The organism is Paenibacillus kyungheensis, from assembly GCF_028606985.1.
GTDB lineage: Bacteria > Bacillota > Bacilli > Paenibacillales > Paenibacillaceae > Saccharibacillus > Saccharibacillus kyungheensis.
Window position 1 is genome coordinate 1 of record NZ_CP117416.1, and the last position, 57,671, is coordinate 57,671.

Annotated in this window: 48 protein-coding genes, 3 rRNA genes and 1 riboswitch (1 of these 52 running past the window's edge); of the genes, 48 read left to right on the forward strand and 3 right to left on the reverse strand. The window is 40.9% G+C overall.

Going from position 1 to position 57,671, the window contains the following annotated elements:
• Positions 1-87 precede the first annotated feature (87 nt).
• The 10 genes from yaaA (at position 88) to PQ456_RS00050 (ending at position 14,895) form a co-directional block, all read left to right on the forward strand.
• The gene (gene yaaA, locus PQ456_RS00005; protein ID WP_204825738.1) at positions 88-306 is read left to right on the forward strand and encodes a S4 domain-containing protein YaaA; all 219 of its coding nucleotides are present in this window, start codon (positions 88-90) and stop codon (positions 304-306) included.
• A 17-nt stretch (positions 307-323) separates the two neighbouring features.
• Positions 324-1,436 (forward strand): DNA replication/repair protein RecF, encoded by a 1,113-nt coding sequence (recF, locus tag PQ456_RS00010; RefSeq protein WP_273614301.1) that lies wholly within the window; start codon positions 324-326, stop codon positions 1,434-1,436.
• A 15-nt stretch (positions 1,437-1,451) separates the two neighbouring features.
• Positions 1,452-1,703: an extracellular matrix regulator RemB gene (remB, locus tag PQ456_RS00015; RefSeq protein WP_069326373.1), complete on the forward strand. Its 252-nt coding sequence runs from the start codon at positions 1,452-1,454 to the stop codon at positions 1,701-1,703.
• A gap of 51 nt (positions 1,704-1,754) precedes the next feature.
• Positions 1,755-3,674 carry a DNA topoisomerase (ATP-hydrolyzing) subunit B gene (gene gyrB, locus PQ456_RS00020; RefSeq protein ID WP_273614302.1) on the forward strand — a complete coding sequence of 640 codons (1,920 nt, stop codon included), beginning with the start codon at positions 1,755-1,757 and terminating at the stop codon, positions 3,672-3,674.
• A gap of 314 nt (positions 3,675-3,988) precedes the next feature.
• Entirely contained in the window at positions 3,989-6,538 is a 2,550-nt protein-coding gene (gyrA, locus tag PQ456_RS00025) for a DNA gyrase subunit A (RefSeq protein ID WP_273614303.1), read from the forward strand.
• A gap of 251 nt (positions 6,539-6,789) precedes the next feature.
• A complete protein-coding gene (locus tag PQ456_RS00030) occupies positions 6,790-7,896 on the forward strand; it encodes an HD-GYP domain-containing protein (protein ID WP_273614304.1) in 1,107 nt (368 codons plus the stop codon).
• A 499-nt stretch (positions 7,897-8,395) separates the two neighbouring features.
• A 16S ribosomal RNA gene (locus tag PQ456_RS00035) occupies positions 8,396-9,948 on the forward strand.
• A gap of 280 nt (positions 9,949-10,228) precedes the next feature.
• A 23S ribosomal RNA gene (locus PQ456_RS00040) occupies positions 10,229-13,151 on the forward strand.
• A 62-nt stretch (positions 13,152-13,213) separates the two neighbouring features.
• Positions 13,214-13,330: ribosomal RNA gene (rrf, locus tag PQ456_RS00045) — 5S ribosomal RNA — on the forward strand.
• The 16S, 23S and 5S rRNA genes sit together here, the layout of an rRNA operon.
• A 1,136-nt stretch (positions 13,331-14,466) precedes the next feature.
• On the forward strand, positions 14,467-14,895 hold the full coding sequence (locus PQ456_RS00050) for a hypothetical protein (protein ID WP_273614305.1): 429 nt from the start codon (positions 14,467-14,469) through the stop codon (positions 14,893-14,895).
• Positions 14,896-15,412: 517 nt separating this feature from the next.
• On the opposite strand, the gene PQ456_RS00055 is transcribed toward PQ456_RS00050, so the two are convergent.
• On the reverse strand, positions 15,413-15,937 hold the full coding sequence (locus tag PQ456_RS00055) for a hypothetical protein (protein WP_273614306.1): 525 nt from the start codon (positions 15,935-15,937) through the stop codon (positions 15,413-15,415).
• Positions 15,938-16,200: 263 nt separating this feature from the next.
• Between PQ456_RS00055 and PQ456_RS00060 the strand changes: the two genes are divergently transcribed.
• The 9 genes from PQ456_RS00060 (at position 16,201) to rsmI (ending at position 23,905) form a co-directional block, all read left to right on the forward strand.
• Entirely contained in the window at positions 16,201-17,787 is a 1,587-nt protein-coding gene (locus tag PQ456_RS00060) for an aminotransferase class I/II-fold pyridoxal phosphate-dependent enzyme (protein WP_273614307.1), read from the forward strand.
• A 40-nt stretch (positions 17,788-17,827) separates the two neighbouring features.
• Positions 17,828-18,481, forward strand: a complete 654-nt coding sequence (gene tmk, locus PQ456_RS00065) for a dTMP kinase (protein ID WP_273614308.1) — start codon at positions 17,828-17,830, stop codon at positions 18,479-18,481.
• A gap of 139 nt (positions 18,482-18,620) precedes the next feature.
• Positions 18,621-18,950, forward strand: coding sequence for a cyclic-di-AMP receptor (locus PQ456_RS00070; RefSeq protein ID WP_069326055.1), 330 nt, complete (start codon positions 18,621-18,623; stop codon positions 18,948-18,950).
• Positions 18,951-19,296: 346 nt separating this feature from the next.
• Complete coding sequence (locus tag PQ456_RS00075; protein WP_273614309.1) at positions 19,297-19,740, forward strand: YaaR family protein; 444 nt, start codon at positions 19,297-19,299, stop codon at positions 19,738-19,740.
• Positions 19,741-19,788: 48 nt separating this feature from the next.
• Positions 19,789-20,763 (forward strand): DNA polymerase III subunit delta', encoded by a 975-nt coding sequence (gene holB, locus PQ456_RS00080; RefSeq protein ID WP_273614310.1) that lies wholly within the window; start codon positions 19,789-19,791, stop codon positions 20,761-20,763.
• 171 nt (positions 20,764-20,934) lie between these two features.
• Positions 20,935-21,735 carry a PSP1 domain-containing protein gene (locus PQ456_RS00085; protein WP_069326058.1) on the forward strand — a complete coding sequence of 267 codons (801 nt, stop codon included), beginning with the start codon at positions 20,935-20,937 and terminating at the stop codon, positions 21,733-21,735.
• A 31-nt stretch (positions 21,736-21,766) separates the two neighbouring features.
• A complete protein-coding gene (gene yabA / locus PQ456_RS00090; RefSeq protein WP_204827289.1) occupies positions 21,767-22,138 on the forward strand; it encodes a DNA replication initiation control protein YabA in 372 nt (123 codons plus the stop codon).
• 106 nt (positions 22,139-22,244) lie between these two features.
• Positions 22,245-22,997 carry a tRNA1(Val) (adenine(37)-N6)-methyltransferase gene (locus tag PQ456_RS00095; RefSeq protein ID WP_273614311.1) on the forward strand — a complete coding sequence of 251 codons (753 nt, stop codon included), beginning with the start codon at positions 22,245-22,247 and terminating at the stop codon, positions 22,995-22,997.
• Entirely contained in the window at positions 22,994-23,905 is a 912-nt protein-coding gene (rsmI, locus tag PQ456_RS00100; RefSeq protein WP_273614312.1) for a 16S rRNA (cytidine(1402)-2'-O)-methyltransferase, read from the forward strand. Before PQ456_RS00095 ends, rsmI begins: the two co-directional genes overlap by 4 nt.
• Positions 23,906-24,231: 326 nt before the next feature.
• On the opposite strand, the gene PQ456_RS00105 is transcribed toward rsmI, so the two are convergent.
• A complete protein-coding gene (locus PQ456_RS00105) occupies positions 24,232-24,486 on the reverse strand; it encodes an AbrB/MazE/SpoVT family DNA-binding domain-containing protein (RefSeq protein ID WP_017815545.1) in 255 nt (84 codons plus the stop codon).
• Between the two features lie 332 nt (positions 24,487-24,818).
• Here PQ456_RS00105 and PQ456_RS00110 point away from each other — a divergent pair, with 332 nt between their 5' ends.
• The 11 genes from PQ456_RS00110 to PQ456_RS00160 all read left to right on the forward strand — a co-directional run bounded on the left by PQ456_RS00110 (position 24,819) and on the right by PQ456_RS00160 (position 36,112).
• The gene (locus PQ456_RS00110) at positions 24,819-26,141 is read left to right on the forward strand and encodes an HD domain-containing protein (protein WP_273614313.1); all 1,323 of its coding nucleotides are present in this window, start codon (positions 24,819-24,821) and stop codon (positions 26,139-26,141) included.
• Between the two features lie 47 nt (positions 26,142-26,188).
• Complete coding sequence (locus tag PQ456_RS00115) at positions 26,189-26,956, forward strand: TatD family hydrolase (protein WP_273614314.1); 768 nt, start codon at positions 26,189-26,191, stop codon at positions 26,954-26,956.
• 195 nt (positions 26,957-27,151) lie between these two features.
• Positions 27,152-27,375: riboswitch (cyclic di-AMP (ydaO/yuaA leader) on the forward strand.
• Positions 27,376-27,698: 323 nt separating this feature from the next.
• A complete protein-coding gene (locus PQ456_RS00120; protein WP_373462010.1) occupies positions 27,699-28,817 on the forward strand; it encodes a resuscitation-promoting factor in 1,119 nt (372 codons plus the stop codon).
• Positions 28,818-29,014: 197 nt separating this feature from the next.
• On the forward strand, positions 29,015-29,563 hold the full coding sequence (gene rnmV, locus PQ456_RS00125; RefSeq protein ID WP_273614315.1) for a ribonuclease M5: 549 nt from the start codon (positions 29,015-29,017) through the stop codon (positions 29,561-29,563).
• A gap of 1 nt (position 29,564) precedes the next feature.
• On the forward strand, positions 29,565-30,449 hold the full coding sequence (rsmA, locus tag PQ456_RS00130; RefSeq protein ID WP_204827295.1) for a 16S rRNA (adenine(1518)-N(6)/adenine(1519)-N(6))-dimethyltransferase RsmA: 885 nt from the start codon (positions 29,565-29,567) through the stop codon (positions 30,447-30,449).
• A gap of 106 nt (positions 30,450-30,555) precedes the next feature.
• Entirely contained in the window at positions 30,556-30,831 is a 276-nt protein-coding gene (veg, locus tag PQ456_RS00135; RefSeq protein ID WP_069326066.1) for a biofilm formation stimulator Veg, read from the forward strand.
• Positions 30,832-31,051: 220 nt separating this feature from the next.
• Positions 31,052-31,906 (forward strand): 4-(cytidine 5'-diphospho)-2-C-methyl-D-erythritol kinase, encoded by an 855-nt coding sequence (gene ispE, locus PQ456_RS00140; RefSeq protein WP_273614316.1) that lies wholly within the window; start codon positions 31,052-31,054, stop codon positions 31,904-31,906.
• A gap of 170 nt (positions 31,907-32,076) precedes the next feature.
• Entirely contained in the window at positions 32,077-32,913 is an 837-nt protein-coding gene (gene purR, locus PQ456_RS00145; RefSeq protein WP_204827297.1) for a pur operon repressor, read from the forward strand.
• A 195-nt stretch (positions 32,914-33,108) separates the two neighbouring features.
• Complete coding sequence (spoVG, locus tag PQ456_RS00150) at positions 33,109-33,396, forward strand: septation regulator SpoVG (protein ID WP_204827298.1); 288 nt, start codon at positions 33,109-33,111, stop codon at positions 33,394-33,396.
• A 177-nt stretch (positions 33,397-33,573) separates the two neighbouring features.
• Positions 33,574-34,959: a bifunctional UDP-N-acetylglucosamine diphosphorylase/glucosamine-1-phosphate N-acetyltransferase GlmU gene (glmU, locus tag PQ456_RS00155; protein WP_273616207.1), complete on the forward strand. Its 1,386-nt coding sequence runs from the start codon at positions 33,574-33,576 to the stop codon at positions 34,957-34,959.
• A 199-nt stretch (positions 34,960-35,158) separates the two neighbouring features.
• Entirely contained in the window at positions 35,159-36,112 is a 954-nt protein-coding gene (locus tag PQ456_RS00160; protein WP_069326070.1) for a ribose-phosphate diphosphokinase, read from the forward strand.
• 64 nt (positions 36,113-36,176) lie between these two features.
• Here PQ456_RS00160 and PQ456_RS00165 read toward each other — a convergent pair whose 3' ends face one another.
• Positions 36,177-36,377: a hypothetical protein gene (locus tag PQ456_RS00165; RefSeq protein WP_069326071.1), complete on the reverse strand. Its 201-nt coding sequence runs from the start codon at positions 36,375-36,377 to the stop codon at positions 36,177-36,179.
• A gap of 181 nt (positions 36,378-36,558) precedes the next feature.
• On the opposite strand from PQ456_RS00165, the gene pth reads away from it, so the two are divergent.
• From pth to hslO, 18 genes are all read left to right on the forward strand, one after another.
• Positions 36,559-37,119, forward strand: coding sequence for an aminoacyl-tRNA hydrolase (gene pth / locus PQ456_RS00170; RefSeq protein WP_273614317.1), 561 nt, complete (start codon positions 36,559-36,561; stop codon positions 37,117-37,119).
• Positions 37,120-37,304: 185 nt separating this feature from the next.
• Positions 37,305-40,829 carry a transcription-repair coupling factor gene (gene mfd / locus PQ456_RS00175; protein ID WP_273614318.1) on the forward strand — a complete coding sequence of 1,175 codons (3,525 nt, stop codon included), beginning with the start codon at positions 37,305-37,307 and terminating at the stop codon, positions 40,827-40,829.
• Entirely contained in the window at positions 40,816-41,940 is a 1,125-nt protein-coding gene (locus PQ456_RS00180) for a peptidylprolyl isomerase (protein WP_273614319.1), read from the forward strand. Before mfd ends, PQ456_RS00180 begins: the two co-directional genes overlap by 14 nt.
• Before the next feature lie 139 nt (positions 41,941-42,079).
• On the forward strand, positions 42,080-43,714 hold the full coding sequence (locus PQ456_RS00185; protein WP_273614320.1) for a putative polysaccharide biosynthesis protein: 1,635 nt from the start codon (positions 42,080-42,082) through the stop codon (positions 43,712-43,714).
• A 39-nt stretch (positions 43,715-43,753) separates the two neighbouring features.
• Positions 43,754-45,241: a bifunctional methyltransferase/pyrophosphohydrolase YabN gene (gene yabN / locus PQ456_RS00190; RefSeq protein ID WP_273614321.1), complete on the forward strand. Its 1,488-nt coding sequence runs from the start codon at positions 43,754-43,756 to the stop codon at positions 45,239-45,241.
• 254 nt (positions 45,242-45,495) lie between these two features.
• The gene (locus PQ456_RS00195) at positions 45,496-45,768 is read left to right on the forward strand and encodes an HU family DNA-binding protein (RefSeq protein WP_273614322.1); all 273 of its coding nucleotides are present in this window, start codon (positions 45,496-45,498) and stop codon (positions 45,766-45,768) included.
• Entirely contained in the window at positions 45,768-46,052 is a 285-nt protein-coding gene (locus PQ456_RS00200; RefSeq protein WP_273614323.1) for an RNA-binding S4 domain-containing protein, read from the forward strand. Before PQ456_RS00195 ends, PQ456_RS00200 begins: the two co-directional genes overlap by 1 nt.
• 199 nt (positions 46,053-46,251) lie before the next feature.
• The gene (locus tag PQ456_RS00205) at positions 46,252-46,611 is read left to right on the forward strand and encodes an FtsB family cell division protein (RefSeq protein ID WP_273614324.1); all 360 of its coding nucleotides are present in this window, start codon (positions 46,252-46,254) and stop codon (positions 46,609-46,611) included.
• A 138-nt stretch (positions 46,612-46,749) separates the two neighbouring features.
• On the forward strand, positions 46,750-47,277 hold the full coding sequence (locus PQ456_RS00210; protein ID WP_204827308.1) for a S1 domain-containing RNA-binding protein: 528 nt from the start codon (positions 46,750-46,752) through the stop codon (positions 47,275-47,277).
• 121 nt (positions 47,278-47,398) lie between these two features.
• Entirely contained in the window at positions 47,399-48,349 is a 951-nt protein-coding gene (locus PQ456_RS00215; protein WP_273614325.1) for a protein kinase domain-containing protein, read from the forward strand.
• A 29-nt stretch (positions 48,350-48,378) separates the two neighbouring features.
• Positions 48,379-49,821 (forward strand): tRNA lysidine(34) synthetase TilS, encoded by a 1,443-nt coding sequence (gene tilS, locus PQ456_RS00220; RefSeq protein WP_273614326.1) that lies wholly within the window; start codon positions 48,379-48,381, stop codon positions 49,819-49,821.
• A gap of 48 nt (positions 49,822-49,869) precedes the next feature.
• On the forward strand, positions 49,870-50,409 hold the full coding sequence (hpt, locus tag PQ456_RS00225; RefSeq protein WP_273614327.1) for a hypoxanthine phosphoribosyltransferase: 540 nt from the start codon (positions 49,870-49,872) through the stop codon (positions 50,407-50,409).
• 143 nt (positions 50,410-50,552) lie between these two features.
• Positions 50,553-52,607: an ATP-dependent zinc metalloprotease FtsH gene (gene ftsH, locus PQ456_RS00230; protein ID WP_273614328.1), complete on the forward strand. Its 2,055-nt coding sequence runs from the start codon at positions 50,553-50,555 to the stop codon at positions 52,605-52,607.
• A gap of 282 nt (positions 52,608-52,889) precedes the next feature.
• Positions 52,890-53,834: a quinolinate synthase NadA gene (gene nadA / locus PQ456_RS00235; protein ID WP_273614329.1), complete on the forward strand. Its 945-nt coding sequence runs from the start codon at positions 52,890-52,892 to the stop codon at positions 53,832-53,834.
• A 20-nt stretch (positions 53,835-53,854) separates the two neighbouring features.
• Entirely contained in the window at positions 53,855-55,498 is a 1,644-nt protein-coding gene (gene nadB, locus PQ456_RS00240) for an L-aspartate oxidase (protein ID WP_273614330.1), read from the forward strand.
• Positions 55,488-56,354 (forward strand): carboxylating nicotinate-nucleotide diphosphorylase, encoded by an 867-nt coding sequence (nadC, locus tag PQ456_RS00245; RefSeq protein ID WP_273614331.1) that lies wholly within the window; start codon positions 55,488-55,490, stop codon positions 56,352-56,354. Before nadB ends, nadC begins: the two co-directional genes overlap by 11 nt.
• A 6-nt stretch (positions 56,355-56,360) precedes the next feature.
• Positions 56,361-57,173 (forward strand): type III pantothenate kinase, encoded by an 813-nt coding sequence (locus PQ456_RS00250; RefSeq protein ID WP_273614332.1) that lies wholly within the window; start codon positions 56,361-56,363, stop codon positions 57,171-57,173.
• A gap of 59 nt (positions 57,174-57,232) precedes the next feature.
• On the forward strand, positions 57,233-57,671 hold the start of the coding sequence (gene hslO, locus PQ456_RS00255) for an Hsp33 family molecular chaperone HslO (RefSeq protein WP_273614333.1). The gene runs 458 nt beyond the window's last position; 439 of the gene's 897 nt are visible here — the first part of the coding sequence; its start codon is at positions 57,233-57,235; the stop codon falls past the right edge of the window.

Here is a 57,671-nt window from a genome sequence, read left to right on the forward strand (position 1 = left end):
TGTTACCAATCATGAGAACCGTTGATAAATACCTGGCTATTCATATCCATCACCTATTTTGCTCTACGAAAGGACGATACTTTTCTCATGGAACATATCACAATATCCACAGAATATATTAAGCTTGATCAATTTTTAAAATTAGCAGGTTGTATATCCACAGGCGGTAGTGCCAAAGCTCTTTTGCAAGAACAAATGGTACAGGTAAACGGAGAATTAGAAGAACGTCGCGGACGCAAATTGTACCCTGGGGATGAAGTCCAGGTGCAGGGAGAGGGCTCATACAAAGTACAAAGTGAACAATAATCTGGAGGACCTCATCCATGTTTATTAACGAAGTCAGTCTGCAAAACTATCGCAATTATGATCATCTCCACCTGGATTCCTTCGCTGCTGTCAATTTGTTTATCGGGCAAAATGCTCAAGGTAAAACAAATTTGATCGAAGCTCTTTTCGTTTTGGCACTTTCCAAATCTCATCGAACCAATAAAGATAAAGAACTGATTGCTTTTCATGCCGAACAAGCTCGAATTACGTGTGAAGCTGAAAAAAAATACGGTAAAGTCAAATTAGAGTTAAACTTTACGAACAAAGGCAAACGTGCTAAAATCAACGGTCTGGAACAACGTAAATTAAGTGAATTTGTAGGAACGATCAATGCGGTGATGTTTGCACCAGAAGATTTAGAAATTGTTAAAGGATCTCCTGGAGTACGTCGCCGTTTTTTAGATATGGAGATTGGTCAAGTTCAACCAAGCTATCTTTTCCATTTGCAGCAATACCAGAAAATTTTAATCCAGCGTAACAATTATTTAAAACAAGCATGGAGCGCAGGGTCTAAAGATTCTACAATGCTCGATATTTGGAATGAGCAGTTAGTCGAACATGGCGTCAAAATTATCAAAAAACGAAAACAGTTTATCCACAAGCTTCAAGGCTGGGCAGAAACTATCCACATGGGGATAACTGGCGGCAAAGAGAATTTGATTCTTTCGTATGTCCCTTCGTTTGGCACTGCGGATGAGGAAGATGAAGCTGTCTTATTTGAGCAATTTATGGTAAAATTATCACAAGTGAAAGAACAGGAATATCGTCGTGGAGCAACACTTGCAGGTCCACATCGTGATGATCTAACTTTTCATATCAATGGCAATGAAGCAGCTGTTTTTGGTTCTCAGGGACAACAGCGTACAACCGCCCTGTCATTGAAATTAGCAGAGATCGAATTGATACGTGAAGAAATTGGAGAATACCCTATTCTTTTGCTAGACGATGTTTTATCTGAACTGGATCCTTATCGTCAGACACAACTGATCGAAACCTTTCAAGGTAAAGTACAGACATTTATTACAGCAACCGGAATCGAAAGTTTAAATACAGAGCGTCTTAAAGAAGCTCAGATTTTCCATGTCCATCAAGGACACGTTGAGAAGTAGGGAGGACTACAGACTATGTATATTCACTTGGGCGGCGAGAAGATTATCCGTTCCTCGGAGCTTGTCGCGATTTTTGATATATCGATCGAAAAGTCTTCCAAAATTTCTAAGCAATTTGTAAATAATGCTCTTGAAAATAAAAAAGTAGAATCGATTGGTGAAGAAGAACCCAAGTCGATCGTAGTCACGAAAAACAAAGTGTACTACTCTCCTATTTCTTCCTCGACGCTCAAAAAACGAGCAAATAGTTTTTTTGTTAATGCATGAACGCAGTTGTAGATATAGCTGCCTGAAATTATAGAAGTAGGTGAAAATCGCATGTCTATGAATCAACCGGCTTATGATGCGAGCCAGATACAGGTACTTGAAGGACTAGAAGCGGTTCGCAAGCGTCCGGGTATGTACATTGGATCCACAAGCTCTAAGGGTCTTCATCACTTGGTTTGGGAAGTCGTAGATAACAGTATCGATGAAGCACTTGCAGGTCATTGTGATCACATTGAAGTGACTATTCATGAGAACAATAGTGTAACTGTTGTCGATAATGGACGTGGGATTCCTGTAGGGATTGAAGCCAAAACGCAACGTTCTGCACTAGAAGTTGTTATGACTGTTCTTCATGCCGGTGGTAAATTCGGTGGTGGAGGATACAAAGTATCAGGCGGTCTGCATGGTGTAGGTATCTCTGTTGTTAACGCACTTTCTGAACATGTTAAAGTCGTTGTCAAAACGGAAGGTCAAATTCATCAACAAGAGTATATGCGCGGAGCTCCTCAGTACGATATCAAAGTGATCGGACAAATGGGAGAAGATGAAGATACAGGAACAACGGTTACCTTTAAGCCTGACTCTGAAATCTTTACAGAAACAACAATATTCGATTACGACACATTGCTTGGTAGAATTCGTGAATTAGCTTTCCTGAACAAAGGAATAGCAATGACGATTACAGATGAACGCACAGGTGTAACCAACACCTTTAAATACGAAGGCGGTATTATCGAATATGTTCAGTATTTGAACAAAAATCGTGAAGTACTGAATGAACAACCGATCTATGTTGAAGGTTCACGCGATATGATTCAAGTTGAAGTGGCTTTGCAATATAACGAGAGCTACGCTGAGAATATTTATTCTTTTGCTAATAACATTAATACGCATGAAGGTGGTACACACGAATCTGGATTTAAAAGTGCCCTAACACGTATTATTAATGATTATGCTCGTCGTAACGGATTGCTCAAAGACAACAACGGTAATCTAACTGGTGAAGATGTTCGTGAAGGATTAACAGCGATCATTTCTGTTAAAATTCCTGAACCTCAATTCGAAGGACAGACCAAAACAAAATTGGGAAACAGTGAAGTTCGTGGGATTGTAGAATCTTTATTCTCAGAGAAACTACAAGAGTTTATGAACGAAAATCCTGCTGTTGCTCGTCGTGTACTTGAAAAGTCTTTACAAGCGTCTAGAGCACGTGAAGCTGCTCGTAAAGCGCGTGAGTTAACTCGCCGTAAAAGTGTGCTAGAAGTGAGTGCATTGCCAGGTAAACTAGCAGATTGCTCTTCCAAAGATGCTTCGATCAGCGAATTGTACATTGTCGAAGGTGACTCTGCTGGTGGATCAGCGAAGCAAGGACGTGATCGTCACTTCCAAGCGATTTTGCCTTTACGTGGTAAAATTCTAAACGTTGAAAAAGCACGTTTGGATCGTATTCTAGGTAATGCTGAGATTAGAGCAATCATTACTGCTTTAGGTACAGGTATCGGTGAAGAATTTGATCTTTCCAAAGCACGCTATCACAAAGTAATCATTATGACTGATGCTGATGTCGATGGTGCTCATATTCGTACACTGTTACTGACTTTCTTTTACCGCTATATGCGTCAACTACTGGAAGCAGGCTTTATTTATATCGCACAACCGCCTTTATTTAAAGTAGAACGCAATAAAACAGCAGTCTACGCTAACTCTGAAAAAGAGCGCGATGCGATTATTGCTGGCTTTGGCGAAAATGCTAAATTCAATGTTCAACGTTACAAAGGTTTGGGTGAGATGAATGCAACTCAACTTTGGGAAACAACGATGGATCCTGAAAGTCGTATCATGTTACAAGTAAGTATTCCTGATGCGATTTTAGCAGATACTATTTTTGATACATTGATGGGTGATAACGTAGAACCGCGTCGTGACTTTATTCAAGAACACGCTAAATACGTAACCAACCTTGATGTATAATCCTTACTATTTATCGATTTAAAGATATAAATATGCAGTAGATAAAGAGCATCTTGTTATATACAGATGCTCTTTTATTTTTGTAGTCACTATATTTACAAAAGCTTTGAAAATCATGATGAAATACAGGACATTATCCAATAAAAATGGTATAATAAAGTGATGTAGTCGTAAGCATAGCTAGAGCGGACAACACAGTACAGAGTAGAAACTTTTAACCATATTCTGGCGACAAGAAACTTATTTTATACATTGTATAAGCAAGCATTTGTGCAAGCAAAACGAAGGCTGCAATAAGGGAGGTTAAGCTTAACATGGCGGAAGAAAAGATTTCGCAAATTAAAGATCGGGACATTGGTGTAGAAATGCGTGATTCCTTTATGGATTATGCAATGAGCATCATTGTAAGCCGGGCTTTGCCTGATGTACGTGACGGTTTGAAACCTGTGCATCGGCGTATATTATTTGCCATGTCAGAGCTTGGTATGGCTCCAGATAAACCGTATAAGAAATCAGCAAGAATCGTTGGTGAAGTTATTGGTAAGTATCACCCTCATGGTGATTCTGCGGTATACGAAACGATGGTACGGATGGCGCAAGATTTCTCTATGCGTTATATGTTAGTGGATGGTCATGGTAACTTTGGATCGATCGATGGCGATATGGCAGCAGCTATGCGTTACACAGAAGCTCGTTTGTCTAAAATTGCTATGGAAATGTTACGTGATATCAACAAAGAAACAATCGATTTTGCACCTAACTATGATGGTGAAGAAAAAGAGCCTATCGTTTTACCAGCTCGCTATCCTAACTTATTAGTAAATGGTGTGTCCGGTATCGCTGTAGGTATGGCTACCAATATTCCTCCGCATAATTTAGGCGAAGTTATAGATGGTGTACAAGCGATGATCCAGAATCCAGAGATTACTTCTATGGAACTGATGGATTATATTCAAGGGCCTGATTTTCCAACCTCTGGTTATATTTTAGGACGCTCTGGTATTCGTCAAGCGTACCAAACAGGTCGTGGATCGGTAACGATGCGTGCCAAAGCAACAATCGAGGAAAATAACAACAAAGCACGTATCGTGGTAAATGAATTACCTTATCAAGTCAACAAAGCTCGTTTAGTAGAGAAAATTGCTGAACTGGTACGTGAGAAAAGAATCGAAGGCATTACTGATCTACGTGATGAATCTGACCGTAACGGTATGCGTGTCGTTATTGAACTACGTCGTGATGTGAATCCAAGCGTAGTACTAAATAATTTGTACAAACACACAGCGATGCAATCTACATTTGGTGTGAATATGCTAGCTATCGTTAACAATGAACCTAAATTGCTAACTTTACGTGAAGTACTACATCACTATATTCAACATCAGATCGAAGTTATTCGTCGCCGTACACAATATGATCTCAAAAAAGCAGAAGCGCGCGCTCATATTTTAGATGGTTTGCGTGTAGCTTTAGATAATCTAGATGAAGTTATCCGTATGATTCGTGCTTCCAATACAAGCGATGTTGCTCGTGAAAGTCTAATTGAGCGTTTTTCTCTTAGTCTAGAGCAGGCACAAGCGATTATGGATATGCGTTTACAACGTTTAACAGGACTAGAACGTGAGAAAATCGAGAACGAATACAATGAATTGTTAGTCAAAATTGCTGAATACCGCGAAATTTTGGCAAATGAAGATTTGGTTCTTGAAATTATCAGTACAGAGCTTAATGAAATCAAAGAACGTTTTGGTGATGAGCGCCGTACAGAAATCACAGTAGGCGAAGAAAGTATTCTGGATGAAGATTTGATACCGAAAGAAGAAGTTATTGTTACAGTAACGCATACCGGTTATATCAAACGCTCACCAGTTACAACATTCCGTAGCCAAAAACGTGGTGGACGCGGTGTTATTGGGATGGATATGAAAGATACTGACTTTGTGCAGCATCTATTTGTAACCAACTCTCATAACCATCTGCTATTCTTTACAGACAAAGGTAAAGTATACCGCATCAAAGCCTATGAGATTCCTGAATTGGGACGTACAGCGCGTGGAACACCGGTCATCAACCTTATTCAGATTGAACAAGGCGAATCGGTTAACGCAGTCATTTCTGTAGAACAATTTGAAGGAGATCAACATCTATTCTTTGCAACTAAGCAAGGGGTCGTGAAAAAAACACGTCTGGATGATTACACCAATATCCGTAAAGGCGGTTTGATCGCAATCAATATGCGTGAAGATGATGAGCTGATTGAAGTCAAATTAACAGATGGCAAACAAGAGATTATCATGGGTACTTCTTATGGTATGTCTATTCGCTTCTCTGAAGGCAACGTTCGCCCTATGGGACGTAGTGCGACAGGGGTAAAAGGTATTACCCTCGATGAAGGCGATGCTGTCATTGGTATGGATATCGTCGATGATGATCAGAAAGTATTGATCGTTACATCGAAAGGTTACGGTAAACGTACACCAGGTTCTGACTACCGTATTCAGACACGCGGTGGTAAAGGAATCAAAACGATGAATGTAACCGATAAAAATGGTAAGTTAGCAGGTCTGAAAGTAGTTAAAGACGAAGAAGACCTAATGATTATCACAACAAGCGGAACATTGATTCGGATGGATATTGAAGGAATCTCTACGATGGGACGTAATACGCAGGGTGTCAAACTGATTCATATTCGTGATGAAGATTCTGTAGCTACGATCTGTCGTACAGACAAAAACGAAGAAGACGAGTCACCAGATGATGAAGTATTTGCTGAAGATGCAATAGGTAGTACAGAAGAGCAAGATACTGTGCAGCCAGACACTGAGCAAGAAATCGCTATCGATGATACAGAAGAAGCAGAATAATCTGTTTTAAATATGGCGAAATAAAAAGAGAACTTTCTGAAAAAGAAAGTTCTCTTTTTTTATATCTATCCACTAAAAAATAGTTAAGAAGTTTACTAAATTAGATTGAAGAAATGACAAATACCGCATATAATAAGTCTAAGTAATCAAGTCTTTAGTCCCTATTTTATACATAAATTTTTAGAACTAGCGAATAATGAAAAATGCGATCTAAAGGTTTTTAGTATCTTAAATAGAGTGAGGTTAATCCAATGCCAGCGATATTAATTGATGATGTAACACCAGGCGTACGAATTACGCACGATGTATTCACAACTCAAGGCAATTTGCTTTTTCCTAAAGGCAAAACAGTCATGCCCAAAGATATAGAAATTTTGCGTGCTTTCTTAATAGAAGAAATTAATAATGGTAAAACACCAAAAGAAGAAATGAAGGCTTCTCCTGCTGAATCCAATACCACCAATGAAATAGGAGCAAAAGTCAAAGCATTACAAAAAGTGTTATCGTTTGAGAAAGACTATGAAAAGATGATTACTTTGCTTAAAAATGCTTTTCGGAATATGACAGCAACAGAAATCCCTGTTTTAGAATTACGCGGGCAGCTAGAAAAGCTGTTACAGTATACAAGAGAATATAATGTATTAACGTTTTATCCAAAAGGCATGAACAAGCAAGATTACTGGTACCATAATGCAGTGCTGACCAGTCTTACTTCTTATAAAATTTCCAAATGGTTAGGGCTTCCTGCTAATGAAGGAATGCAAGTCGCTTTTGCAGGGCTTTTCCATGATATCGGTAATGCCAAAATTGATTTGGATATTTTACAAAAGCCTTCCAAACTAACATCATCAGAAGTGGAAGAAATACGTAGACACACGATGTACGGCTACGAACTCCTCAAAAATGTTAAAGGCATTAGCGAAGGGGTACGTTTAGCAGCACTACAACATCATGAGAAAGTAGATGGATCAGGGTATCCACTTCGTCTACAGGCTGATCAGATTCATATCTATGCCAAAATTGTGGGAGTCGCCGATATATTTCATGCAATGACTCTTTCCAAAACGTACAGTCAGGCACAATCGCCCTATCTGGTATTGGAACAGATCGATACTGAAGCATTTGGCAAATTAGATCCCAAAATCGTAACCACCTTTATTAGCAAAGTAACCCAGTTTCATAATGGCACAATGGTTCGCTTAAGTAACGGTCTAATAGGAGAGATCATTTTCTCTGATCGTTCACACCCTACTCGTCCGCTTGTTTCTGTAGATGGTAACATCTACAACTTAATAGAACATCGTCAGCTATTTATCCAGGAGATTATTAAAAGAAAAGAAACACTACAAAAAAATTAAAGAACATCTATACTATATACAATAGATAAAAGATATCTTATTAATAGAAGATACATTAAAATAGAGGGTAGTTCATTTGCTGTAATTCAGAAAGCAAACGAACTACCCTTTGTCTATTTCAATAAAGATAACAAACATCATCAAATAACAAGCCAAAAGCCAGTAAATACAAGCTTATAAAGCATATTATTAAATTCTTAAAAAAAGTGTTGACTACACAATACGATACATGATATATTATAAAAGTTGTCACGAACGAACGACAACACAAGCAACACATCATACGAAAACAACTTGAAAAAACACTTCAAAAAAAGTGCTTGCCAAGTGGTTGAAAACATGATATGATATAAAAGTTGTCACCGAGAAACACTGACAACGAAAAACGAAATGTTTGATCTTTGAAAACTGAACAACGAGTGAGTAAACAAAGGTCTTAGCCGACCTTTAAAATAGAGAACTTCGGTTCTCGCCAGTTTCAATTGAGCAAGTCAAACACTTTATGGAGAGTTTGATCCTGGCTCAGGACGAACGCTGGCGGCGTGCCTAATACATGCAAGTCGAGCGGAGTTGATGAGAAGCTTGCTTCTCTGATACTTAGCGGCGGACGGGTGAGTAACACGTAGGCAACCTGCCCTCAAGCTTGGGACAACTACCGGAAACGGTAGCTAATACCGAATACATGATTTGTTCGCCTGAACGAATTTGGAAAGACGGAGCAATCTGTCACTTGAGGATGGGCCTGCGGCGCATTAGCTAGTTGGTGAGGTAACGGCTCACCAAGGCGACGATGCGTAGCCGACCTGAGAGGGTGATCGGCCACACTGGGACTGAGACACGGCCCAGACTCCTACGGGAGGCAGCAGTAGGGAATCTTCCGCAATGGACGCAAGTCTGACGGAGCAACGCCGCGTGAGTGATGAAGGTTTTCGGATCGTAAAGCTCTGTTGCCAGGGAAGAACGTCTGAGTGAGTAACTGCACTCAGAGTGACGGTACCTGAGAAGAAAGCCCCGGCTAACTACGTGCCAGCAGCCGCGGTAATACGTAGGGGGCAAGCGTTGTCCGGAATTATTGGGCGTAAAGCGCGCGCAGGCGGCTTTTTAAGTCCGGTGTCACAGCCCAAGGCTCAACCTTGGGTCGCACTGGAAACTGGAGAGCTTGAGTACAGAAGAGGAAAGTGGAATTCCACGTGTAGCGGTGAAATGCGTAGAGATGTGGAGGAACACCAGTGGCGAAGGCGACTTTCTGGGCTGTAACTGACGCTGAGGCGCGAAAGCGTGGGGAGCAAACAGGATTAGATACCCTGGTAGTCCACGCCGTAAACGATGAATGCTAGGTGTTAGGGGTTTCGATACCCTTGGTGCCGAAGTTAACACATTAAGCATTCCGCCTGGGGAGTACGGTCGCAAGACTGAAACTCAAAGGAATTGACGGGGACCCGCACAAGCAGTGGAGTATGTGGTTTAATTCGAAGCAACGCGAAGAACCTTACCAAGTCTTGACATCCCTTTGACCGGACTAGAGATAGTCCTTTCCTTCGGGACAAAGGAGACAGGTGGTGCATGGTTGTCGTCAGCTCGTGTCGTGAGATGTTGGGTTAAGTCCCGCAACGAGCGCAACCCTTATGCTTAGTTGCCAGCACATTATGGTGGGCACTCTAAGCAGACTGCCGGTGACAAACCGGAGGAAGGTGGGGATGACGTCAAATCATCATGCCCCTTATGACTTGGGCTACACACGTACTACAATGGCCGGTACAACGGGAAGCAATATCGCAAGATGGAGCCAATCCTTAAAAGCCGGTCTCAGTTCGGATTGCAGGCTGCAACTCGCCTGCATGAAGTCGGAATTGCTAGTAATCGCGGATCAGCATGCCGCGGTGAATACGTTCCCGGGTCTTGTACACACCGCCCGTCACACCACGAGAGTTTGCAACACCCGAAGTCGGTGGGGTAACCGCAAGGAGCCAGCCGCCGAAGGTGGGGTAGATGATTGGGGTGAAGTCGTAACAAGGTAGCCGTATCGGAAGGTGCGGCTGGATCACCTCCTTTCTATGGAGAATCGTTTCCTGCAACGGAAACATTCGAACGTCTTTCTTTCGGGAAAGACAAACGCAGAACACTCCGGTGGATCTGTGGTCATTCATTGAATGACACCACTCACTCGTTGTTCAGTTTTGAAAGAGTAAACCTCTTTCAAACTGTTGATCCTTGAAAACTGGATACCGAAAACGAAACATCGCGTTTTAGAATGTTTCTTCTCTACAGACTGTGCAAACAGTGGTAGGCGAGAAATTGAAATACACCGTTTCTATTGATTTAGAAACACTTAGGTTAAGCTACTAAGAGCACACGGTGGATGCCTAGGCGCTAGGAGCCGATGAAGGACGTGGCGAACAACGATAAAGCCTCGGGGAGCTGTAAGCAAGCTGTGATCCGGGGATGTCCGAATGGGGAAACCTAACTGGATTCATCTCCAGTTACTCACACCTGAATACATAGGGTGTGCAGAGGCAGACGAGGGGAACTGAAACATCTAAGTACCCTCAGGAACAGAAAACAAGAGTGATTCCGTCAGTAGCGGCGAGCGAACGCGGAACAGCCCAAACCAATGAGCTTGCTTGTTGGGGTTGTGGGACGTCTCTTTGGAGTTACAAAGGAAGATGGTAGGCGAAGAGGTCTGGAAAGGCCCGCAAGACAAGGTGAAAGCCCTGTAGCTAAAATCATCTTCTCTCCGAGACGGATCCCGAGTAGTGCGGGGCACGTGAAACCCCGTATGAATCTGCCAGGACCATCTGGTAAGGCTAAATACTCCCTAGCGACCGATAGTGAAGCAGTACCGTGAGGGAAAGGTGAAAAGGACCCCGGAAGGGGAGTGAAATAGAACCTGAAACCGTGTGCTTACAAAAAGTCAGAGCCCTATTACTGGGTGATGGCGTGCCTTTTGTAGAATGAACCGGCGAGTTACGTTCCCGTGCAAGGTTAAGGTGAAAAGCCGGAGCCGCAGCGAAAGCGAGTCTGAATAGGGCGACTGAGTACGTGGACGTAGACCCGAAACCAGGTGATCTACCCCTGTCCAGGGTGAAGGTACGGTAACACGTACTGGAGGCCCGAACCCACGCACGTTGAAAAGTGCGGGGATGAGGTGGGGGTAGCGGAGAAATTCCAATCGAACCTGGAGATAGCTGGTTCTCCCCGAAATAGCTTTAGGGCTAGCCTCGGAAGTTGAGTCGTGGAGGTAGAGCACTGATTGGATGCGGGGCCCGCAAGGGTTACCAAGTTCAGTCAAACTCCGAATGCCACAGACTTTATTCCGGGAGTCAGACAGTGAGTGCTAAGATCCATTGTCGAAAGGGAAACAGCCCAGACCATCAGCTAAGGTCCCCAAGTGTGTGTTAAGTGGGAAAGGATGTGAAGTTGCACAGACAACCAGGATGTTGGCTTAGAAGCAGCCACCATTGAAAGAGTGCGTAATAGCTCACTGGTCGAGTGACTTTGCGCCGAAAATGTAACGGGGCTAAACACACCACCGAAGCTATGGCTTGATACTTTGTATCAGGGGTAGGGGAGCGTTGAATGAAGATTGAAGGTGTACCGCAAGGAGCGCTGGACCTCATTCAAGTGAGAATGCCGGTATGAGTAACGAAAAGATCAGTGAGAATCTGATCCGCCGAAAACCCAAGGATTCCTGAGGAAGGCTCGTCCTCTCAGGGTAAGTCGGGACCTAAGGCGAGGCCGAAAGGCGTAGTCGACGGACAACAGGTTGAAATTCCTGTACCACCGAAAGCCGTTATGAGCAATGGGATGACGCAGGAGGATAGTGACGCGGACTGATGGATGTCCGTTCAAGCAGTGAGGCTGGTATGTAGGCAAATCCGCATACCGCAAGGCCAGGCTGTGATGAGGAGCGAAAATTGGAGTAGCGAAGGTCATGATTTCACACTGCCAAGAAAAGTCTCTAGCCAGGAAGCAGGTGCCCGTACCGTAAACCGACACAGGTGGGTGAGAAGAGAATTCTAAGGCGCGCGGAAGAACTCTCGTTAAGGAACTCGGCAAAATGACCCCGTAACTTCGGGAGAAGGGGTGCCCCGGTAGTGTGAATAGCACGAGGGGGCCGCAGTGAAAAGGCCCAAGCGACTGTTTAGCAAAAACACAGGTCTGTGCGAAGCCGCAAGGCGAAGTATACGGGCTGACGCCTGCCCGGTGCTGGAAGGTTAAGGGGAGTGGTTAGCGCAAGCGAAGCTATGAACCGAAGCCCCAGTAAACGGCGGCCGTAACTATAACGGTCCTAAGGTAGCGAAATTCCTTGTCAGGTAAATTCTGACCCGCACGAATGGCGTAACGATTTGGGCGCTGTCTCAACGAGAGATCCGGTGAAATTTTAATACCTGTGAAGATGCAGGTTACCCGCGACAAGACGGAAAGACCCCATGGAGCTTTACTGCAACTTGATATTGAACTGGGGTGCGATTTGTACAGGATAGGTGGGAGCCGTAGACATCGGAGCGCAAGCTTCGGTTGAGGCGCCGTTGGGATACCACCCTGATCGCATTTGAGTTCTAACCTCGTACCGTGATCCGGTACAGGGACCGTGTCAGGTGGGCAGTTTGACTGGGGCGGTCGCCTCCTAAAGTGTAACGGAGGCGCCCTAAGGTTCCCTCAGAATGGTTGGAAATCATTCGAAGAGTGTAAAGGCATAAGGGAGCTTGACTGCGAGACAGACACGTCGAGCAGGGACGAAAGTCGGGCTTAGTGATCCGGTGGTACCGCATGGAAGGGCCATCGCTCAACGGATAAAAGCTACCCTGGGGATAACAGGCTTATCTCCCCCAAGAGTCCACATCGACGGGGAGGTTTGGCACCTCGATGTCGGCTCATCGCATCCTGGGGCTGAAGTAGGTCCCAAGGGTTGGGCTGTTCGCCCATTAAAGCGGTACGCGAGCTGGGTTCAGAACGTCGTGAGACAGTTCGGTCCCTATCTGTCGTGGGCGTAGGAAATTTGAGAGGAGCTGTCCTTAGTACGAGAGGACCGGGATGGACGCACCGCTGGTGTACCAGTTGTTCCGCCAGGAGCATCGCTGGGTAGCTACGTGCGGAAGGGATAAGCGCTGAAAGCATCTAAGCGTGAAGCCCCCCTCAAGATGAGATTTCCCAGTATGTAAGACCCCTTGTAGACGACGAGGTCAATAGGTTGGGGGTGGAAGTGCCGCAAGGCATGGAGCTGACCAATACTAATCGGTCGAGGGCTTATCCAATAAGCTAACACGCGATGTTTTCGTTTTCGGATTCAGTTTTCAGGGAGCAACACACCTGCCCGTTTGGTAATGATGGCGGAGGGGTTCCACACGTACCCATCCCGAACACGACCGTTAAGCCCTCCAGCGCCGATGGTACTTGGACCGCAGGGTCCTGGGAGAGTAGGACGTTGCCAAGCAACGCGCAAAACCGAAAAGAGTGATTCCTGATTGAAGGAGTCGCTCTTTTTTTGTGTATAAAAGGATGGAAACCATGGTGTGGGAACAAGTCTGGTGAATGGATGGAGGGAAAGGTGTAGGTATAGATGGTTTACTGCTGTTGATGTAGGCGAGGAATATGCAAAGTCTGGTGGCTGGATCGCCTGGTCTGATGAGTTTGTCTACCCTTTTTGGAGTCGTGTTCGAGTAGTCTATCCCTTTGTCCCTCTAAAGAAACGTTTCCCATTACTCATTCTCACTTTCCTTCATTTCTATGTACTGTGGTGTTCTTTTCTCTCTACTGATACGGCTCTGCCTAAATGCTGTCCTTCTCTTCCCCTACTGCCGTTTGTGATCTCCTGATAGTACATATACATAGATTGTAAAGTGCTCTGGTCTTTTGCTTTAGGTTTTTGGAGTATCTTTTATTAGGTATCTTTTGCCCTGCATTTTCTCATACTTTTTACTTTTATTCGCTTTCTGTTGTTGGAGAAGGATACATAGAGTTTTGATACATATTTTTTGTACAATATTTGAAACGGTTGATTGGTATCGCTATATAAGTATGCACTAAGAAGCTTTTAGTTTAATTAAATCGATCAATAGCAATTAGTTGGAGTTAAGATGTTAGAACACAGTAATTAATAGTAATAAATAATTATAAAAGGCTATGATATAGCTTCATAATAGCTTTAAATAAGCTTCAATAATGCTTCAATAGAGTGTTACATATCTTAAACTAGCCCTGATTGTAGGCTTAAGAAACATGTTTAGATACATCTTTCGCTCAAATATTTACTCAATAATAGAGAGAATATATAAGATTTTGTATCTTCATTTCGTTGAAGTGTAACTGTTTTGTTACAGAAGTTGTTGAAACAACAGTTATAATAGAGACAAGTAATAGATAGGTCTAAGGTCATGATAGCGAAAAAAAGTTATTTTGATATATTATTTAAAAATGTCTAAAAAATAATTAAGGCGTAATTGCGTACTGCATAAAGATGTATAATGTATAATTATACATCTTGCCAATGAAGATATTCATTAATGTCTAATGGAGTAAAAAATAACTTCAATAATACTGGATGATTGTTTTAGTTAGGGGGACGATGTGATGTGGGGGAAAAGCAAACATCGAATATGGAATGTATTATGGGTAGGCGTTTTTTTAGGGATATTAGCAGGTTGTTCTCAATCTAATATTTCTTGGACTCATTATCAAGGTGCTTTTGTAGAGTCTAGCTTTCCTATTCCAGAAGAAGTGAAAGAGATGGATACCATTATTAATAATAGTAAAATGAATTATGTACGTTATGAGTTACCAGGTATCGAATCTTCTACTTTACCAGAAGCATATATGCAAGAAATTAAAAACTGGGGCTGGAAGCAACAACAGGAAAGTATAGGTGAAAGTAATACCAATTTTGTATTTATTCAAGGGGATCGCACGTTACAATTGGTATTGCAGAAAAATTACTTAACTGTCATTGTACCTGATAAAAGTTCAAGAGCACCTATTGCTGAAGCTACTATTAACCCGTAATATGGCGAAATGAATAGAGTGAGTATGCTTTATCTAAGCTATAAAATACAAATAAAAAAGTAACATCAAAAAAACGGTATCTCTTTGTTAAAAGATACCGTTTTTTGATGTTTATTCTGTGTAATTGTTATTGATCTTTAAGCATTGTTACTGACCTTTAAGCTATGAATGCTGGGAATAGTGTGAGTAACTGGAGATGAATCCAGTTAGGTTTCCCCATATAGATAGCAGACAGCTTAGTTGTTAAAAAGAGAGCAATGCTTACTAATTACTATAATGGTGGGTAGCTAATGACTATAATGCTAACTACTATAATAGAGAATAGTTTGATTTTATTATTCATGCACTATCGCTACAGCAATCGAATCTTAATACTGTATTAGCTTATTGAATATTTGGCTGGAACATTTTACTTATAGCTTTAACTAATATAATTGTTGAGAACTGTTGAGCACTATTGAGTATTGTTTTGAGCATGACTACGTACTATAAATAAAGAATGAGTATAGTGCTGAAGCTATTGAATATAATAAGATACTTCTTCTTTTGTCAACTTAATAATGCCATCTTTACGTTTACGGAATAAACGAAGTAAGATAATCAAACGAGGTAAGCAGAACCAAATATGCCACATGACTAAAGAGATTGAGAAGTCGAGTGGAAGCCACATACACAAAATAGCGGCAAAGCAAAATCCGATCCACGTTGTATGTAATAACACTCTGCGGAATGTAGAATAGCCCATAAATTGATCTGGTAAATAACCGATCCATGGAAATTGGATTTGAAATTTCCAACGTTTACGTAAGTGATTAACAGTCATGATCAATACAGAGCGAGAAATCACATATTGAATCCATAACACTAAAGGAAAAGAAAGTAGCCAAAATCCAATACTAGACCATGAGAAGTAATAAAGCTCAATCATTAACGTGACAATAGGTACTAATAAATAAATCCAGTTCCACATTCTAGTGACTGGCCATTTTTTAATAAGTTGGTATTGATAAAATGTTGCATTTTGTTGAGCTTCTGTTACCATTCAATGCGCCCCTCCTTTTAGTGATGATTTGCTACTAAGATTACAATATAGAAATGTTTATTTTTGATAGCATTAGTAATAAGCGTTATTTATTGAAGTGACTGGTTGTTATCATTATATCGGTCAAATATGTACCTTTTGAAATACACGAGCTTAAATTATAAGTCTTTTTGTAGATCGAAGCGAAGTTGAGACGATATCTGTTATTTTGATTATAATAAGAATAGGGAACAATACACAATAAATATTATAGGAATGACAATATGAACAATAAATGGATACCTTCTACAACGAAACAATGCAAAGCTCCTCTATACGATGCTTTATCTCGTTATGCTTCTTCTACTCAGAAAAGCTTCCATGTGCCAGGGCACAAAAATGGGATGATCTATACTGATGTACTCAAGCAAATGACCGGGGCAGATTTGTTCCATTCTGTATTGCAATGGGATGTTACTGAAATTAGTGGTACAGATGACCTTCATCATCCTGAAGGAGTTATTCAAGAAGCCCAACAGTTAGCAGCACAATGTTTTGGAGCTGAAGAAAGTCATTTTCTTATAGGTGGAAGTACAGTTGGTAACTTAGCTCTTATTTTAACAGTATGTAGTCATCCTGGTGATATCATTATTGTACAGCGTAATGTCCATAAGTCTGTTCTGAACGGATTGATGATGGCAGGAGCGAAAGCAGTCTTTTTAACGCCAGAGATAGATCAAACAAGTGGTTTGGCTGTAATTCCTAGTATTGAAAATATAGAAGCAGCTCTTACACAATATCCTACTGCTAGAGCTGTTTTTCTTTCGTCTCCTAATTATTACGGCATGGGGAAAGACTTGAGTGATATTGCTACTACTTGTCATCGGTATGAGATACCACTGTTGGTAGATGAAGCGCATGGAGCACATTATGGTCATCATCAGCGTTTTCCTATTAGTGCACTCAATGCCGGTGCAGATGGTGTGGTGCAATCCACTCACAAAATGTTATCGTCGATGACGATGAGTGCTATGTTACATGTACAGGGTGATTTGCTTACTCGTTCTTTATTAAAGCAGCGTTTAACTATGATTCAGAGTTCAAGCCCTTCGTATCCGTTAATGGCTTCTTTAGACCTGAGTCGTTATATATTAGATTGTTATGGAGAACAAGTCTTTGCTACAGGGTTACAAGCTAGAGATACTTTTATTGATGAATTAGCGCATCATCAAAGATTTGGTTATTTATCGTGCTCCGAGGAATATTATACACAAGATCCTTTTAAAGTGGTGATCTACGATCGGGACGGTTATTTATCTGGCGAAGTCTTGCAAGAACGGTTAGAGTATTATGGATGTGTGCCTGAGATGAGTGATGATCGATATGTTGTATTGGTATTTAGTATGGGTTCGACATTAGACGATAGTTATTGTCTGTTAGAAGCTCTGGCAAAGATTGCTCAAGAACCCCTGCAATCTATTGTGATAGGTGATACAAATGATATAGATCAAGATACTATTTCTACCCTATTAGAGCTTACAGACTGTTCTGAGGTCACAAATGATAATGATGCAGAGCAGAGAGAACAGAAAGTGTATCTAGATCCCAATTTATCGACTATATCTGAGCCTATCTTATTTACAATGACACCGATTGATGAAGACAAGATAGAAGTTATTGCTCTAGAACAAGCAGAAGGACGAATATGTGCAGAAATGGTGATTCCTTACCCACCAGGCATTCCGATTTTGTATGCAGGAGAAACGATCCATCCATCTGTGTATGCTAGACTATTAACGTTACGAACACATGGTCATAAAATACAAGGCACTGCTGATGCTACATTAAATACATTGCGTGTCTATCAATAGAGGTCTACCGCGAAGTAGTCTACAGAAAGCAGGAATAAGAATGAAGTCAAAAGGTTTATTTATTGTGTTAGAAGGTATGGATGGTAGTGGTAAAACAAGTCAGCTTGAACATATTAAACATTACTTGAACGAACAAGGGATAGATTTTTTATCAACTCGTGAACCGGGAGGAATCTCTGTTTCTGAACAGATTCGTGAAGTGATTTTGAATGTAGATAATGATATGAGTGGTCTAACCGAGTGTCTGCTATACGCTAGTGCTAGAAGAGAACATTTAATTCAGAAAGTGATTCCTGCCTTAAATGATGGACGAATCGTTATCTGTGATCGGTATGTAATGTCTTCTTTGGCTTATCAAGGATATGGACGTGAACTGGGTAAAGCTGTACTGGATATTAATCAATTGGCTATTGATGTAGATGGTCAGCAGTACTGGGCGGATATGAATATCTATATCGATGTGAAGCCAGAAGTAGGATTAGAGCGGATTATGTCCAAATCAGGTGAACGTGAAGTCAACCGGCTTGATCTGGAGACGCTGGAATTTCATCATCGGGTACATAAAGGATATATGGAACTGTCCGAGCAACATGCAGAGCAGTTTGTAATGATCAATGGTGAACAGGATGAGCACAGTGTTTTTGGCGATATTAAGCAGGTATTGGATCAGTTGATTCAAGCTTACCGTGTATAACAATAAGGAATATGCTTCTGATTTGGGGCAGTCGGTTACAATATGAATAAAGAGTAAATAGAGGTATTATCCGTATAGATGTCGAATAAACTAAACAGGGCTAGGTGCCTTACAGATCTGTAAAAGGAGGGCTATTATAATGAAACTGATTATTGCGATCGTGCAAGATAAAGATAGTAACCGTCTATCAGGCGAATTGGTAAAAGCTAATTTTCGGGCTACCAAACTAGCGAGTACGGGTGGATTTCTACGTGCTGGAAATACAACATTTATGATTGGTGTTGATGATAGTCAGATCGAAGCTGTTATGGAAGTCATTCGTAATAGTTGTAAAATTCGTGAGCAACTGGTTACACCGGTAACTCCGATGAGCGGTACAACCGATTCGTATCTTCCATTGCCAGTAGAAGTACAGGTGGGTGGCGCTACTGTATTCGTTATGCCTGTTGAACGCTTTGAGCATTTCTAAAAAAGTTTTTGATTTTATTTCAAAAAATACGCAAAAATCGTTATATCTTCAAACATAATAGAATAATAAAGAGTATAATTAAGAAATAAACAGAGGATCGGTTACGTTATTGAGAACCGGTCCGTCTTTATTATCTGCTACAAATCGGTTATCGTTCGACAAGCTAATACGTAAAAATTGAAGTTTTTTCATTTTACTATTCGCAAATCGTAACATTTGAACGATACTAATTAATAACGACTCTGTTTAGCAACTGCTAATTGATATATACAAAACCAAGCATGTATAAAGGAAGTCTGGACTTTACAGCTAGAAGTCTAATGCCAGCAAAGAAAGGAAGAGAATAATGAAAATCAACCCCGGTTATCCTCCATTAAAAAGTAATCCTATCGTATCGGATACTCCTAATAAAGTTGTACAACAACGGAACTTTTCAGATGTTCTTCATAATCATGGTGCTCAAGCAACACATGATGATATCCAACGTCAATTTAAAGAAATTCAAATGCAGGGTGACCGGCTTGCGAAATCAATGACACTACGCGAACTCAAATCGTATCAAATGTTAGTAAAACGCTTTTTGGAAGATACGGTTCGTCGCGGTGTTAAAGTGAAAGAAACACAAAGCTTTGATCGTCGGGGTCGGGGCAAAAAGTATAAATTGTTAGATGAAGTCGATTCCATGTTGCTAAGTATGGCTGAAGAATTGCTTCAAAGTGAAGAAGGAAGAATAGAATTATTGCAGCGGATGGGCGAAATTCGCGGTATGCTGATTAATTTTCTATATTAAGAAAGTAAAATAGATGTGTTGAAGTGTGTGGTTCAGTAAGGAGGCACCATGTCTTTTCAAGAAATTATCGGGCAAGATATTGCCAAGCAGATGTTACAGAACGGTCTGCGTAGTCAAAAGATTTCTCATGCGTATTTGTTTAGCGGCCCAGCAGGTAGCGGACAAATGAAAATGGCTAACAGCTTTGCTCAAGCTTTGGTATGTATTCATAAAGGTGATGAAGCCTGTGGAGAATGTATACAATGTCGTAAAATGAAAAATGGAAATCATCCTGATTTTCATGTGATCGAGCCGGATGGCGCTTCGATTAAAATTGAGCAAATCCGCGATATTCAGCGGATTTTTTCGTATCGTTCAGAATCGGGAAACCGTAAAATATATATTATTAAAGATGCAGATAAAATGACGATACAAGCGTCTAATAGTCTGTTAAAATTTTTAGAAGAACCACCAGCACCAGCGGTGGCTATCCTTTTAACAGAAAATGCACAGTCAGTACTACCTACGATTCGTTCTCGTACACAACCTATAGTATTTACGCCACCTGATCCTCAGAAAATGGCTCAAATCTTAGGAGATGAAGGATTTCCAATGCCTTTAGTACGATGTGTTGTTCATATTGCGTCTGATCTAGATGAATGCCGAGAATTGCTAGCAGAGAATTGGTTTGCAGAAATCAGAAACGTAATGTTACAATTAGGGAAGGAATCCGCAGGTAGAGGGAGTATGAGCCTTATTACTGCTCAGCAAAAGCTGTTTAAAGGCGGACTTGGAGATCATATTGAGCCTGTATTTGATCTTTTCCACTTATGGTTTAAGGATATGATTCATATCCAGATTGGAAGGCACGAGAGTATCGTTTTTATAGATCAGTTAGAGTCTCTCTCCAAAGTGGCTACCACTCGTGATATGCAGCATTGGATATCTTGTATGTCGCTTGCTGCAGAGTGTAAGAAAATGCTTCGTTCTCATGTGAATCCACAGTTATGCATGGAGCAATTTCTTATAGGCGTTAGCGGTTGAAGGAGCTTCATCACAGACCGGACGGTGTATAACATCATGCGGAGCGCACAAGCTTAACAACGCACACTTTTTGAATACGTCATGTCAGGTGAACACAAGAAGTAATTCTTCAGATCGGAATTTTTGCCGTAGAGTTGAAAAACGGTATTGGCAAATGAGGGGGCTTATCTTTTGTATAGTGTAGTAGGAGTCCGCTTTAAAAAAGCGGGTAAAATATATTATTTCGATCCGTTAGACTTTCCAGTCGAAAGTGAACAACACGTTATTGTAGAAACTGCACGTGGGATTGAATATGGTAAAGTAGTGATTGGCAAAAAAGAGGTAAATGAGTCGGATGTCGTTCTTCCTTTGAAAAAAGTGATTCGGATTGCAGAAGATCATGATGCTCAAGTGGTAGAAGAAAATCGGATCGCAGCTAAAAATGCTTTTACGACCTGTTTAAACAAAATCAGAGAGCATGAGCTGAAAATGAAACTTGTCGATGTAGAATTTACATTTGATCGCAATAAAATCATTTTCTATTTTACAGCAGAAGGGCGAGTCGATTTTCGAGAACTGGTTAAAGATTTAGCAAGCATTTTCCGTACACGTATCGAATTACGTCAAATCGGTGTGCGTGATGAAGCTAAAATGCTAGGCGGTATAGGCCCTTGTGGACGTATTCTATGCTGTTCTTCCTGGTTAGGCGATTTTGAGCCAGTATCAATCAAAATGGCTAAAGATCAAAGCTTGTCCTTGAATCCGACCAAGATTTCTGGATTGTGTGGACGTCTAATGTGTTGTCTTAAATTCGAGCATGATAATTATGAGAGCGTGAAGGAAGAACTTCCGGCTATCGGTAAATTTGTCGTCACTTCGCTAGGCGATGGTAAAGTGGTCGGTATCAATGCCGGTTCGCGTACTGTACATGTTCAGATCTTTGATATCAGTAAAGTCAAAGAACTGCCATTGGATGACGTGGTCGTGAAGTAAACCCGATCAAGGCTGCTTTTGAGGTGGGAACTTGGAGAAGAAAAATCTTTTTACACACATTCACGAATTGGAAACAAAGATGGATCATATGCATGGCGATATGGGTAAAATGAAGCAAGCTGTGAAAGAGCTGTTAGAAGAAAATCAACGTCTAAGTACTGAAAATGAACAATTGCGTCGTGTTCTGAAAAAAGAAGTTCCTGTTATCGAACCTAAATCGGTAGGAACGTACTCTTCTAAATTGTATTCAGACTTACCTGATCTAGAAGTAGTTGGAGAAGGTTATGATAATCTGGCACGTATTTATCACGAAGGCTTCCATATCTGTAATGTGTATTATGGACATTTGCGTACAGAAGGCGATTGCTTGTTCTGCCTTTCTTTTTTGAATAAATCTGAATAGTATCATTATCCAAACCGCGGACAGCAACATGCCGCGGTTTTTATATAGTATCGATGTAAAAGCGCAGGATCATTTCTAAAGAAAGCAAGATCAGAAAGGAAATACCATGAACGAACAACCACTTCTGGCAGATGAGCGTATTGATGATCTGCTCACGTATAATCTTAAAATTATTCAAAGTCGAGAAGTATTTAGCTTTTCGATGGATGCGGTATTGTTAGCACGATTTGCAAGTATTCCTAAGCGTGGTAAAGTGATTGATCTATGTACAGGCAATGGAGTCATTCCTATTTTGTTGTCGACACGTACCCATGCTAGTATTGAAGGGGTAGAAATACAAGAACGCCTGGCAGATATGGCAATGCGTAGTGTGACGATGAATGGCTTAGAAGAACAAGTCAAAATTCGAGTACAAGATCTTAAAGATATGCCACTTGTCGGTGAACGAGAAGCGTATGATGCGGTAACAGTAAATCCTCCTTATGCGCCTGTAACAGGAAGTGATATGAAATTAAATATTCATCATGCTATGGCAAGACATGAGATTGGATGTACGCTGGAAGATGTGATTCGTACGTCTGCCAAACTGCTTCGTAACGGTGGTAAACTGTCGATGGTTCACCGTCCTCATCGCTTAGCAGATATTATTATTTTGATGCGACAATATGGAGTAGAGCCAAAACGTATTCGATTTGTACATCCTCGTCAACATATGGAAGCCAATATGGTATTGATTGAAGGATTACGTGGAGGAAAGCCTGAAATGCGTATGTTACCGCCACTTATCGTATATGATGAACAGGAGCAATATACTACAGATCTCAAAGCAGTCTATTACGGATTAAAGGAGTCACTATGAGCATACAGATTCAAAAAAGCTTTGCCAAAGGGGAGTCTGCTGTTCTGCACGAAGGAGCAGGGACGTTATATCTTGTTGCTACCCCGATTGGTAACTTGGAAGATATGACTTATCGCGCTGTACGTACACTGCAAGAATGCGATATCGTTGCTGCTGAAGATACAAGGCAGACACGTAAATTATTGACTCATTTTGATATTACACCAGGCAAATTACTTAGTTATCATGAGCACAATAAAAAAGCGAGCGGCCCTGAATTAATCCGCCTTATTATAGAAGGAAGTAGTCTTGCACTTGTAAGCGATGCAGGATTGCCTGCTATTTCGGATCCCGGGCAAGAATTGGTGAAGCTGGCATTAGAACAGCAAATTGCGGTTGTGCCTATTCCTGGGGCAAATGCGGCTTTATCTGCTTTGATTGCTTCTGGATTATCGACAGATCGGTTTACATTTGTAGGATTTTTGCCAAGAGACAGCAAAGGTCAAGAAGAAGTACTAGGTAGTGTTAAGCATGGAGCAGGTACATTACTATTATATGAATCTCCGCATCGCATTATCAAAACATTACTGGCGATTGCACATCATCTCGGAAATCGTAATATCGTATTAGCACGTGAGCTAACGAAGCGTCATGAAGAGTGGACACGAGGCAGTGTTGAAGAAGCACTAGAGTGGTTAGAAACTCATCCACCTATCGGCGAATATTGCGTTGTTATTGAAGGGCAATCGTTAACTGAAGCCAAAGCAGAAGCAAGTGAATGGTGGCAGCAGATGAGTATCGAAGAACATGTGATGCACTACGAAAATAAAGAAAACATTTCACGTAAAGATGCTATGAAAAAAACAGCGAAAGACCGCGAAATCTCTAAACGTGATGTGTATCAAGTTCTTTTAGATGAACAAGAATAAACCGTCTAAAAATGCTTTCTTAATAACTGATTTTAGAGTCTATATTTATAATAGAAGAAACTCGTTATATCTATTATTTTTTCACAAAAATGAATATTCAAACAGGTAACATAATGTAGGAATCTTAAATTGTTTAAGATTCCTTTTTGATGTGTAAATTGGAAGTACTATGCAAAAGGAAGTATAATAAACGCCAAGCCTTTTTTTGAAAACCAAAAGAAAGCAAAAAAATACCTTTACCCAGACAAAATGCTGAGTAAAGGCCCAAGGAGATATTAAAAAGGTTAGAATTAATAAGTTGATAATTCTAGTATAACCTATTTTATTTATTTTGTCACAGGGACAGGAATTTCGGAAATACATTCATTACAAACGATTTTTCCTTTAAAATAAGTTACATTTTCAGCATTACCACAGAAAATACAAGCAGGCTCGTATTTTTTAAGCATGATGCGTTCGCCATCAACGTAGATTTCCAAAGCGTCTTTTTCTCCGATACCTAGTGTACGGCGAAGTTCGATAGGAATTACTACGCGGCCCAATTCGTCTACTTTTCTTACAATACCAGTTGATTTCATCATTACTGATCAATCCTCTCAAATTTAAATATATTAGTTGTTATTGGTTTGTTTGATGTGCTATCATTCGACAAATTTCTATGTTTTATGATATTCATAATACCAACGTTTCCCAAATCAGTCAACCTATAAATTGAGAAAAATAGAGTTTTTTTCTGTTTTTTTTGAAAAAATATTTTTATATAGCGGTATTATAAGGTATTATGGGCTTAAAATTATTTTGTCGATTTGGAAATTCGTAACTTGTATATACCGACATCATTCGACATTATCATCGAAGAATTTATTTTTAATTTTAAATAGTTGTGTTTTAGAGATAGAAGGAGGAGTTTGTTTTGAAGCCTGTACAACCTTTAGGAGAAGAAAAAGTATTTAAAGATCCTGTACATAATTATATCCACGTGCAAGATCGTTTAATCTGGACATTGATTAATACACCTGAATTTCAAAGATTACGTCGTATCAGACAATTGGGAACTTCTTATTTAACTTTTCATGGAGCAGAGCATAGTCGATTTTCTCATTCATTAGGTGTGTATGAAATTACACGTCGTATTATTTCTCAATTTGAACGTGGTGGTTATGAAGATTGGCCGCGAGAAGAAAGTCTAGTAGCTTTGTGTGCAGCTTTATTGCATGATCTGGGTCATGGACCTTTTTCACATTCTATAGAAGAAGCATTTGATATGGATCATGAAGAATGGACCTGTCGTATTCTGCTTGGCGATACAGAAGTAAACCGTGTATTGGAAGAAGCAGAAACAGGTCTGGCTGAACGAGTCGCTTCTGTTATTCGCAAAGATTATGAAAAACCGATTGTTGTCAATTTGGTGTCTAGTCCGCTGGATGCTGATCGTATGGACTATTTGTTACGTGATGCTTATTTTACAGGCGTGAATTATGGAACGATTGATGTGGATCGTATTTTGCGGATGCTTCGTCCTCATAATGGTAGAGTAGTGGTTAAAGAATCTGGGATGCATGCGATTGAAGATTATTTGATGGCACGTTATCAAATGTACTGGCAAGTGTACTTTCATCCTGTAACTCGAAGTTCGGATATTGTTTTGCGACAGATTTTCCGCCGGGCTAAAGAATTGTTCGATCAAGGATTTGCATTTAAATTTTTACCGTACCCGTTACCTGCTTTATTTGAAGGAAATATTCAAGTACATGATTATTTATTGCTAGATGAAGCATTAGTACAGACAGCTTTTATGCAGTGGACACGAGAAGATGATGAAATTCTTGCAGATGTGTGTCATCGCTTTATGCAACGTAGACTGTATAAATATGTAGAGACCGATTTAATTGATTTGGAAACGATCGATAGTATTCGAAATGAATTTGCTAGAGTGGGATTGCATCCTCAATATGATCTGGAAATCGATTTTCCAACTGATCTTCCTTATGATGTATTTCGTCCGGGCGATCCTAAAAAGGAAAAACAAATTCTACTATTAGATCGTCAAAATCGTATTCAAGAAATTTCAGAAGTATCGGATATTGTACGTTCAATCAGCGGTATTCATCGTGGTCGATATCATCTCTACTATCCGCAGGATAAATTGGAAAAAGTCATTCATCAGTTATCAGAAGAAGTAGCAGCAATATTTGAAAATAAAATCAATCCACCTCAAATGGAATTTGAAATCTAAAATAAAAGAAAAAAGTGTGTAAAACAGAGAAGGAGCGAGAAAAATATATGTTATTTGATACACATACTCACTTGGATTCGATTGAATTTGCCGATGATCGTAAAGAAGTCATTGAACGTGCTTATGCACAGGGTGTAACACGTATGATCAATGTTGGCTTCAACCGCGAAACGATTCCAACCACAATGGAATTGGTAGAAAGTTACGAATTTATATATGCAGCGATAGGTTGGCATCCTGTAGATGCGATTCATATGCAACCTGGTGATCTCGAATGGATCGAATCGTTATGCAAACATGAGAAAGTAGTTGCTATCGGTGAGATTGGTCTTGATTATCACTGGGATACTTCTCCAAAAGAAGTGCAACACAAAGTATTACGTGAACAAATTGGTCTGGCACGCTCCATTCATATGCCGATTGTGATTCATAATCGTGATGCACACGAAGATATTGTAAAGATTTTACGTGAAGAAAATGCACATGAAGTCGGAGGAGTGATGCACTCTTTTTCAGGTAGCTGGGAAACAGCCAAAATGTGTCTTGATATGGGCTTCCATTTATCGTTTGGAGGACCGATTACATTCAAAAATGCGAAGCAACCTAAAGAGGTGTTACAAAAGGTTCCGATGGACCGTCTTTTACTTGAAACAGATTCCCCATTTTTGACACCACATCCTTATCGTGGAAAACGAAATGAGTCCGGTTATGTGACACTTGTAGCAGAAGCGGCAGCAGCGCTAAAAGGGGTATCACTGGAAGAAATTAGTACAATTACAACTAAAAATGCACTGGAACGATTTGGCATTCGATGAAAAACAGAGTAAATCACGCAAAAAACATCGTTAAACGGATATATGAATAAATTATCATCAAAAAATCGAAGAATATGACAACTTTTTAACCATTTATTCAGAAAAACGTGCTTGCTCGTCGCTTTACATGAGGGTTGGGTTCGGGATATTATTTCATCAGTGATTTAATCTTGCTGTTATCACGCAAGATTCCATGATTCGGTCTCGCTGAGTTTCCTGCATAGGAAAACGGGGGAACCAACATATGTCTTCAAGCCATTATTATCAGAATACCGAAGTCATTATGTATGATTCCTTTTACAGGGTCTATGGGGTGAATTGGAGGTACTCGCGCCATGAGCGGAGGAGCCTTCAAAGGGCAAGCAATACAATGTGTCCGAATCCGACAGCTAACCCCGTAAGCGATGCAGAGGCAACCTCGTATTTTCTAACGTTTTCCGAACTGTATTCAAATACGTCGGAAGCCAAGGAAAAGTTGCTCTTGCTCTTTTCCAGAGGCTTCTTTTGTTTTGGGCAAAAGGAAAAGGTATAGAGATACGATATTTGAAGCTTGATCTTTCAGATATTAGGTATGTCCCTTAGACTGACCATGGCGCAGGCATTTTTGAACATCACGAAAGATTATCACACAGATTCGATAATCTTATGCTTACGATCAGCCTGTGAAAATTCTGTTATATAGTCGCGTCATATACAATTACGTCACAGCTAGACGGCGAGACTATGAAGGAGGACGGAAGAAGTGGCAATTGCTCCTTTCGAAAAAACCCATGGTTCGCGCTCATCCAGCATGTCTTATGCGCTGAGTTGGAAGCAACAAAATCTACGCTATGTATTGTGGGCTGCATTATTGGTTATCGCTCTTGCAGCGATGCTATTGTCCCTACTTTATAATCAAGCGGGTAAAAATATTTCTGTTGTCATTGACGGCAAAGCACAAACCGTGGAAACACGTAAATTGATGCTTTCTCAACTGCTTGATGAAAATCAAATTAAAGTGGCACCACAAGATAAAGTGTCAATGCCGATGAATGGCGCACTTCAAGATGGCGATAAAGTTTACATTAACCATGCGGTTGCAGTAAACATTACGGCAGATGGTGGTACGAAGAAAATCTATACCACCTCTAAGACAGTTGGTAACACATTGGAGCAAGCTGGATTAACATTGTCAGGTCAAGATCAACTTACACCAGCAATGGAATCTTCAGTTCATGACAATATGGATATCAAGATTGTTCGCACCAAATCGTTTGTAGCGAAAAAAGTTGTAAAGATTCCTTATCAAACTGTTAAAAAAACCGATGCTTCTATGGTTGAAGGTAAAACAAAGTTAGTACAAAGTGGTCAAACAGGTAAAGTGGTTCAATACATCGAGAAAGTATACGAAGATGGAGAATTCGTCTCTAAACGTATGGTTGATAAAAAAACAACCGCAAAAGTGCAAGATAAGATTGTAGCAATAGGTACCAAAAAAGAAGAGCCTAAGCTTCTTGCAGCTGCATCATCTAGTGGAGGTTCCAGTAATAGTACTTCCAAAGCAGGTGTAGATTTTTCTTATGCGAAAGTACTGAACAATGTATCTCTTACTGCTTATTCGTCTCAAGAACCTGGTCTAGGTACAGTGACTGCTTCTGGAGCACGTGTAACAGAAGGTCGTACGATTGCAGTCGATACGAGTGTCATTCCTATGGGATGGTGGGTATACATTGAAGGCATTGGCTTCCGCCGTGCTGAAGATACCGGTAGTGCTATTAACGGTAATAAAATCGACGTATATATAGACAGCTTGAGCCAAGCGAGAGCATTTGGACGTAAATCCGGTTACACTGTATATGTAATTGGTCCGGTTAAACCCTAGTCAGGGTGTTGATTGGGATAACGCCATTGCTTAAGCCCAGTCATCTGTTATATGATATAAATAATATTAACCATGAGCGTGAATAAGGAAAACAAAAAGAAGAGGAATATTCCTCTTCTTTTTGTTCTGTTAAGATCAATTTATAGTGAATAGATAGAGGTCATTATTTACAGAGTGAAGGGAAGCGTACAATCAACGTGATTAAAGAAGTGATTGTGGTGGAAGGTAGAGACGATACAGTAGCGATTAAACGAGCTGTAGACGCGGATACGATCGAAACTGGTGGTTCAGCGATTGGAGCTCATGTTATTCGTCGGGTGAAGTTAGCTCAAGAACGCCGCGGTGTGATCATATTAACAGATCCTGATTTTGCTGGTGAACGGATACGTAAGATCGTCGCGCAGAAAGTACCTGGTTGTAAACATGCTTTTATTCCTGAAAGCGAAGCTACGCTCAAAGGTGATATCGGTGTTGAGAATGCTTCGCCTGAAGCGATTCGTGAAGCACTTGCACGTGTACATTCTGAAATGCCAGAAGCAGAGATTTTGATCGATTGGGAAGACTTGATTATGACAGGACTGGTAATGCAGCCAGATGCAGCAGAGCGAAGAATGAAAATGGGCAACTTGTTAGGGATAGGGTATGGCAACGGAAAACAGTTCCATAAGCGTTTGCGCATTTTTGGAATAAGCCGTGAAGAATTTGCAGCAGCACTTTCACAAATGGAAGCGGAGGAAGAACAATAATATGGATGAACGACTAGATATAGCGACACCCAAACGCACCAAAGAAATTATAAATAAGTATGGATTTTCATTTAAAAAAAGTCTCGGTCAGAACTTTTTGATCGATTCGAATATTTTGAACAAAATTGTAGAAGCTGCCGAGTTAACACCTGAAAATGGAGCTTTAGAGATTGGACCGGGGATAGGCGCATTGACCGAACGATTAGCCCAAGAAGCGGGTGCAGTAACAGCGGTTGAGATTGACCGTCGCTTAATTCCAATTTTGAAAGAAGTGCTAGAACCTTATCCACATGCTAAAGTACGTCATGATGATGTGCTTAAAGTCGACTTACATCAATTGTTTCGTGAAGATTTTAGTGAAGTTGAAAAAGTAAGTGTAGTTGCTAACTTACCGTACTATGTCACGACACCGATTGTTATGAAGCTGTTGGAAGAACGCCTTCCTTTGGATAATATTGTAGTGATGATCCAAAAAGAAGTCGCTCAGCGCATGGCAGCTCCTCCTGGAGGCAAAGACTACGGAAGTCTGAGTATTGCTGTGCAATATTATTGCGTGCCTGAATTGATCTGTATTGTGCCTAAAACAGTATTTATCCCACAGCCTAATGTAGAATCTGCTGTGATTCGCTTAAAACTGCGTGATCGTCCGGCAGTAGAAGTCGAAGATGAAGCTTACTTTTTTGAATTGATGCAATCTTGTTTTGTACAACGTCGTAAAACGATTGCCAATAACTTGCGCAGTCGCTACTTTGAAGGTGGAGATCGTACGCAATTAGAGCAGCTTTTGGCAGAAGCAGGAATTGAACCTTCTAGACGCGGAGAAACACTTAGTTTGCAAGAATATGCGACTTTGAGCAGTGTATTTTTGAAAGCAGGTATCCGCTAAAAAAATTCGTTGACAAGATAAATTTAATACTGCTATAATTTAATGTTCATTTGACAAACCATCTTTTCTTTGATATAATGAGGAGGGAAAGAGGTGGTTGTAGTCAATGGCTAACAATGCGCTTTTGGAAATCAAACGTAGTCTTGATGCTCATGTAGGGCACAAAATTACGTTACGTGCTAATGGTGGTCGTAAGAAGACCATCGAACGAACCGGAGTTTTGGAAGAGACCTACCCTTCTGTTTTTATTGTCAAGCTCGCTGAAGAGCATCAGACATTTGAACGTGTGTCTTACAGCTATGCCGATATATTAACAGATTCTGTGGAAGTCACCGTCTGTGATGACGATTGTCAGACACGAATCGAATATGTTGGGAATTGAATAACTGTTTTATCATAAGACAGTCTTTATCTCCTTTCGGGGTAGAGACTGTTTTGTTTTGTGACTACATTTTATAGATATGAACGGAACCCGATACCCATATTAATAGACTTTATACTTCATTTTTTTTATAATATGGATTATTCGCAATGATAAGCACAGGAACCCGTACGCAGCGTATCAAATCGTTCGGATGGAATGTTGAGGGTGGAGGAACAGCATGAAGATATATGAAAAAGCACCAGCGAAGATTAACCTGATGCTGGATGTGTTACATAAACGACCGGATGGTTATCATGAGGTCGAGATGATTATGACGATGGTCGATTTAGCAGATCGGCTGACACTCACTGAATTGTCTCGAGATACGATCCAAATTTCCAGTCAAGCCGGATATATTCCTTTGGATGAGAAAAATCTTGCTTTTCAAGCTGCTCAAAAAATCAAAGCAAAATATAATATCAAACAGGGCGTACATATTCATATCGATAAGCAGATTCCAGTTGCTGCAGGTCTAGCTGGAGGTAGTAGTGATGCTGCCGCAGCGCTTAGAGGATTGAATCGTCTCTGGAACCTCCAGATTCCTCACGACGACATGATGGAGCTAGGTGCTTCTATCGGTTCTGATGTGCCATTCTGTATTACAGGCGGTACAGCGTTAGCAACAGGACGTGGAGAGCTTTTAACCCCACTTACCAGTCCACCGGATTGCTGGGTCGTTCTCGCGAAGCCACCGATCAATGTATCGACTGCTGATGTATACGGACGTTTCCGCGCTGATAAAGTAGCCAAACACCCTTCTGCTATCGAAATGCAGAAAGCGTTAGAAAATAAATCATTTGATGAAATCTGTGATCAGCTTGGCAATGTGCTTGAAGATGTGACACTGACTCATTATCCGCAAGTACAGCAGTTGAAGCAGGCGATGATCCAGCTTGGAGCTGATGGCGTATTAATGTCAGGCAGCGGCCCTACGGTATTTGGATTGATTTCAAAAGAATCTAAAGTAGCTCGTGTCTACAACGGGTTAAGAGGATTTTGTAAAGAAGTATATGCTGTACGAATACTAACTTAACTGATTTCAAATCGCAGTCTTTTTTACTCGATATGGTGCTCGATGATAAGCCATAAGAGAAAAAGATTGCGATTTTCTTTTACAAACACGTACAAAAATGTTATATTCACTTTAATTATTCGGGTTTAGGGTATAAAATGTCAATATTTTGTAGATAGCGAGGCGTTACGGTGAAAAAATTAAAGAGAAGCGCGCGGTTAGTGGAATTAACTCAATATTTAACTTCACGACCACATACGCTAATTCCATTAACCACTTTCGCTGATCGATACGGAGCGGCCAAATCATCGATTAGTGAGGATCTGACCATTATCAAAGAAGTTTTTGAAGAAGATGGCACAGGAGAGTTGTTGACACTTGCAGGAGCAGCAGGTGGAGTGAAGTATATTCCGAAGCTTGCCAAAGAAAAAGCATTTTCTTTTATGGAAGAATTATGCGGTCAATTGGGACAACCTGATCGTCTGCTTCCAGGTAACTATATTTATATGTCTGATTTGCTAGGGCAGCCTGCTATTTTGAATGAAGTGGGTAAGATTTTTGCTTCTGCATTTGCAGATACGCCGATCGATGTGATTATGACGGTAGAAACAAAAGGGATTCCGCTAGCTCATGCTACAGGCACGCAATTGAATTTGCCGGTGGTATTAGTAAGACGTGATCATCAGATGACAGAAGGATCAGCAGTAAGTATTAACTATGTATCCGGTTCTCATAAGAGCTTGCACACGATGACGTTGTCGCGTCGCGCGCTAAAAGAAAAATCTCGCGTATTGATTATTGATGATTTTATGAAAGCTGGCGGTACGATTCAAGGAATGGTTGATCTTTTGGGAGAGTTCAATGCAACGGTTGCGGGTGTAGGGGTACTATTGGAATCAGGTTCTGTCGACACGGATGATCGTTTGTGGGCAGATTATGTGTCACTTGCGAAAGTAACTGATATCGATCCTAAAAACAAAAAAATTACGGTACAACCTGGCAACTACTTTGAAAATGATTCTAATTAAGCTTTTTTGCCAATGATTTTCATTTTAGTAATGAGAACGAATATCATTAAAATCATGTGAAATCGGTAGAAATCGAGCCTAAAAATAAATAAAATAAAAAAATACACAATTATTTTGGAGAAAAAAGAAGGAATTTGGCTTCTATGTGTGGAATTACACAATCTAAGTCTTTATAGACAAAGGTGGTGAACACATATGGAAATAACGGATGTAAGACTCCGCCGAGTGAATTCCGAAGGCCGAATGAAAGCAATCGCATCCATCACAATTGATAGCGAATTTGTCGTTCATGACATTCGTGTAATTGATGGTAACAATGGAATGTTTGTTGCAATGCCAAGCAAACGGACACCGGATGGTGAGTTTCGCGACATAGCGCATCCTATTTCTTCTGGAACTCGCGAGAAGATTCAGTTAGCTGTATTGGCTGAGTACGAACGTGCAGGAGTGGAAGAAGAAGAAGTGATCGAAGAAGGTGCTTAACGTTTACTTATTGGGGTTTGAAAGAAAAGGGAGCCACAGGGAGCTACATTGTGGCTCCCTTTTCTTTTTGTCTGGAATAAGATATATTCATTAGGGAGTTTTAACAACATATCTAATAAAAAATGATGTAAATATATGAGTTTTACAAGGAGGTCTGTAGTGTTGGATTCGAAAAGAATGGCAATTATACTTGCAGCAGGTAAAGGCAAACGCATGAAATCCAAATTGTACAAAGTACTCCATCCGGTATGTGGTAAGCCGATGGTCGGTCATGTACTAGATGCTGTACAACAAGTACAGTGTGAACGAAGTGTCGTTATTGTAGGGCATGGCGCTGAAGCAGTACAAGCTTATTTGGGAGATCGTGCTGAATATGCACTACAAAGTGAGCAATTAGGAACAGGTCATGCGATTCAACAAGCTGAATCATTGCTTGGTACCGAACAAGGAACGACAATCATTATTTGCGGAGATACACCGCTTGTTACTCCTGAAACGTTAGAAAACATTATTGCTAACCATGAAAGTCAGGGAGCAGCAGTAACTATTTTAACAGCTTCGATGATAGATCCGACAGGATACGGTCGTATTATTCGTGGATCAGATGGTAGTGTACAGAAGATTGTTGAGCAAAAAGAAGGTACACCTGAAGAATTAGCTGTTCAAGAAATCAATACAGGTACGTATTGTTTTGATAACAGTAAATTGTTCCAGGCGCTTTCTCAGATTACTAACGATAATGCACAACAGGAATATTATTTGACTGATTGCATCAAAATTTTGCGTGAACAAGGCGAAATGGTAGCTGCCTACGAAACATTTGATCTAGCAGAATCGATCGGTGTTAATGATCGTCTAGCATTGTCTGAAGCAGAAGGTTTTATGCGTGCACGTCTTGCCAAAAAACATATGCTAAACGGTGTAACGATTATCGATCCATCCGCTACTTATATTGGAGCAGATGTTGTGATTGGTTCCGATACTGTACTTTATCCGGGAACGATTCTAAACGGTCATACTGTTATCGGTGAAGATTGTATAATTGGCCCGAATACAGAGATAGAAGATTCAACTATTGGAAATGGTTCGACTGTACGTCAATCTATTCTTTCTGGAGCAGAAGTAGGAGCTGAAGGTAATATCGGTCCATTCGCATACTTGCGCCCGGGTACAAAGTTAAGCGATCAAGTGAAAGTCGGCGACTTTGTAGAACTCAAAAATGTAACAGTAGGCCAAGGTTCCAAAATTCCTCATCTAAGCTATGTAGGGGATGCTGTTGTAGGTTCAGGCGTTAATATTGGTTGTGGAGCGATTACAGCTAATTATGATGGACTTAACAAATCAATCACTGAAATCGGTGATAATGTATTTATTGGTAGTAATTCTAACTTGATTGCTCCTGTACGTGTAGGTGATGGTGCGTATGTGGTAGCTGGTTCTACGATTACACAAGATGTAGAAGCAAACGATATGGCTATCGCTCGTCAACGTCAAGAAAACAAATCAGGATATGCTGAGAAAATTCGTGCAAAAGCGAAAGCAATTCATGAAAAAAAGAAATAATTAACAGTTATAGCAGAAAATAATGCGCTAGAACTAAAATTATTATCTATTCTTACCAACAAAATGCCACTATTCGCTAAAGAATTATTATATAATATGAAATATATAATGCTTGTTGTATGATTTGACGGATCTAAAGAGAAATGAACGCCGAGTTGATAAGCATTCCAATGAACCACCACGGAGGGTTTTAACCATTATGACTTATTGTGATTCTAAATTAAAAATTTTCACTTGTAATTCTAACCCTAAGTTGGCGGGACAGATTGCTGACTATATTGGTATTCCTATGGGTGAATCTCGTACGACTGGATTTAGTGACGGAGAGATTCAGGTGAAGTTGTCTGAAAGTGTTCGTGGTTGCCATGTCTATGTAATCCAATCTACTTGTGCACCTGTCAATGATAATCTGATGGAACTGCTAGTTATGGTAGATGCATTAAAACGTGCTTCTGCTAAAAGTATTAATGTGGTTATTCCATATTACGGCTATGCACGTCAAGACCGTAAAGCACGTTCACGTGATCCAATTACAGCTAAATTGGTAGCAAATCTGATTGAAAAAGCAGGCGCTCATCGCGTTATCGCTATGGATTTACATGCTATGCAGATTCAAGGATTCTTCGATATTCCTGTAGATCATCTACTTGGAGTGCCTATTTTGGCTCAATATTTCCGTTCCAAAAAAATTGAAAATCCTGTTGTCGTTTCTCCTGACCACGGTGGTGTAGTGCGCGCGCGTAAGCTTGCTGATCTACTAAGTGCTCCGCTTGCAATTATTGATAAGCGTCGCCCTGAACCGAATGTGAGTGAAGTGATGAACATTATCGGTAATATCGAAGGTAAAACAGCCATATTGGTTGATGATATTATTGATACAGCGGGTACAATCGTTTTGGGTGCAAATGCTTTGATCGAAGGTGGAGTAAAAGAAGTGTATGCTTGTTGTACACATCCAGTATTGTCTGGTCCGGCTATGGATCGTCTGGAAAATTCGCCGCTTAAAGAAGTGATTGTAACAGATACAATTCCAATCACGCATCCTAATCCTACAAGTAAATTAAAAGTATTGTCGGTAGCACCTCTTATGGGCGAAGCGATTATTCGTGTTCATGAAGAGCTATCGATCAGTAAACTATTTGAAATTGAATAAGCGTTGATGTAATAAAAGGGTTACTTGCCCCATCTGAGGCGAGTAACCCTTATCGGCGTATCTATTAATACCCGGGTCTTGAAAGAAACACATGACGTTGCCGATGATACAATACACGATTCACCTCGATAAACTGGTGATCATACGCCGTAATCATTCCGATATCGACAGGAATATCACGACGATAAATCTGCACAGGCACTTCCTGCTTAAAATGATCATAAAAATGACGGTTTTTCAGCAATTGCTGCCCAAAGGTGTACATGCTGAATCCCCCTCTCTATACTGGTTAGTCGTGAAGTTGATCATTTGCAGATAAGTATCAAAAGTATGATACGTATTCAATAATTTGATTTTAGCAAAAAATGTTAGTGACTGCACGATAATATAGCAACCTTTACATTTTGGATGATTGTATATTTTCAAAGAAAAGAGGATATGTACCAATGAAATGGATTGTAGGTTTGGGCAATCCCGGATCTGAGTATGCCAAAACCCGTCATAATGTTGGTTTTATGGCATTGGATCGCTTAGCAGATCGTCACGGGATTGCTATTAATCAAGCTAAAAGTAAATCACTGATCGGTGAAGGACATATTGATGGGGTCAAAGTCGTTTTAATTAAACCTATGACCTATATGAATTTGTCGGGCGAAGCGATCAGAGGATATATGGATTATTATAAAGTACCGCTGGAAGATCTTATTGTCGTCTATGATGATATGGATACCGAAACAGGCAAGATTCGTCTGCGTTATCAAGGTAGTGCAGGTGGACATAATGGGATTAAGTCGATTATTCAACATACAGGTACACAGACATTTAATCGTATTCGTATGGGAATTTCAAGACCAGCACCTGGATATGCAATTGTCGATTATGTACTTTCTCCTTTTGCCAAAAAAGAAAAAGAATTGCTAGACGAAATGATCGAAAATGCTTGTAATGCGATGGAATATAGCTTAAAGCATACCTTTGAGCAGACGATGGCTAAATTTAACGGTTGATGCTATAATAAGCCTTAATTCATAAGCAATTACAGACATTGACAACTGTCCCAAATTCATAAGTACCGCCTTTGATGCTGATCTGTAACACAGGTTAGATAAGAAGGCGGTTGTTTGTAGGCAAATCGAGATGAATCCGATTTGTCGTTTTACCGTTTTTACCTAAGGATAAGTGAGGTGCCGTTTTGTTAGAAACTCTGATACAAGCATTTGCCAAAGACAAGGATTTTGGTTCTGTTACATCTGGTATTGTGTCCGGGATGAAAGAACAACTCATCTCCGGTTTATCCGGTTCTTCACGCCAGATCATGATGGCTAGTCTGTTCACAGAAGTCCAAAGACCATTATTGGTCGTCACTCATAATATGTTTGCTGCTCATAAGCTTGCTGAAGATTTACAGGAAGCGCTAACACCTGAGCAGGTTTTGTTATATCCAGCTAATGAATTGGTAGCCGCAGAATCAGCAATATCAAGCCCGGAGACATTAGCACAACGCATTGATGTATTGATGAAATGTGCTGCTGGATTCAGAGGCATTGTTGTTGTGCCTTTTTCCGGTATTCGGCGCTTTGTGCCTGCTCCAGAATCATTAGCAGGTGCTGAAATTGAATTACAAGAAGGCGGTACACTGGTTCTAGATACATTTTTAACCCGTATGATTGAACTTGGCTATGAACGCGTAGAACGTGTAGAATCACGCGGTGAAATGAGTGTACGTGGTGGGATTATTGACTTTTATCCTGCAACAGCGAGTTTGGCGTATCGAATTGAATTATTTGATGAAGATATCGATTCGATTCGTACTTTCGATCCTGATGATCAGCGCTCTATTGATAAAGTGAAATCTATCACGATTAACCCGTGCCGCGAAATTATTGCAGACCGTAATCGTATGAATCAAGCGGCAGATCAAGCTTCAGTTCGCCTTGAAATGCAAATCGAAAAAATGACAGATCGTCAGGCAAAAATTCGTCTGCGCGAAGAAATTGGTCGCGAGATTGAATTGATGCGTCAACATATCTATTTCCCGGAAATCTATAAATACATTAGCTTGCTCTATCCAGAGCAGGTGACTTTGTATAATTACATGCCTGAAGATACGATTCTGATTATGGAAGAACCTGCACGATTGCTCGAAACAGCCAAGCAATTAGAGCGGGATGAATCAGAATGGAATATGCATTTATTGCAAAACGGCAAAAACTTGCCTTCACTTGAGCTTGCTGGAGATACAGATGATATTATGTATCGCAGTGGCTTCCAGACGATCTGGACATCGATCTTTTTACGTCAGGTTCCGCATGTGCTTCCAGGTAATATTGTTAACTTTGTCAGTCGTACGATGCAGGATTTCCATGGGCAAATGAACGTGCTCAAGTCTGAGATGGAACGCTGGAAAAAAGCAGGGATTCAAGTATTAATGGTCGCTAATGGTGAAGAACGGATGGAGCGTGTGCGCCGGGTTCTTGACGATTACGATATCGAGACACCTATTATGATTGATGGCAGTCTGCAAACAGGATTTGAATTACCATCGATTAATTTGGCGGTTATTACCGAAGGCGAAATGTTCTCCAAAAAGCAACGTAAAGTACGCAAAGTTAGCAAAAATGTAGATAATGCAGAACGAATTCGTAGTTATACCGAGCTTAAAGTAGGTGACTATGTTGTTCACCAAAATCATGGTATCGGTAAATATATGGGAATCGGTACACTTGAAGTCGCTGGTATTCACAAAGATTACATGCATATTATGTATGCAGGTGGCGATAAGCTGTCTGTACCGATCGAACAGATCGATCTGATCCAGAAGTATGTAGGCTCTGAAGAAAAAGAACCTAAAGTCTACAAGCTTGGTGGTAATGAGTGGACTAGAGTGAAAAGTAAAGTTCGTTCTTCTGTTCAAGATATTGCAGATGATCTCATCAAATTATATGCAGAGCGTCAAGAAGCTTCTGGATATGGATTTGAAAAAGATACGGCTGAACAGCAAGAGTTCGAAGATATTTTCCCTTATGATGAGACTCGTGATCAATTACGTGCGATTGATGAAATCAAAAAAGATATGGAAAAAACGCGTCCGATGGATCGTTTGCTTTGCGGTGATGTAGGATACGGGAAAACAGAAGTGGCTATTCGTGCAGCATTTAAGTCTGCTATTGAAGGCAAGCAAGTGGCTATTCTGGTACCGACTACGATTTTGGCGCAACAGCATTATGAGACATTCCGAGAGCGGTTTGCCGAATATCCTTTTAATATTAGTGTATTGAGTCGATTCCGTACGCGTAAAGAGCAGAATGATACGATTAAAGGCATCAAGCAAGGTACAGTTGATATTGTGATCGGTACCCATCGTCTATTGTCTCAAGATATTATTTTCAAAGACCTCGGTCTATTGATTGTCGATGAAGAACAACGATTCGGTGTATCACATAAAGAAAAGTTAAAACGTCTCAAAACCAATGTAGACGTGCTGACGCTGACAGCGACGCCAATTCCGCGTACGCTTCATATGTCGATGCTAGGTGTGCGTGATCTTTCTGTTATTGAGACGCCACCAGAGAATCGTTTCCCTGTTCAGACTTATGTGGTTGAACATAGTTATACATTGGTTCGTGAAGCTGTAGAGCGCGAATTGATTCGCGGTGGTCAGATTTATTACCTTTACAACAAAGTTCAAGGGATTCACGAAATGGCAGCTCAAATCTCTGAACTGGTTCCAGATGCAAGAGTCGCTGTCGGGCATGGTCAAATGTCTGAACAAGAATTGGAAAAAACAATTCTTGATTTCTTAGATGGCGAATTCGATGTACTCGTAAGTACCAGTATTATTGAGACAGGCGTAGATATTCCAAACGTGAATACGCTTATTGTGCATGACGCTGATAAAATGGGGCTTTCTCAGTTGTATCAGTTGCGTGGACGGGTTGGACGTTCGAACCGAATCGCGTATGCTTATTTTACGTACCAACGGGATAAAGTCTTAACTGAAGTAGCGGAGAAACGTCTGCAATCGATCAAAGAATTCACAGAACTGGGTTCAGGCTTCAAAATTGCGATGCGTGATTTATCGATTCGTGGAGCAGGTAATCTTCTAGGGGCTGAACAATCAGGCTTTATCGCTTCGGTCGGGTTCGACCTGTATTCACAAATGCTAGCTGAAGAAATTCAGAAACGTAAAGTGACAATGCTAGGCGAAGAAGATACCAAAGCGAACGATTGGAATACTGTTATTGATCTGTCTATTGACGCGTATCTACCAGCTGATTATATTTATGACAGTATCCAAAAAATAGAAATTTACAAAAAAGTTGCTGTATTGTCTGCTTTTGATGATATTAGCGAGCTTGAAGATGAACTGTTAGATCGTTTTGGCGAATTGCCTGAAGCGGTATTACAGTTGTTACAAGTGGCAAGACTCAAGCTGTACGGCAAACGCTACGGTATCGAAAATATTTCGCGCCGCGGAGACGATGTGTTGCTGAAGTTCCATACAGGGCAAGAAAAAGCGTTCAATTTGAGCAAACTGTCCCAAGTTGGCAATCGCTTCGAAAGACGTGTACAATTTAATCAGGGTTCCAATATGGTTATTCAAGTCAAAGGTAAAGGACTAACGGATGGCGAGCTGCTTGAACTGCTTTGCCAATTCCTCGAGGCTATCATGGAATCATTCAAACTAAAGGGGGAACTACAGGATGTGGCCAATTAAAAAAGCTGCGCGGAAAACGACGATGTTAGCAGTAGTTGCTATTCTGTGCATCAGTCTGTTAGCAGCTTGTAACAAAGGAACAACCGCGGAAACAAAGAATGATGAAACGAAAGATACAAGTCCGGTGGTTGCCGAGTATAAAGGCGGTACAATCACTGAAAATGAATTTAATCATGAAGTAAGTATGATGAAATTCTTCTCTCCTCAATATGCTCAAATGTTTGATATGGACGAATATAAAGAAATTTTGCTAGAGCAAGAGATAGCTTACAAATCTCTTGATGACAGTGCAAGCGAAGCAGCAAAAACTGCCGGTGCTAAACAAGGTGAAGAACAACTAGCTCAATTCAAAACAAGTGTAGATCCTGAACAACTAGCTACTATGCTCAAAGAAGCTAATTTGACAGAGCAAGATGTTAAAGACTATATGACACGTGTATTGACTGCTTCTGAAGTAATGAAAGAAAAAGTTACAGATGCAGATGTAGAGAAATACTACAATGACAACAAAAAAGATTACACAACAGCTTCTGTACGTCACGTATTGATCGGACTACAAACTGCTGATGGTAAAACTCGTACAGATGCTCAAGCATTGAAAATAGCTAAAGAAGTGAAAGCTAAATTAGATGGCGGAGCAGACTTTGCAACAATCGCTAAAAAATATTCTGATGATGCAGGTTCTAAAGACAAAGGTGGTCTTTACGAAAATGAGAAAGTCGGAAATTGGGTTGAAGGCTTCAAAAATGCAGTATTGGAACAAAAAATCGGTGTGATCGGTGATCCAGTGAAAACAGATTACGGTTACCATGTTATTAAAGTAGAAGCTCGTACAGAAAAAGCATTTGCTGATCTAACGGCTGAAGAAAAAGAAACAATCAAATCTCAAATTGCTTCTCAAAAATTCAGCGAATATATGTCTAAAGAAGTACCAGGTATGATTACGAAGAAAAATTTACCTAAATCTGAAACAGCTCCAGCTGCTACAGCGCCGACAGAAGGTACAACGGCTCCAACAGCGCCAGCTACAGAGGGAACAACAGCTCCAACAACAACTGCACCTGCAACAGAAGGTACTTCTACAGAAGCACCAGCAGAGAGCAGTAAATAATATTTGATGACTGATTGGCTTCTATAGCAAAAAGTAGATTGAATGGGTAAAACAAATAGCGCGGAGTCTCCGCGCTATTTTTGTGTAATTTATTCCGAAAAAAGAATGCCACTACTGGCTAGAAAGGAGCACCGTGCATATGAAAGAATCCTCTCCATCTTCACGTATGCTTAAAGGAGCATTTATATTAGCATTGGCAGCTGTGTTATCTAAATTAATCGGTACGATCCAAAAAATACCGTTGCAGAATATCGGAGGAGATGGAGTATTCGGTATTTATAATGCGGTGTATCCTTTTTATACGCTAGTTCTTCTTGTCGCTACCGCTGGATTTCCAGCAGCTGTTTCCAAATTTGTAGCTGAACGGATCGCAGCAGGTAATGAAGAAGGAGCAAGGCGTGTTTTAACAATCTCATCTGTGATGTTGATTGTTCTAGGCGTGGTAGGCGGCATTCTGATGTACATAGGAGCACCTTTACTGGCAGACTGGATCGATAATCGTCATACGGAAGCCGCTATACGTAGTTCAGCGCTAGCTTTGCCGTTAGTGCCGATTATGGCGGGGCTACGGGGATATTTTCAGGGAATGCATAATATGATCCCTACAGCAGTCTCTCAGGTCGCTGAGCAGACCATTCGTGTAGCTGCAATGGTTATTTTACTGCTGATGTTAGACCGCAATGGAGCCGCAGATGATTGGATTGCGGCGGGTGCTACATTTGGTTCTGCTGCAGGTGGAGCTGCTGGTTTATTGGTGATGTTGATCTACTGGTGGATTTATCGTCAAAAATCAGCGGTGAGGTTATCGCCATCTTCGATACCAAATAGTGTTCACGAGCCTGTATTTCCGTTGCTCAAAGCATTATCGCTCTATGCACTACCGATCTGCTTGGGATCATTATCGGCGCCTTTAATTAGTCTAGTAGATACATTTACGGTTCCACGTCTATTAAAAGGAATTGGCTGGAGTGAAGCTGAGGCTATGGTACAATTCGGGATATACAATCGAGGAATGCCGTTAGTACAGTTGATGTCGATGCTAGCTACATCCTTATCTGTATTGTTTATTCCTGCACTGGCAGATGCTAGAGTACGTGACCGAATGGATCTGGTGCAATCACAGAGTCGTCAGGCATTAAGTTGGTTTTGGTTGCTTGGGCTTGCCGCGTCAGCTGGTGTAGCGGTACTAGCCGTTCCACTAGATATTATGTTGTATCAAGACGATGCAGGTAGTGAAGCGATGCGCTGGTTAGCTTTTACAGGCGTAGGAGCTACTGTGTCGATCGTAACAGCAGCGTTATTACAAGGAATGGGTTCTGTCAAAGCTCCAGCAGTACATTTGTTACTTGCGACTGTCGTCAAAGCAGTGCTTAATATTGTACTGGTTCCTTATTTCGGTATTACAGGTGCTGCATTTGCCGGCATTATTGGTTATGCGGTAGCTGCTGTTTTAAATACATGGTTATTGATACGATTAACCCGTCTACAAGTGACATGGAAGCAAGATTTGTTCAAGCCTTTATTTTTGGTTATGGTAATGTCTTGCGCTGTTATTGCATGGATGTTCGGGGCTGAATATGTATTCGATCGCTGGGGACTGGATGGACGTATTCAAGCGTCTCTGATCACATTAGGCGGAGTAGTTATCGGTGCAATTGTATTTGCAGGTGGTATATTCCAATTGAAAATTATGACTACCGCAGAGATTATTGCTTTGCCGAAAATAGGTAAGAAATTAGCTAAATTACTGCAAAAATTCAAATTAATTTCATAACAACATACAGTTGATATACCAATGGTTAGGAGGACAAATATGAGTGCACAAATTACAATAGTAGGACTCGGTTCAGGAGATGTAGATCAATTAACAGTCGGTATTTTTCGTAAATTGGAACAAGCTGAAAAGCTATTTGTTCGTACCAAAGATCATCCAGCATTAGAAGCTTTAGAGGCTGATTTTGTAACATTTGATGAGGTATATGAATCGAAAAATTCATTTCCAGAAGTGTATGCCGAGATTGCCAATCGGTTGTTACAAGCGGCAGTGGAAGGGCTAGATACAGAAGAAATTATCTATGCTGTACCCGGTCATCCGATGGTCGCTGAGAAAACGGTTCAGATTTTGCGTGAACAAGGACAAGCGCTGAATATCACTGTAAATGTACTAGGCGGGGAAAGCTTTTTGGATGAAGCATTTACCCGTCTAGGATTTGATCCTATCGAAGGGTTTCAGTTGCTCGATGCGGCTCAGCTTAATGCTCAATTGCTTCAACCTCAGCTTCATACGGTAATTGGGCAAGTCTATGATACGTTTACAGCTTCCGATGTGAAATTAAGTTTGATGGAGCTGTATCCAGATGATTTTGAAGTGATCGTGTGTCATTATCTAGGAGTGCAAGGCAAAGAAATCATCGAACGCACACCTGTATATGAATTAGATCGTACCGAAAATTATGGCAATTTATCGCTGATCTATGTACCTCGTACAGAAGATGAACAGATTCGTAATCGTACATTTGCTCGTCTGCATGAGATTGTAGGAATTTTGCGTAGTCCGGGTGGGTGTCCGTGGGATCAAGAGCAGACACACCAATCGCTTCGTCAGAATTTTATCGAAGAAACGTATGAAGTGTTAGAAACGATAGACGATGATGATCCAGAACATATGCAAGAAGAATTGGGCGATGTATTGTTGCAAATTATGCTGCATGCTCAAATCGAAGAAGAAACAGGAGCTTTTACAGTCTATGATGTGATTGAAAGTCTGAATCAAAAGCTGATCTTCCGTCATCCGCATGTATTTGGTGACCGCGAAGCCAATGACGCACAGACTGCTCTCCAAAATTGGGATGCTATGAAAGTCGAAGAGAAAAAACTCAAAGGTACGTTAGATGCTACAGCTTCTCTGTTAGACGGTGTTCCACGGGATCTGCCTGCACTACTGACAGCTTACAAAATCCAGAAAAAAGCAGCAAAAGTAGGCTTTGATTGGGAAAATATCGAAGGAGCTTTTGCCAAAATGGATGAAGAATTGCTAGAGCTGAAAGAAGCTGTACGTGAAGGTCATGAGGCACTGGATCAGCAATTGGAGTTAGGCGATGTGCTTTTCTGTGCAGTCAATATTGCTCGCTTTATCAATGCCGATCCTGAGCAATCGCTAGCACTGGTTAATCGCAAATTCAAACACAGATTTCAATATATCGAACAGTCATTACACACGCAGGGTAAAGATATTCTGTCTATGTCTTTGGTAGAACTCGATCAGCTATGGGATGAAGCCAAATTACAAAATAAACAGTAATTCAATTATTTCGAAAAAAATAAGCAGAGCATACGTTCTTATGTTATGATCTTTCTAGCAGCGTTGAAGCACACGCTTACGGTATGCTATGATGCTTATGGCACCAATTACTCCAGTAAACATAGAGGAATTTGGGATGTCATGAAGAATGTAATATACTGTAGGCAAGCAACTTTGCGTAAACATATTGTGCATCAATAGACAATCTGAATAACGCAGCTATATTTCTTTGAATATTTGGGAGGCTTTGAATAATGAATAAAACAGACTTGATTAACAACATTTCCACAAGCAGCGGATTGACAAAAAGAGACGTTGAAACAGTATTGAACGGTTTCCTTGGTGAAATCACAGATGCATTAACAAAAGGCGATAAAGTTCAATTGATCGGTTTTGGTACGTTTGAAACTCGCAAACGTGCAGCTCGTACCGGACGCAACCCGCAAACAGGTGAAGAAATCAACATTTCCGAATCTACTGTTCCTGCGTTCAAAGCAGGTAACAAGCTTAAAGAAGCGGTAAACTAATGCGTCTGGACAAATTCCTGAAAGTATCGAGACTGATCAAGCGCCGTACTGTGGCAAAAGATGTGTCCGAGCAGGGACGAGTCCTGTTGAATGGACGTGAAGCCAAGCCTAGTGCTACGCTCAAAGTCGGTGACGAGATTACCGTTCAGTTTGGACAAAAGCTAGTCACTGTACAAGTAGAACGTTTGGCGGATAGTACGCGCAAAGAAGAAGCAGCAACGATGTATACATTGCTCAAAGAAGAGCCTATCGTAAGACAGGATGATATTTTTTCTAGAGAATAATGTTGGTGAATATCCAATCATACACGGGTTGCTTGTTATTGAAAAAGGTTGTCTTCACGTCTGCGGACTTGGAGACAGCCTTTTTTGTTTTTTCTTTTAATTTGTCGACAAAGTGTTACAAATCGTTATTTTGTGGTAATGTTAATTAAAATGTAATGTTAGCGATGTAATGACGACAGACCATCAAGGAGGCAACCCAATGAACTCAAAACCTACGCCGATTCGAAGCGGTAACTACAAAACAAATAATCAGTCATCTCAGGGAAACAATGGGGCGCGCAGACGGCTACGGATTTGGATGCTTTTCATGGTGTTATTCCTAGGCTGGGCGATGTATACGTTCATTATGCAATCTATACATTTAGCGGAGAAAAAAGAAGAACTCACTCAGCATCAAGTTCAGAAGCAACAAGCAGATGCAGCATTTGCTCAATCGCAAAGTGAAGTGAAGCGATTGGAAGACCCGGAATATATCGGACAAGTCGCTCGTAAGCAATATGGTATGTATTTACCAGGCGAAACACCGATTTGGGCAACAGAGGCAACAGATAGTAAATGAATAATGAAGTGAAATAAGTCGTAAAACTGAGTATTAGTGAGTTGACCTTATTTTCGGCTTCCGTTATAATTTAATCAACGCAGATTGTAATCCGTAAGGGATTTTACTGTATATTTTAAGGGAGGATTATTTTACTCTATGGCAATTGAAGTGGGCACCAAGTTAGAAGGCAAAGTGACAGGAATAACACACTTTGGAGCATTTGTAGATTTGTCGGGAGGTGTCACTGGTCTTGTTCACATCTCGGAAATTGCCGACAACTATGTAAAAGACGTTAATGACCATCTTAAAATGGGCGACGTCGTTACTGTTAAAGTCATCAATGTAGACAAAGACGGTAAAATCGGACTTTCGATCAAACAAGCAGTTGACAAACCAGCAGAACCAGCACCATCTTCTAGACCACCTCGTCCAGAGCGTAGCTTTGAGCAACGCAACAGCGGTGGCGGCGGTAGAGATGGCGGAGAGCGTTCTGGAGGCGGCGGCGGATTTAATCGCGGCGGTGGCGGTGATCGTGGAGGTCGTTCTTTCAACAAGCCAGCAGTTGGCAAGCCTTCGTTTGATGATAAATTGACACGCTTCATGAAAGATAGTGAGGAACGCATTTCTTCACTCAAAAAAAATACGGAATCCAAGCGTGGAGGCCGTGGTGCCAAGCGTAGTTAATCCTTACCTTGCATATAGAACATATCAATAATGACCGTAGGTGCCCTGGCATCTGCGGTTTTTTTGCTATAGGTATGGTACACTAAATCTAGACTGCCCTCAGAGGAGAAGGAGAAGCCCGGTGTCAATATCAACTAATTCGGAATTGCCGCCAGGTACTATGATTAGCGGAAGAACTAGAGGACAACAGTATATGGTGCAACGCGTACTGGGCAACGGAACCAATGGAACCGTTTATTTAGTGTCTGCTATAGTGAACGGCAATCTGTACGCTTTGAAAATGGGCACTTACAATCGTACGTTACAATCCGAGATCAAACTTCTTTTTTCTTTACATAAGCATTGGAAAGAAACAGGAAAAAATCAGGTGAATCGTTATCTGTATGATGCGGATGATTATGAAGAAGACGGATTAATTATTCCTTTTTATGTGATGAAATATGTAAAAGGTCAGACATTAACTAACTTCCTTCGCGCAAAAGGCAGTGAAAATCTCGGTAAAGCAGGCTTAGGTGTGCTTGATATTTTACGTGAATTGCATGAAGCCAATTGGGTATTTGGTGACTTAAAAGCTGAGCACGTGATTATTACAGACGAAGGACAGGTAGAACTTATCGATTATGGTGGGGCGATACAAGCAGGGCGAAGTTTGCATCAATTTACAGAATGGTATGATCGCAAATTCTGGAAAGCAGGCAATCGCACAGGTGATTACGCGTATGATCTATTTGCTTTTGCTGTGATGTGTATCAAGTTATTTAATGAGGCTGGATTACAGCAAATCATAGCTACTCAATTGCCACAAATACGAAGTGTTGCTGATCTTGTGTCACTGATTGATCGGACACCTGGATTGACATTATATGCAGATTGGTTAAAACGCGCTTTGCGTGGAGAATTTAAAAGTACCGGCGAAGCTTATCATATGTGGAAAGCAGTCGGTGGCTCACGCTTTTTGGGTAGTAAATCCCCGGATGGTGATCCGGTGACCCGACGTTTAAAAAATGCGTTTATCTGGTCTATTATCATTTTGAGTATTGCGTTATTTATTGCTTTATTTTTTAAAAAGTAAAAAACGATCAAGAAACGGAGAGAGTGACGATGAGTGGACAGACATGGCAATCGTTGCTAGAGCATGTCAGAACACTTGTACATGAACAGAAGCTCTGGTCTAGAGGCGATACGATAGTTGTCGCTGTTTCAGGCGGCCCTGATTCTGTGGCGCTACTTCATGTTTTGCATGCTTTATCCGATGAATATCAGTGGACGCTCATCTGTGCTCACCTGAATCATGGATTTCGACCCGAAGAATCTGCTCAAGAAGCGCAGGTAGTTCGGCAGATTGCTTCTGATCTAGGGATTGCTTTTGAGTTGGAGGAAGTCAGTACTCCTGCGTATATAGAGCAGACTGGTCAAGGGCCACAAGAAGCAGCCCGTACATTACGGTATGATTTTTTGCATCGAATCGCTACCAAATGGTCAGCACATTCTATCGCACTGGCTCATCATTTGGATGATCAAGCGGAGACGGTATTGATGCGAATATTGCGCGGAGCAGGGGCAGAAGGATTAAGCGGAATAAAAATGCGAAGAACTGAAAAAAATGTGGAACTTATACGTCCGTTCTTACGTATATACAAGACGACCTTGATTCATGCCTGTGAAGAATGCCATTTTGGGTATATTACAGATAGCAGTAATCTTCACCGCAAGTATACGCGTAACCGTATTCGATTGGATGTTTTACCATTTTTAGAGCAATTTAATGAGCAGCTTGTACCTTCTCTGGGAAGGCTTGCTGAAATTGTCGGAACTGAAAATGATTATATTCAAGAGGAAACAGGGACGTTATACGCGGAATTGGTTAAAGAAGAAGAAGGATCGTTTTCATTTGAAGTTGCTTCTTTCGTCGAAGTGCATGTCGCTTTACAACGGAGGTTGATTAAACTAATATTGAGTTATCTGTCACCATCTTACGAACAATTTGATTTTTCCAAAATTGAGATGGTTCGGGGGCAGATTATGCAAAGTGACCTTACGACTTGGAGTCTGGATATTGGAGATAAAGTTATTTGTCGCCGCGAGTATCAGCATATCCAGTTGACACGAGGTACACCAAAGCTTTATGAACCATATTGTATTCCGATTTTGCGTACTAATGAAGTGATATCTATCCCTTTTGCCAAAGAGCAATTAGATATCCGATTATTACCATGGAGTAGGAATGATTCAGATCAGATGGAACTTTCTTTGGAAGAAGCATGGTTTGATGCGGATTTACTGACTTTTCCGCTTTGTTTGCGTTCTCGCCGTCCAGGCGATGTATTCAAACTGAACGAAAAAGGCGGTACCAAGAAAGTTAAAAATCTTTTTATCGATGAGAAAATACCATTATCTCAGCGTAATACTTTGCCTTTAGTGGCTGATGTGCACGGTCAAGTGCTATGGATTCCAGGAATTCGACGTTCGGGATCAGCCTTGATACACCCGGGTACTTCTTGTGTAGTACATATGAGGCGAATAAAAACTGAAGAAAATGTTTGATTATCGTCGATTCGGCTTGATAAGTATAATGTAGGAGGTTCAACCAAGTTGCGCAATGACATTGAAGAAGTACTCATCAGTGAAGAAGAGATTCAACAGAAGATTTTAGAACTTGGCAATAAGCTAAGTGAAGATTACAAGGGTCGCAACCCGCTTGTGATTTGTGTATTAAAAGGTGCTTTTGTATTTATGGCGGATCTGGTTAAGCGGATCGATGTACCGCTTGAGATTGATTTTATGGCGGTATCCAGTTATGGAGCATCTACCAAATCATCCGGCGTTGTCAAAATCATTAAAGATCTAGACGTTTCTGTAGAAGGTCGAGACGTACTGATTGTAGAAGACATTATTGACAGTGGACTCACGCTTAGTTACCTTATGGAGGTATTGCGCGGTCGTAGTGCTAGTAGCGTACGTGTAGTTACTCTTTTCGATAAGCCAGCAGGCAGAACGGTCGACTTAGAAGCAGATTATACCGGGTTTGTTATTCCGGATGCTTTTATCGTTGGATACGGTCTAGACTATGCTGAGAAATACCGGAATCTACCCTACATTGGGATTTTAAAGCCGGCAATTTATTCAAACTAATTACCTATGCTCTGATAACAGGCATATCCAAGTGTCGATATATTGTCCGACACCGTAATATCTGTTATTTGACTTCGCGCTCTATTGAGAACGTAAGTCTTGCTATGGTAAAATAATTTAAGTGTCTCGAGAGGAGGTAGGGGATGAATCGGTTCATCCGGAATTCGGGTTTCTATTTAATTCTTTTTTTAGTCGTGGTGGGCATTGTTCGTTACGTTAGTGACGGAAGTGAAGCTACCGATAATCCAAGATATGATCAGCTTAAAGCAGCACTTGCTGCTGGTAATGTCTCCTCTGTTACGGTTCAGTTTGATAACTATGCCTATTTGGTTACAGGTGAATACAAAAATAAACCAGCAGATGCTAAATCTAATGCGTTTTCTTCTTACATCCCTGCCACTGATGCGGCGATCAACGAGATCGAAACAGCTAGTGACAATGGGGGTACACAAGTAACCATCAAGCCGATGGAAGGCGACAGTATTTGGTTGTCATTTATCACTTCGATGATACCGCTTGTGATCATGTTTATTCTATTCTTCTTCCTTTTCAATCAAGCTCAGGGTGGCGGCGGCAAAGTGATGAACTTTGGTAAGAGTCGTGCTCGCTTGTATAACGAAGAGAAGAAAAAAATTACATTTGAGGATGTAGCAGGGGCTGACGAAGAGAAACAAGAACTCGTCGAAGTTGTTGATTTCCTTAAAGATCCACGTAAGTTTAACGCAGTTGGAGCTCGTATTCCTAAAGGGGTACTTCTTGTAGGTCCTCCGGGTACAGGTAAAACATTGCTTGCTCGTGCAGTAGCAGGAGAAGCAGGCGTTCCGTTCTTCAGCATTTCCGGTTCTGATTTCGTGGAAATGTTTGTCGGTGTCGGTGCGTCGCGTGTACGTGATTTGTTTGAAAATGCGAAGAAAAATGCACCATGTATTATTTTCATCGATGAGATTGATGCAGTCGGTCGTCAACGGGGCGCAGGTCTTGGTGGCGGTCATGACGAACGTGAACAAACGTTGAACCAACTCCTTGTTGAAATGGATGGTTTTGGAGCGAACGAAGGTATTATTATCGTAGCTGCAACCAACCGTCCGGATATTTTGGACCCTGCATTGTTACGTCCAGGTCGTTTTGACCGTCAAATTACGGTTGATCGTCCAGACGTGAAAGGTCGCGAAGCAGTACTGAAAGTTCACTCACGTAACAAACCACTTACGTCTAACGTAAGATTGGATACAATTGCGAAACGTACAACAGGTTTTACAGGTGCAGATCTGGAGAACTTGATGAACGAAGCAGCATTGCTTGCTGCGCGTCGTAATCGTCGTGATATTTCGATGACTGAGGTTGATGAAGCAATTGACCGTATCATCGTAGGTACAGAAAAACGTAGTCGTGTTATTAGTGATCGTGAAAAACGCATCGTTGCTTATCATGAAGCGGGCCATACGATTGTCGGTTATTTCTTGGAGCATGCGGATATGGTACACAAAGTAACCATCGTACCGCGTGGACGTGCTGGCGGGTATGTTATTATGCTTCCTAAAGAAGACCGTATGCTTGTAACGAAACAGGAATTGTTGGATAAAGTTACTGGATTGCTTGGTGGACGTGTTGCTGAAGAATTATTTATCGGCGAGATTGGTACTGGAGCATATAGTGATTTCCAACAAGCAACAAGTATCGTACGTAGCATGATCGTTGAATACGGTATGAGTGAGAAGCTTGGACCGATGCAATTCGGTACTGCTCAAGGTCAAGTATTCTTGGGTCGTGATATCGGACACGAGCAAAACTATAGTGATAAAATTGCTTATGAGATCGATCAAGAAATGCACCGTTTTATTACGGAATCTTACGAACGTTGTCGCGAATTATTGCAAAAACATTCAAGAGAAATGCATTTGATCGCTCAAACATTGCTTGAAGTAGAAACATTGGATCTAGAACAAATCAAAGAATTGATTGAAACTGGATCTTTAAGTGATACAAATGGCGATGGTAACACAAGCGGTTCAGGGGAAACACCAGAAGGTGGCGAACCTACTGTAGATACAATCGGTGGTTCTTTAAGTTTGGAAAAAGACAACACTCCATCTACACCTGGATTAGGTAAAGACGGCGATATTCCAAACAGCCCTACCAATGGTCCTGGCGAAGATCGTGGACCAAATGGAACAGGTGGAAGCACACCTACTTCTTAATCAATATGACAGATGCAACAAATATCAAAGCCCGAAGATCATTATGATCTTCGGGCTTTTTTGTATGTTATGAAATCCCTGCTCTAATTCACTGATTGACAAGTGACTATAGGATTGTGTACATTATTGGTTGAACATTGATCACAAATTAGACACAACTTATACTGTAGTACGGGATATTTTTCACAAACTCTCTAAGCAGCAATTTTCTACTGACCTAGAACCTACTTGTCTGTCTAACATTGTGAAATGAATCTCAAACAATGAAAAGGAGCGATTACGATGGAAGCGTTAGCACTAGAAAAGAAAGCAGAACGGGATGCAGAGCTCAGGGAACGTCTTTTACAATTAAAAAAAGAACGCAATGCAATTATTTTGGCTCATTATTATCAACGAGATGAGATTCAAGAAGTAGCTGATTTCCGTGGTGATTCTTTTTTGCTAGCGCAAAAAGCGGCTCAGACTGAAGCCGATACGATTGTATTTTGTGGAGTTCATTTTATGGGTGAAAGTGCTAAGATTCTAGCACCTAACAAAACAGTGATTATTCCTGATGAACGTGCAGGTTGTCCGATGGCGGATATGGTCAATGTCGATGGATTGCGTCGCTTAAAGGAAAAGCATCCAAATGCCAAAGTAGTAACGTATATCAATTCGTCTGCTGAAATTAAAGCCGAAACCGATATCTGCTGTACTTCTGCTAATGCTGTTAAAGTAATTCAATCTGTAGATTCCGATGAAATTATCTGGGTACCTGATAAAAACTTAGGGCATTACGTACAACAGCATACAGACAAAAAAATGATTATCTGGGAAGGCTATTGTAATACTCATGATATGTTAACCGTCAAAGACGTGATGGAGATGAAAGCCAAATACCCTCAGTCTGAATTTGTAGTTCATCCTGAATGTCGCCCAGATGTGGTAGCTTTAGGAGACTTTGTGGGCAGTACAACAGCGATTATTAAATATTGCAAAGAATCGCCTTGTCAGGAGTTTATTGTAGGTACAGAAGACGGTACAGGTTATCAGCTTCGTAAAGATAGTCCAGATAAAACATTTCGTTTTGCTAGTAAATATTTAGTATGCCCGAATATGAAAGTGAATAATTTAAAAAAATTAGTGAATTGTCTTGAACATATGAAACCACAAATTTATGTACCGCCTGTTGTTGCTGATCAAGCTCGTGTTTCGTTAGAACGGATGCTACAAGTATCTTCATCTTGAACGATTGAGAGGAAACCATAATGATCCCAAATCGCCTGATCGATTATCATTTGAGTGAATATATTCACAAACAAGTAGATGTTATTATTATAGGTTCAGGAATTGCAGGGTTATTTGCTGCTATTTTGGCAAGTGAATATAAGCACGTTCTTATGATCACTAAGAAATCGCTGTTAGAAAGCAATACCCGTTATGCACAAGGCGGGATTGCGGCAGTAATATCCACTGATGATTCTCCTCTATATCATCGTCAAGATACATTGCTGGCAGGAGCAGGGCTTTGTTCTTCATCTGCGGTAGATGTGCTTGTGCAAGAAGGGCCAGCAGGGGTACAAGAACTGATAAGGTTGGGAACTTTATTTGATACGATTGATGGGCAGTTAGAGTTGACCAGAGAAGGTGCGCATAGTCATCGTCGTATTTTACATGCCAATGGTGATTCTACAGGGTATGAGATTGTTCGAGCGCTATCTCAACATGTAGCTGAACATCCTCGAATTGAAGTCTGGGATGAACATTTCGCTATTGATTTCATAACAGAGCACAATGAATGTAAAGGCGTTGTCGTCAAGCAACCGGATGATAGTCTGGTCTACGTACAAGCAGAAGCAACAGTGATTTGTTCAGGTGGTAGTGGACAATTATATCAATATACAACGAACCCAGATGTGGCTACAGGTGATGGAGTAGCGATGGCTTATCGTGCAGGAGCACAGGTACGAGATATGGAATTTATTCAATTTCATCCGACAGCATTGTGTTATCCTGGTGCACCACGCTTTCTAATTTCAGAAGCGTTGCGCGGAGAAGGAGCGATTTTACGGAATCGCAAAGGCGAAGCTTTTATGAAAAATTATCATCCGTTACTAGAATTAGCACCACGCGATATTGTAGCTAGAGCGATTATGAGTGAAATGGAAAAAGAAGATAGTGCTTTTGTATATCTGGATATTACACATGAGACAGAAGAAGTATTAAAACACCGTTTTCCAACGATTTATGAGACCTGTATGAGTTATGGTCTACAGCTTGCTCAAGATTGGATACCCGTAGCGCCAGCTGCTCATTATATGATGGGTGGGATCAAAACAGATCTGCAAGGAGCGACCAGTGTGCAGCGATTGTTTGCTTGTGGTGAAGTATCTTCTACAGGTATTCATGGAGCAAATCGATTAGCTAGTAATTCATTATCTGAAGCGATTGTGTTTGGCAAAAGAGTCGTACAACAAATTCTACAACTAAATTCAATAGATATATCAAACACAGATTGTGTTTTTCCCAAAACGAATCTTTTTTATGATAAGAATGTACCTGAATTCACAAACTCTACTGAGCAGTGGATTAGCTGGCGCTTAGAATTACAGGGAATTATGGGGCAACACGCAGGGCTTCGTCGCACAGCATCGTCTCTTCAAGAAGGAATCGATAAGCTTGAAGCATTAGCTGTCATTTTCGAATATCCTCTAAATACTCGCGAAGCGCTAGAACTGGCTAATATGCTAACTTGTGCGCTACTCGTTATGCGTTCTGCTCTTTATCGGGAAGAAAGTCGTGGCGGACATTATCGAGAAGATTTTCCAGAACGTAACGATGATCAGTGGCAACAACATATTTTACAACAAATCGATCAAGAGCTAACAAAGGAGAGTAGTGATGATGTTTAATGGTTATCAGGAAAATCTTATCGAATGGATCAAGTTATGGCTCAAAGAAGATGTAGGCGCTGGCGATATCACCACAGCGACTACCATTCCACAAGGACATATCAGTCGTGCTGTTATTCATGCTAAGCAAGACGGTATACTTGCTGGGCTGGCGATTGCAGAGTTAGTATTTCATACCGTTCATCCTGATCTAACCTTTCAACCTATTGCTCAAGAAGGACAAAAGCTACACAAAGGTGATATCATTGCAGAAGTAGAAGGCAGTACGCATCATCTACTCACAGGCGAGCGATTAGCGCTAAATCTATTGCAACGTATGTCGGGGATCGCTACTCGCACTCGTGAATATGTAGATGCGATTCAAGAATTACCGGTACGCTTAGTCGATACACGCAAAACAACACCAGGACATCGGATGCTTGAAAAATATGCAGTACGTGTTGGTGGAGGGCATAATCATCGTTTTGGATTATATGATGCCGTTATGATTAAAGACAATCATATCAAAGCAGCAGGCGGGATTACAGAAGCTGTGACTTCTGCACGTCAGCAGATTCCCCATACGATGACGATTGAAGTGGAGACTGAAAGTATAGAGCAAGTGCAAGAAGCTTTGACTGTGGGCGCAGATATCATTATGCTTGATAATATGCCGACCGAACGTATGCAAGAAGCTGTGCGTATGATTCGTCAGCAAGCACCACATGTTAAGATCGAAGCATCAGGCAATGTATCGTTAGAGACTATTTATAACTTGGCAGCCACAGGTGTTGATATTATATCAGTAGGGAGATTGACGTATTCTTTTGAAAATCTGGATATTAGTCTGGATTTGGGTGCGAAGAAAGGGGAGTGACGCACTTTGATAGTGGTGATCGATATAGGGAATACGAATATTGTTCTAGGCGTGTATGAAGGAGAACAATTGCTTCATCATTTCCGCATCAATACGAATCGACAAGCAACACCAGATGAGTATGGTGTGATGGTGCATAATCTTTTTCAAATGTCTAAAATTGCAATAGATCATATTAAAGGTATTATTATTTCTTCTGTGGTTCCTCCGATTATGAACACGTTAGAAGAAATGTGCAGAAAATATTTACATCATACTCCTATGATTGTCGGACCGGGCATACGCACCGGTCTGAACTTGCGTTATGAGAACCCGCGCGAAGTAGGAGCAGATCGGATAGTGAATGCAGTAGCAGCCGTTGCTAAATACGGTGGACCGGTGATTGTAGTTGATTTTGGCACAGCGACAACATTTGATTGTATAGATAGTAAAGGCGATTATTTAGGTGGAGCGATTGTACCTGGAATTGGTATTTCAACAGAAGCTTTATATCAACGTGCTTCTAAATTACCTAATATTGAACTCGAAAAACCTAAAAAAGTGATAGGACGCAATACCGTTCATGCGATGCAATCTGGTATTATATATGGATACGCAGGTCAAGTGGATGGTATCGTCAAACGAATTCATGCAGAAATGGGCGTTATCGGTAAAGTTATTGCGACTGGTGGTTTGGCAGAACTCATTTCCAGTGAAACCGAAACGGTAGATGAAGTGAATCCGATGCTTACTCTTGAAGGATTGCGTTTGATTTATGAACGTAATATAGTTACAACCAATATAGACAAAACTTTTGGTACGCCTAAAGCGTCTAAATAAAAATAGAAGAACATGCTCATTGGAATATACAGCAAGAGCAACGAGGGGAGCCATTACAAATGGAAAATCAAAATCACACAAAACCGGATCTTTTGGTCCGTGGTATAGCATTAGGTGGCAAAGTACGTGCATTTGCTATTCGTTCTACTCATTTAGTCGAAGAAGCACGTCAACGTCATGATACATGGCCCACAGCAACAGCAGCTATGGGTCGTACACTAACAACAGCAGCAATGATGGGTGCAATGCTTAAAGGAGAAGAAAAATTAACGCTACAAGTAAAAGGCGACGGACCACTTGGACAGATCGTAGCGGATGCTAATGCTAAAGGCGAAGTGCGCGGATATGTCGATAATCCACATGTTCATTTGCCAAGTAATGCAATGGGGAAATTAGATGTAGCTGGAGCAGTAGGTACAGAAGGATTTGTATATGTGATTAAAGATTTAGGGCTTAAAGATCCGTACCGCGGAAGCGTGCCGATTATTTCAGGAGAAC

Coding starts and splice junctions, on each gene's coding strand:
- yaaA (WP_204825738.1), top strand. CDS start 88: ATGGAACATATCACAATATCCACAGAATATATTAAGCTTGATCAATTT.
- recF (WP_273614301.1), top strand. CDS start 324: ATGTTTATTAACGAAGTCAGTCTGCAAAACTATCGCAATTATGATCAT.
- remB (WP_069326373.1), top strand. CDS start 1,452: ATGTATATTCACTTGGGCGGCGAGAAGATTATCCGTTCCTCGGAGCTT.
- gyrB (WP_273614302.1), top strand. CDS start 1,755: ATGTCTATGAATCAACCGGCTTATGATGCGAGCCAGATACAGGTACTT.
- gyrA (WP_273614303.1), top strand. CDS start 3,989: ATGGCGGAAGAAAAGATTTCGCAAATTAAAGATCGGGACATTGGTGTA.
- PQ456_RS00030 (WP_273614304.1), top strand. CDS start 6,790: ATGCCAGCGATATTAATTGATGATGTAACACCAGGCGTACGAATTACG.
- PQ456_RS00050 (WP_273614305.1), top strand. CDS start 14,467: ATGTGGGGGAAAAGCAAACATCGAATATGGAATGTATTATGGGTAGGC.
- PQ456_RS00055 (WP_273614306.1), bottom strand. CDS start 15,937: ATGGTAACAGAAGCTCAACAAAATGCAACATTTTATCAATACCAACTT.
- PQ456_RS00060 (WP_273614307.1), top strand. CDS start 16,201: ATGAACAATAAATGGATACCTTCTACAACGAAACAATGCAAAGCTCCT.
- tmk (WP_273614308.1), top strand. CDS start 17,828: ATGAAGTCAAAAGGTTTATTTATTGTGTTAGAAGGTATGGATGGTAGT.
- PQ456_RS00070 (WP_069326055.1), top strand. CDS start 18,621: ATGAAACTGATTATTGCGATCGTGCAAGATAAAGATAGTAACCGTCTA.
- PQ456_RS00075 (WP_273614309.1), top strand. CDS start 19,297: ATGAAAATCAACCCCGGTTATCCTCCATTAAAAAGTAATCCTATCGTA.
- holB (WP_273614310.1), top strand. CDS start 19,789: ATGTCTTTTCAAGAAATTATCGGGCAAGATATTGCCAAGCAGATGTTA.
- PQ456_RS00095 (WP_273614311.1), top strand. CDS start 22,245: ATGAACGAACAACCACTTCTGGCAGATGAGCGTATTGATGATCTGCTC.
- rsmI (WP_273614312.1), top strand. CDS start 22,994: ATGAGCATACAGATTCAAAAAAGCTTTGCCAAAGGGGAGTCTGCTGTT.
- PQ456_RS00105 (WP_017815545.1), bottom strand. CDS start 24,486: ATGATGAAATCAACTGGTATTGTAAGAAAAGTAGACGAATTGGGCCGC.
- PQ456_RS00115 (WP_273614314.1), top strand. CDS start 26,189: ATGTTATTTGATACACATACTCACTTGGATTCGATTGAATTTGCCGAT.
- rsmA (WP_204827295.1), top strand. CDS start 29,565: ATGGATGAACGACTAGATATAGCGACACCCAAACGCACCAAAGAAATT.
- veg (WP_069326066.1), top strand. CDS start 30,556: ATGGCTAACAATGCGCTTTTGGAAATCAAACGTAGTCTTGATGCTCAT.
- ispE (WP_273614316.1), top strand. CDS start 31,052: ATGAAGATATATGAAAAAGCACCAGCGAAGATTAACCTGATGCTGGAT.
- spoVG (WP_204827298.1), top strand. CDS start 33,109: ATGGAAATAACGGATGTAAGACTCCGCCGAGTGAATTCCGAAGGCCGA.
- glmU (WP_273616207.1), top strand. CDS start 33,574: ATGGCAATTATACTTGCAGCAGGTAAAGGCAAACGCATGAAATCCAAA.
- PQ456_RS00160 (WP_069326070.1), top strand. CDS start 35,159: ATGACTTATTGTGATTCTAAATTAAAAATTTTCACTTGTAATTCTAAC.
- PQ456_RS00165 (WP_069326071.1), bottom strand. CDS start 36,377: ATGTACACCTTTGGGCAGCAATTGCTGAAAAACCGTCATTTTTATGAT.
- pth (WP_273614317.1), top strand. CDS start 36,559: ATGAAATGGATTGTAGGTTTGGGCAATCCCGGATCTGAGTATGCCAAA.
- PQ456_RS00180 (WP_273614319.1), top strand. CDS start 40,816: ATGTGGCCAATTAAAAAAGCTGCGCGGAAAACGACGATGTTAGCAGTA.
- PQ456_RS00185 (WP_273614320.1), top strand. CDS start 42,080: ATGAAAGAATCCTCTCCATCTTCACGTATGCTTAAAGGAGCATTTATA.
- yabN (WP_273614321.1), top strand. CDS start 43,754: ATGAGTGCACAAATTACAATAGTAGGACTCGGTTCAGGAGATGTAGAT.
- PQ456_RS00195 (WP_273614322.1), top strand. CDS start 45,496: ATGAATAAAACAGACTTGATTAACAACATTTCCACAAGCAGCGGATTG.
- PQ456_RS00200 (WP_273614323.1), top strand. CDS start 45,768: ATGCGTCTGGACAAATTCCTGAAAGTATCGAGACTGATCAAGCGCCGT.
- PQ456_RS00205 (WP_273614324.1), top strand. CDS start 46,252: ATGAACTCAAAACCTACGCCGATTCGAAGCGGTAACTACAAAACAAAT.
- PQ456_RS00210 (WP_204827308.1), top strand. CDS start 46,750: ATGGCAATTGAAGTGGGCACCAAGTTAGAAGGCAAAGTGACAGGAATA.
- tilS (WP_273614326.1), top strand. CDS start 48,379: ATGAGTGGACAGACATGGCAATCGTTGCTAGAGCATGTCAGAACACTT.
- ftsH (WP_273614328.1), top strand. CDS start 50,553: ATGAATCGGTTCATCCGGAATTCGGGTTTCTATTTAATTCTTTTTTTA.
- nadA (WP_273614329.1), top strand. CDS start 52,890: ATGGAAGCGTTAGCACTAGAAAAGAAAGCAGAACGGGATGCAGAGCTC.
- nadB (WP_273614330.1), top strand. CDS start 53,855: ATGATCCCAAATCGCCTGATCGATTATCATTTGAGTGAATATATTCAC.
- nadC (WP_273614331.1), top strand. CDS start 55,488: ATGATGTTTAATGGTTATCAGGAAAATCTTATCGAATGGATCAAGTTA.